Annotated in this window: 59 protein-coding genes and 1 tRNA gene (2 of these 60 cut by a window edge); 28 read left to right on the top strand and 32 right to left on the bottom strand. The window is 60.8% G+C overall.

The window, feature by feature from the left end:
* A protein-coding gene (locus tag PYR65_RS07045; RefSeq protein ID WP_276120987.1) for a ComF family protein crosses the window boundary here: on the bottom strand, nt 1-676 show its 5' portion. It extends 53 nt beyond the left edge of the window; 676 of the gene's 729 nt are visible here — the first part of the coding sequence; its start codon is at nt 674-676; its stop codon lies off the left edge, out of view.
* Nucleotides 677-804: 128 nt separating this feature from the next.
* Between PYR65_RS07045 and PYR65_RS07040 the strand changes: the two genes are divergently transcribed.
* Nucleotides 805-1,689, top strand: a complete 885-nt coding sequence (locus tag PYR65_RS07040; protein WP_276120449.1) for a methyltransferase domain-containing protein — start codon at nt 805-807, stop codon at nt 1,687-1,689.
* Between the two features lie 6 nt (nt 1,690-1,695).
* Here PYR65_RS07040 and PYR65_RS07035 read toward each other — a convergent pair whose 3' ends face one another.
* From PYR65_RS07035 to PYR65_RS07010, 6 genes are all read right to left on the bottom strand, one after another.
* Nucleotides 1,696-1,869: a Flp family type IVb pilin gene (locus tag PYR65_RS07035; RefSeq protein ID WP_276120448.1), complete on the bottom strand. Its 174-nt coding sequence runs from the start codon at nt 1,867-1,869 to the stop codon at nt 1,696-1,698.
* Between the two features lie 134 nt (nt 1,870-2,003).
* Nucleotides 2,004-2,321 carry a hypothetical protein gene (locus PYR65_RS07030; protein ID WP_060639509.1) on the bottom strand — a complete coding sequence of 106 codons (318 nt, stop codon included), beginning with the start codon at nt 2,319-2,321 and terminating at the stop codon, nt 2,004-2,006.
* Nucleotides 2,322-2,515: 194 nt separating this feature from the next.
* Complete coding sequence (gene mutT, locus PYR65_RS07025) at nt 2,516-2,929, bottom strand: 8-oxo-dGTP diphosphatase MutT (protein ID WP_276120447.1); 414 nt, start codon at nt 2,927-2,929, stop codon at nt 2,516-2,518.
* A gap of 2 nt (nt 2,930-2,931) precedes the next feature.
* On the bottom strand, nt 2,932-3,711 hold the full coding sequence (locus PYR65_RS07020; RefSeq protein ID WP_407951281.1) for a GNAT family N-acetyltransferase: 780 nt from the start codon (nt 3,709-3,711) through the stop codon (nt 2,932-2,934).
* Nucleotides 3,711-4,952 (bottom strand): bifunctional glutamate N-acetyltransferase/amino-acid acetyltransferase ArgJ, encoded by a 1,242-nt coding sequence (gene argJ / locus PYR65_RS07015; RefSeq protein WP_276120445.1) that lies wholly within the window; start codon nt 4,950-4,952, stop codon nt 3,711-3,713. The genes PYR65_RS07020 and argJ overlap by 1 nt, the downstream gene beginning before the upstream one ends.
* Before the next feature lie 144 nt (nt 4,953-5,096).
* Entirely contained in the window at nt 5,097-5,963 is an 867-nt protein-coding gene (locus tag PYR65_RS07010; RefSeq protein ID WP_060639505.1) for a peptidylprolyl isomerase, read from the bottom strand.
* A 228-nt stretch (nt 5,964-6,191) separates the two neighbouring features.
* On the opposite strand from PYR65_RS07010, the gene secA reads away from it, so the two are divergent.
* The 3 genes from secA (at nt 6,192) to PYR65_RS06995 (ending at nt 12,020) form a co-directional block, all read left to right on the top strand.
* Nucleotides 6,192-8,903 carry a preprotein translocase subunit SecA gene (secA, locus tag PYR65_RS07005; protein ID WP_276120444.1) on the top strand — a complete coding sequence of 904 codons (2,712 nt, stop codon included), beginning with the start codon at nt 6,192-6,194 and terminating at the stop codon, nt 8,901-8,903.
* Nucleotides 8,904-9,324: 421 nt separating this feature from the next.
* Nucleotides 9,325-10,740, top strand: a complete 1,416-nt coding sequence (locus PYR65_RS07000; protein ID WP_276120443.1) for a lipopolysaccharide biosynthesis protein — start codon at nt 9,325-9,327, stop codon at nt 10,738-10,740.
* A complete protein-coding gene (locus PYR65_RS06995) occupies nt 10,737-12,020 on the top strand; it encodes a GNAT family N-acetyltransferase (protein WP_276120442.1) in 1,284 nt (427 codons plus the stop codon). The genes PYR65_RS07000 and PYR65_RS06995 overlap by 4 nt, the downstream gene beginning before the upstream one ends.
* Before the next feature lie 49 nt (nt 12,021-12,069).
* Here the strand turns inward: PYR65_RS06995 and PYR65_RS06990 are convergent, their stop codons facing one another.
* From PYR65_RS06990 to PYR65_RS06980, 3 genes are all read right to left on the bottom strand, one after another.
* Nucleotides 12,070-13,698, bottom strand: a complete 1,629-nt coding sequence (locus PYR65_RS06990; RefSeq protein ID WP_276120441.1) for an AMP-binding protein — start codon at nt 13,696-13,698, stop codon at nt 12,070-12,072.
* A 106-nt stretch (nt 13,699-13,804) separates the two neighbouring features.
* A complete protein-coding gene (locus PYR65_RS06985) occupies nt 13,805-14,029 on the bottom strand; it encodes a hypothetical protein (RefSeq protein ID WP_060639500.1) in 225 nt (74 codons plus the stop codon).
* A 269-nt stretch (nt 14,030-14,298) separates the two neighbouring features.
* Nucleotides 14,299-14,383 (bottom strand) — tRNA-Leu (locus PYR65_RS06980).
* 176 nt (nt 14,384-14,559) lie between these two features.
* Here PYR65_RS06980 and PYR65_RS06975 point away from each other — a divergent pair.
* Nucleotides 14,560-15,147, top strand: coding sequence for a YqaA family protein (locus PYR65_RS06975; RefSeq protein WP_060639499.1), 588 nt, complete (start codon nt 14,560-14,562; stop codon nt 15,145-15,147).
* Nucleotides 15,148-15,166: 19 nt separating this feature from the next.
* A complete protein-coding gene (locus PYR65_RS06970; RefSeq protein ID WP_060639498.1) occupies nt 15,167-15,688 on the top strand; it encodes a disulfide bond formation protein B in 522 nt (173 codons plus the stop codon).
* 56 nt (nt 15,689-15,744) lie between these two features.
* Here PYR65_RS06970 and PYR65_RS06965 read toward each other — a convergent pair whose 3' ends face one another.
* Together PYR65_RS06965 and PYR65_RS06960 are read right to left on the bottom strand one after the other, a co-directional pair.
* On the bottom strand, nt 15,745-16,302 hold the full coding sequence (locus PYR65_RS06965; RefSeq protein ID WP_060639497.1) for an HNH endonuclease: 558 nt from the start codon (nt 16,300-16,302) through the stop codon (nt 15,745-15,747).
* A 108-nt stretch (nt 16,303-16,410) separates the two neighbouring features.
* Nucleotides 16,411-17,058, bottom strand: a complete 648-nt coding sequence (locus tag PYR65_RS06960) for a DNA-3-methyladenine glycosylase family protein (protein WP_276120440.1) — start codon at nt 17,056-17,058, stop codon at nt 16,411-16,413.
* Between the two features lie 85 nt (nt 17,059-17,143).
* Here PYR65_RS06960 and gluQRS point away from each other — a divergent pair, with 85 nt between their 5' ends.
* Nucleotides 17,144-18,034 (top strand): tRNA glutamyl-Q(34) synthetase GluQRS, encoded by an 891-nt coding sequence (gene gluQRS, locus PYR65_RS06955; protein WP_276120439.1) that lies wholly within the window; start codon nt 17,144-17,146, stop codon nt 18,032-18,034.
* Here the strand turns inward: gluQRS and PYR65_RS06950 are convergent.
* Nucleotides 18,029-18,961: a YihY/virulence factor BrkB family protein gene (locus PYR65_RS06950; RefSeq protein ID WP_276120438.1), complete on the bottom strand. Its 933-nt coding sequence runs from the start codon at nt 18,959-18,961 to the stop codon at nt 18,029-18,031. The two genes, gluQRS and PYR65_RS06950, sit on opposite strands and share 6 nt — an antisense overlap.
* A gap of 93 nt (nt 18,962-19,054) precedes the next feature.
* On the opposite strand from PYR65_RS06950, the gene PYR65_RS06945 reads away from it, so the two are divergent.
* The 7 genes from PYR65_RS06945 (at nt 19,055) to PYR65_RS06915 (ending at nt 25,209) form a co-directional block, all read left to right on the top strand.
* On the top strand, nt 19,055-19,888 hold the full coding sequence (locus PYR65_RS06945; protein WP_276120437.1) for an SDR family oxidoreductase: 834 nt from the start codon (nt 19,055-19,057) through the stop codon (nt 19,886-19,888).
* A 23-nt stretch (nt 19,889-19,911) separates the two neighbouring features.
* The gene (locus PYR65_RS06940) at nt 19,912-20,109 is read left to right on the top strand and encodes a twin transmembrane helix small protein (protein WP_060639493.1); all 198 of its coding nucleotides are present in this window, start codon (nt 19,912-19,914) and stop codon (nt 20,107-20,109) included.
* A 3-nt stretch (nt 20,110-20,112) separates the two neighbouring features.
* On the top strand, nt 20,113-20,691 hold the full coding sequence (locus PYR65_RS06935; protein WP_276120436.1) for a cob(I)yrinic acid a,c-diamide adenosyltransferase: 579 nt from the start codon (nt 20,113-20,115) through the stop codon (nt 20,689-20,691).
* 626 nt (nt 20,692-21,317) lie between these two features.
* Entirely contained in the window at nt 21,318-22,112 is a 795-nt protein-coding gene (locus PYR65_RS06930) for a rhomboid family intramembrane serine protease (protein ID WP_276120435.1), read from the top strand.
* A 287-nt stretch (nt 22,113-22,399) separates the two neighbouring features.
* Entirely contained in the window at nt 22,400-23,149 is a 750-nt protein-coding gene (locus PYR65_RS06925; RefSeq protein WP_060639490.1) for an electron transfer flavoprotein subunit beta/FixA family protein, read from the top strand.
* A 27-nt stretch (nt 23,150-23,176) separates the two neighbouring features.
* Entirely contained in the window at nt 23,177-24,106 is a 930-nt protein-coding gene (locus PYR65_RS06920) for an electron transfer flavoprotein subunit alpha/FixB family protein (protein ID WP_276120434.1), read from the top strand.
* A 230-nt stretch (nt 24,107-24,336) separates the two neighbouring features.
* The gene (locus PYR65_RS06915) at nt 24,337-25,209 is read left to right on the top strand and encodes a 3-hydroxybutyryl-CoA dehydrogenase (RefSeq protein WP_060639488.1); all 873 of its coding nucleotides are present in this window, start codon (nt 24,337-24,339) and stop codon (nt 25,207-25,209) included.
* Nucleotide 25,210: 1 nt separating this feature from the next.
* Here the strand turns inward: PYR65_RS06915 and PYR65_RS06910 are convergent, their stop codons facing one another.
* The 3 genes from PYR65_RS06910 to tlpA all read right to left on the bottom strand — a co-directional run bounded on the left by PYR65_RS06910 (nt 25,211) and on the right by tlpA (nt 26,568).
* Complete coding sequence (locus tag PYR65_RS06910; protein WP_276120433.1) at nt 25,211-25,609, bottom strand: type II toxin-antitoxin system VapC family toxin; 399 nt, start codon at nt 25,607-25,609, stop codon at nt 25,211-25,213.
* Nucleotides 25,609-25,851, bottom strand: a complete 243-nt coding sequence (locus PYR65_RS06905) for a type II toxin-antitoxin system VapB family antitoxin (protein ID WP_276120432.1) — start codon at nt 25,849-25,851, stop codon at nt 25,609-25,611. The genes PYR65_RS06910 and PYR65_RS06905 overlap by 1 nt, the downstream gene beginning before the upstream one ends.
* Before the next feature lie 93 nt (nt 25,852-25,944).
* Nucleotides 25,945-26,568, bottom strand: a complete 624-nt coding sequence (gene tlpA, locus PYR65_RS06900) for a thiol:disulfide interchange protein TlpA (RefSeq protein WP_276120431.1) — start codon at nt 26,566-26,568, stop codon at nt 25,945-25,947.
* 84 nt (nt 26,569-26,652) lie between these two features.
* On the opposite strand from tlpA, the gene argH reads away from it, so the two are divergent.
* The 4 genes from argH (at nt 26,653) to PYR65_RS06880 (ending at nt 32,422) form a co-directional block, all read left to right on the top strand.
* Complete coding sequence (argH, locus tag PYR65_RS06895; RefSeq protein WP_276120430.1) at nt 26,653-28,056, top strand: argininosuccinate lyase; 1,404 nt, start codon at nt 26,653-26,655, stop codon at nt 28,054-28,056.
* A 105-nt stretch (nt 28,057-28,161) separates the two neighbouring features.
* Entirely contained in the window at nt 28,162-28,356 is a 195-nt protein-coding gene (lptM, locus tag PYR65_RS06890; protein ID WP_060639486.1) for an LPS translocon maturation chaperone LptM, read from the top strand.
* A gap of 12 nt (nt 28,357-28,368) precedes the next feature.
* Nucleotides 28,369-29,637 (top strand): diaminopimelate decarboxylase, encoded by a 1,269-nt coding sequence (gene lysA, locus PYR65_RS06885; RefSeq protein WP_276120429.1) that lies wholly within the window; start codon nt 28,369-28,371, stop codon nt 29,635-29,637.
* Nucleotides 29,638-29,782: 145 nt separating this feature from the next.
* Nucleotides 29,783-32,422, top strand: coding sequence for a TIGR02302 family protein (locus PYR65_RS06880; protein ID WP_276120428.1), 2,640 nt, complete (start codon nt 29,783-29,785; stop codon nt 32,420-32,422).
* 247 nt (nt 32,423-32,669) lie between these two features.
* Here the strand turns inward: PYR65_RS06880 and PYR65_RS06875 are convergent, their stop codons facing one another.
* The 3 genes from PYR65_RS06875 to PYR65_RS06865 all read right to left on the bottom strand — a co-directional run bounded on the left by PYR65_RS06875 (nt 32,670) and on the right by PYR65_RS06865 (nt 34,466).
* On the bottom strand, nt 32,670-33,029 hold the full coding sequence (locus PYR65_RS06875) for a response regulator (protein WP_060639484.1): 360 nt from the start codon (nt 33,027-33,029) through the stop codon (nt 32,670-32,672).
* 161 nt (nt 33,030-33,190) lie between these two features.
* Nucleotides 33,191-33,736 carry a hypoxanthine phosphoribosyltransferase gene (gene hpt, locus PYR65_RS06870; RefSeq protein WP_060639483.1) on the bottom strand — a complete coding sequence of 182 codons (546 nt, stop codon included), beginning with the start codon at nt 33,734-33,736 and terminating at the stop codon, nt 33,191-33,193.
* A 61-nt stretch (nt 33,737-33,797) separates the two neighbouring features.
* Complete coding sequence (locus tag PYR65_RS06865; RefSeq protein WP_276120427.1) at nt 33,798-34,466, bottom strand: hypothetical protein; 669 nt, start codon at nt 34,464-34,466, stop codon at nt 33,798-33,800.
* 276 nt (nt 34,467-34,742) lie between these two features.
* On the opposite strand from PYR65_RS06865, the gene ftsE reads away from it, so the two are divergent.
* From ftsE to PYR65_RS06845, 4 genes are all read left to right on the top strand, one after another.
* The gene (gene ftsE, locus PYR65_RS06860; RefSeq protein WP_082546812.1) at nt 34,743-35,402 is read left to right on the top strand and encodes a cell division ATP-binding protein FtsE; all 660 of its coding nucleotides are present in this window, start codon (nt 34,743-34,745) and stop codon (nt 35,400-35,402) included.
* Nucleotides 35,395-36,405 carry a cell division protein FtsX gene (locus PYR65_RS06855; protein WP_276120426.1) on the top strand — a complete coding sequence of 337 codons (1,011 nt, stop codon included), beginning with the start codon at nt 35,395-35,397 and terminating at the stop codon, nt 36,403-36,405. The genes ftsE and PYR65_RS06855 overlap by 8 nt, the downstream gene beginning before the upstream one ends.
* A 100-nt stretch (nt 36,406-36,505) precedes the next feature.
* Nucleotides 36,506-37,201, top strand: coding sequence for a YdcF family protein (locus PYR65_RS06850; protein WP_060639479.1), 696 nt, complete (start codon nt 36,506-36,508; stop codon nt 37,199-37,201).
* Between the two features lie 92 nt (nt 37,202-37,293).
* On the top strand, nt 37,294-38,091 hold the full coding sequence (locus PYR65_RS06845) for a lysophospholipid acyltransferase family protein (RefSeq protein WP_276120425.1): 798 nt from the start codon (nt 37,294-37,296) through the stop codon (nt 38,089-38,091).
* Between the two features lie 41 nt (nt 38,092-38,132).
* Here PYR65_RS06845 and PYR65_RS06840 read toward each other — a convergent pair whose 3' ends face one another.
* On the bottom strand, nt 38,133-38,678 hold the full coding sequence (locus PYR65_RS06840) for a gamma-glutamylcyclotransferase (RefSeq protein WP_276120424.1): 546 nt from the start codon (nt 38,676-38,678) through the stop codon (nt 38,133-38,135).
* A gap of 198 nt (nt 38,679-38,876) precedes the next feature.
* Here PYR65_RS06840 and PYR65_RS06835 point away from each other — a divergent pair, with 198 nt between their 5' ends.
* Nucleotides 38,877-39,920, top strand: coding sequence for a DUF2125 domain-containing protein (locus PYR65_RS06835; RefSeq protein WP_276120423.1), 1,044 nt, complete (start codon nt 38,877-38,879; stop codon nt 39,918-39,920).
* An 80-nt stretch (nt 39,921-40,000) separates the two neighbouring features.
* Here PYR65_RS06835 and PYR65_RS06830 read toward each other — a convergent pair whose 3' ends face one another.
* The 5 genes from PYR65_RS06830 to PYR65_RS06810 form a co-directional block, all read right to left on the bottom strand.
* Nucleotides 40,001-40,216 carry a hypothetical protein gene (locus PYR65_RS06830; protein ID WP_276120422.1) on the bottom strand — a complete coding sequence of 72 codons (216 nt, stop codon included), beginning with the start codon at nt 40,214-40,216 and terminating at the stop codon, nt 40,001-40,003.
* A 114-nt stretch (nt 40,217-40,330) separates the two neighbouring features.
* Entirely contained in the window at nt 40,331-40,642 is a 312-nt protein-coding gene (locus PYR65_RS06825; protein WP_276120421.1) for a hypothetical protein, read from the bottom strand.
* Nucleotides 40,643-40,948: 306 nt separating this feature from the next.
* Nucleotides 40,949-41,875 carry a prephenate/arogenate dehydrogenase family protein gene (locus tag PYR65_RS06820; protein ID WP_060639473.1) on the bottom strand — a complete coding sequence of 309 codons (927 nt, stop codon included), beginning with the start codon at nt 41,873-41,875 and terminating at the stop codon, nt 40,949-40,951.
* Nucleotides 41,872-42,978 (bottom strand): histidinol-phosphate transaminase, encoded by a 1,107-nt coding sequence (gene hisC, locus PYR65_RS06815; protein ID WP_276120420.1) that lies wholly within the window; start codon nt 42,976-42,978, stop codon nt 41,872-41,874. The genes PYR65_RS06820 and hisC overlap by 4 nt, the downstream gene beginning before the upstream one ends.
* A gap of 197 nt (nt 42,979-43,175) precedes the next feature.
* Nucleotides 43,176-43,919, bottom strand: a complete 744-nt coding sequence (locus PYR65_RS06810; protein ID WP_060639594.1) for a class I SAM-dependent methyltransferase — start codon at nt 43,917-43,919, stop codon at nt 43,176-43,178.
* A gap of 89 nt (nt 43,920-44,008) precedes the next feature.
* Here PYR65_RS06810 and gloB point away from each other — a divergent pair, with 89 nt between their 5' ends.
* The gene (gene gloB / locus PYR65_RS06805; RefSeq protein WP_276120419.1) at nt 44,009-44,779 is read left to right on the top strand and encodes a hydroxyacylglutathione hydrolase; all 771 of its coding nucleotides are present in this window, start codon (nt 44,009-44,011) and stop codon (nt 44,777-44,779) included.
* Nucleotides 44,779-45,222 (top strand): cupin domain-containing protein, encoded by a 444-nt coding sequence (locus PYR65_RS06800; protein ID WP_276120418.1) that lies wholly within the window; start codon nt 44,779-44,781, stop codon nt 45,220-45,222. The genes gloB and PYR65_RS06800 overlap by 1 nt, the downstream gene beginning before the upstream one ends.
* Nucleotides 45,223-45,224: 2 nt before the next feature.
* On the opposite strand, the gene yddG is transcribed toward PYR65_RS06800, so the two are convergent.
* Both yddG and PYR65_RS06790 read right to left on the bottom strand, forming a co-directional pair.
* On the bottom strand, nt 45,225-46,115 hold the full coding sequence (gene yddG / locus PYR65_RS06795) for an aromatic amino acid exporter YddG (protein ID WP_276120417.1): 891 nt from the start codon (nt 46,113-46,115) through the stop codon (nt 45,225-45,227).
* 30 nt (nt 46,116-46,145) lie between these two features.
* Nucleotides 46,146-46,922 (bottom strand): DUF3108 domain-containing protein, encoded by a 777-nt coding sequence (locus tag PYR65_RS06790; protein ID WP_082546811.1) that lies wholly within the window; start codon nt 46,920-46,922, stop codon nt 46,146-46,148.
* Nucleotides 46,923-47,272: 350 nt separating this feature from the next.
* Between PYR65_RS06790 and rpmB the strand changes: the two genes are divergently transcribed.
* Nucleotides 47,273-47,575, top strand: a complete 303-nt coding sequence (rpmB, locus tag PYR65_RS06785; RefSeq protein ID WP_037099739.1) for a 50S ribosomal protein L28 — start codon at nt 47,273-47,275, stop codon at nt 47,573-47,575.
* 163 nt (nt 47,576-47,738) lie between these two features.
* On the top strand, nt 47,739-48,377 hold the full coding sequence (locus PYR65_RS06780; protein ID WP_060639468.1) for a queuosine precursor transporter: 639 nt from the start codon (nt 47,739-47,741) through the stop codon (nt 48,375-48,377).
* Nucleotides 48,378-48,447: 70 nt separating this feature from the next.
* Here the strand turns inward: PYR65_RS06780 and PYR65_RS06775 are convergent, their stop codons facing one another.
* The 4 genes from PYR65_RS06775 to PYR65_RS06760 form a co-directional block, all read right to left on the bottom strand.
* A complete protein-coding gene (locus PYR65_RS06775) occupies nt 48,448-49,437 on the bottom strand; it encodes an esterase-like activity of phytase family protein (RefSeq protein ID WP_407951313.1) in 990 nt (329 codons plus the stop codon).
* Between the two features lie 122 nt (nt 49,438-49,559).
* Complete coding sequence (cobT, locus tag PYR65_RS06770; RefSeq protein WP_276120416.1) at nt 49,560-51,464, bottom strand: cobaltochelatase subunit CobT; 1,905 nt, start codon at nt 51,462-51,464, stop codon at nt 49,560-49,562.
* A 3-nt stretch (nt 51,465-51,467) separates the two neighbouring features.
* Nucleotides 51,468-52,463 (bottom strand): cobaltochelatase subunit CobS, encoded by a 996-nt coding sequence (cobS, locus tag PYR65_RS06765; protein WP_060639466.1) that lies wholly within the window; start codon nt 52,461-52,463, stop codon nt 51,468-51,470.
* Nucleotides 52,464-52,556: 93 nt separating this feature from the next.
* On the bottom strand, nt 52,557-53,192 hold the full coding sequence (locus tag PYR65_RS06760; protein ID WP_156383239.1) for a J domain-containing protein: 636 nt from the start codon (nt 53,190-53,192) through the stop codon (nt 52,557-52,559).
* A 152-nt stretch (nt 53,193-53,344) separates the two neighbouring features.
* Here PYR65_RS06760 and PYR65_RS06755 point away from each other — a divergent pair, with 152 nt between their 5' ends.
* Entirely contained in the window at nt 53,345-53,626 is a 282-nt protein-coding gene (locus PYR65_RS06755) for a BolA family protein (RefSeq protein WP_060639464.1), read from the top strand.
* 46 nt (nt 53,627-53,672) lie between these two features.
* Here PYR65_RS06755 and PYR65_RS06750 read toward each other — a convergent pair whose 3' ends face one another.
* Nucleotides 53,673-54,839 carry the 3' portion of an HlyC/CorC family transporter gene (locus tag PYR65_RS06750; RefSeq protein WP_060639463.1) on the bottom strand. 168 nt of this gene lie beyond the right edge of the window, so only the last 1,167 of its 1,335 coding nucleotides appear in the window; its start codon lies beyond the right edge, outside the window — the gene reads right to left on this strand; it ends in the stop codon at nt 53,673-53,675.

Here is a 54,839-nt window from a genome sequence, read left to right as displayed (position 1 = left end):
CCCCCGCCCTCTTCAGCGCCCGGGTCGCCGCCGAAACGGTGGCCCCCGTCGTATAGACGTCATCAACGAGTACGATCCGTTTGCCAAACAGCGCCGCCCGGCCGTCCTCGGTCACCGAGAAAGCGCCCCGCACGTTCTCCGCACGCTGGCTGGCGCCCAGCCCAACCTGTTGCGCGGTGCGCCGGTGGCGGATCAGCACCGTCGCGAGATATGGCTTGCCGGAACTGCGGGCGATGGCCCGGGCAAGCTCGGCCGACTGGTTGAACTTGCGGCCAAACAGCCGGAACGCATGCAGCGGCACCGGGACGATCGCATCGCAAGCCGCAACGGTGCCGTCGCTCGCCCGGATCATCCATTGCGCCATCATCACGGCGAGATCGGTGCGGTCGCGATATTTCAAACCATGGACGAGCGCCTTGGCAATGCCGTCGTGGATGGCAGCCGAGCGCAGCCGCTCGAACACCGGCGGATTGGCGATCGCATCGGCCGACAGGATGCCCGCGCCCAGATCATGGGAAAACGGCAGGCCCAGAACCTCGCAATAGGGCCGCTCGATCAGCCGCAACGTCGCCCAGCAGGCGGGACAGACGCCGCGATGCTGCCCGGTCAAACGGCCGCAACCGGCGCAAACAGGCGGATAGACGGCATCGACCGCCGCCGCCACCAGACCGCGCATGCCTCCCCGCAGCCCCTTGGCCAGCCGCCATCCCGGATTTTCTGCCCCATCATCCGCCATGAGGTTGACTTTACGGCGGGCCGGGTTTCATTGCGATCAGATTTTTGAGTGATCAGGACAGCAAAGCCATGGATATCGTTTTCGACCAGACGCTCATCGAAGCCCGCCGCAAGCGCGCCTTTCGCAACGGCGACCCCAAGGCGCAATTCCTGCTGGAGATCGCCGCCCAGGAACTGTCGGAACGCCTTGATGTCGTGGAGCGCCATTTCGACAAGGCAGTCGAACTGCACGGCTATACCGGCCTTACCGCCCGCTATATCGCAAACACCGGCAAAGTGACGGATATCGAACGCATCGAAACCGATCCGGCCTTTGCCGCCCCGGATGAAACGGTCTCCGCCGCATCGCTGGAAACGGTGCCGCTATCCCCGGAATCGGTCAATCTCATCGTCTCGCCGCTATCGCTGCACCTGACCAACGATACGCCCGGCGTGTTCATCCAGGTGCGCCGTGCGCTTAAACCCGACGGCCTCTTTCTCGCCGCCATTCCCGGCTCCGGCACCTTGCAGGAGCTGCGCGAGGTTCTCCTGGCGGCCGAAAGCGAAATGACCGGCGGCGCCAGCCCGCGCGTCATTCCCTTTGCCGATGTCCGCGATATCGGAGCGCTTTTGCAGCGCGCCGGCTTCAGCCTGCCGGTCGCCGATACCGAAAGCTACACGGTGCGTTACGCATCGCTGTTTTCGCTCTTGAAAGATCTGCGGTCGATGGGAATGACCAATCCGCTTTCGGCCCGCAGCCGCAAGCCCCTGACCCGCAGCTTCTTCGTGAGGGCGGCGGAAATCTATGCCGAACGCTTCGCCGATCCGGATGGCCGCATCAGGGCGACCTTCTCGATCATTTACATTTCCGGCTGGGCGCCGCACGAAAGCCAGCAGAAACCGCTGAAACCCGGCTCGGCGAAACAACGGCTATCCGACGCGCTGAGCACGCGGGAACTGCCGCTGAAAGAATAGGGCCGCTTATTTCGGCGCGCCGGCGAGCGTGGTAGTGATTTTCTGAAACACGAGCAAGAGGTTGTCCGAAAACGCACCGAGACCGACGACCATGGCGGCGGAGATCAGAGTAGCCAAAAGACCGTATTCGACGGCAGTGGCTCCGGAGTTGTCGTTCATAAACCGCATCAAAGTCTTCATCTACTCCCAGCCTGTCCTGTGCATGTGCCAGCGGGAGAGATCACCCGACAGGCACCCAAATTCACCCCATCATTATGGTCAGCCTGACTAGGCTAGGAACAAGCGGGAAGGCCGGGCATCCCGGCTCCACGTCATCAGCAGCCGCTTTTGCTTCCGTCACTGTCGATAATGCAGACTGCGCCCGGCATTTCCTGTAGCACGCTGCGGCGCACCGTGTAGCGCTTGGCCGGCGGGCTGCTCGGGATCGAGCCGGTTGTGATATTATCGTAGTCGATCGGCGCGTTGGCCATCACCTTATTGTCCGATTTCGACAGCATCGGCGTCAAAATGAGGGTCAGCGCGATGACGGCGGTCCCGAACAGCAGCGACAGATTAAGCGCACCGGTGCGGCGGCTCTGGGTCGTCACCAGATCCTTGTCCTGAACCGTTCTCCAAAAATCGTCGTCGACCATTGTCTGCCTCTTCGAATATGTGCGTTTTCTTGAAGACGGCTCACCCACCGCTTCACCATGTCGACGCCTATAAAAAACCGGTATCGGCCACGGGAATCATCCCCAAACCAATAGACACCGGCACTTACTCGAAGCTGATTGTGCGGGAGGGTGATAAATGTTCGATTAATAAAATAGAAATTTCCGGGATTAGATCAGAGCAGATCCATTAAGTAGGGGATAAGTGGCTCGTCAGCCGGCGGCATTGGATAGTCGCGCAGGGCCTTGGGACGGACCCATTTCACCGCCTGCCCTTCCCGGCCATGCGCAACGCCCTCATAACGCCGGCAGACATAGAGCGGCATCAACAGATGAAAATCGTCATAGGTGTGGCTGGCAAAGGTCAAAGGCGCCAGACACGCGACCTTGGTGCGCACGCCAAGCTCCTCATCCAGTTCGCGGATCAGCGTTTCCTCCGGCGTCTCGCCGGGCTCGACCTTGCCGCCCGGAAACTCCCACAGCCCCGCCAGGGACTTGCCCTCGGGCCGCTGCGCCAGAAGGATCCGGCCATCGCTATCGACCAGCGCGCAGGCAGCAACGAGCAGAATTTTCCGGCCGGCACTCTCCATCGTCAAACTCCTTGCCGCCGGTACGCATACCGGTAGACATCCTTGAAGCCGAATTTGCGGTAGAGTTGTATCGCGCCCTCATTGTCGGCTTCGACCGAAAGCCAGGCGGTGCGGGCACCCCGCAGACGCGCCCAGCGCAGCGACGCATTGACGATAGCGCTACCGACGCCCTGACGTCTTACGCTCTCGGCAACCGCCACCTGCAAGATGCCCGCGAGATCATTGTCATGAACGGCGAGCGACACAGCGATCGGTCCCTCGTCCTGCGCCTCGAAGAGAAACAGTCCGCATTCCGGCTTGATGGCGTTGATGATTTCGGCAAGCCCCGCTTTCTCCAGGCTGCTCTCGCCGCAAATCTGCAGCCGTGCGTCAACAAAACGGCCGACATCGCGCAACGGCAGATGTTCGATCGATTCCGTCGTATCGTTCGGCGGAATATCGGCCATCATGACGATGCTCTCAGAGAAAGCGGGCCATTGCTGGTCGTCCATATAGGCAATCAGCGGCGGCGGGGTCAGCGGCGTCTGGCGGACGGTGAGCGGCCGGCCGTAATCGGAAAAACGCTTGGCGGCCTTTTGAAGCCGCACCTCGATATCGCGGCTGTCGGACGGATCGAGCGGATTGACCGAATTCAGCCGCTTGGAATCATGTCCCGCCGTCAGACGGATCAGCCAGCTGCCGTCATACTGTACCGAAGCCGCCGGCCAGGCGCGAAAGCCGACGGCTTCCAGACGGCGCACGTTCGGCAATTCCGCTTTCGAAATCGTATTCTGCACGGCCATCAGCTCCGGTAATCGCCGTTGATCTCGACATATTCCTTCGTCAGATCGCAGGTATAGACGGTCGCGCTGCCTGATCCGAGACCGATCTCGACGCGGATAGCGATGTCTTCCTGCTTCATCACCGCAGACGCGGCAGCCTCCGAATAGGTCGGATCGCGCTCGCCATCAATGGCAACGCGGACATCGCCGAACCAGATTGCCAACCGGTCGCGGTCGGCAAGCTCGCCGGATTTTCCGACCGCCATGACCACGCGGCCCCAATTGGCATCCTCGCCGGCCACTGCCGTCTTCACCAGCGGCGAATTGGCAATCGACAGACCGATGCGCTTGGCAGCAGCGTCGCTCTCTGCGCCCTCAACGGTCACGGCAACCATCTTGCGGGCACCTTCGCCATCGCGAACCACCTGCAGCGCCAGATCGCGCAGGAGATCGTTAAGGGCCACACGGAAACCATCGAGCGCCGGATCGGTTGGGCTGACGATCTTTGCCTGCCCGTCCTTGCCGGCAGCGCCAGTTGCAAACAGCATCAGCGTGTCGGAGGTCGATGTATCGCTATCGACGGTGACGGAGTTGAAGGTCGGGCCTGTGCCCTCGGACAACAGAACCTGCAGGGCTTCCGGCGTGATATCCGCGTCGGTGACGACGAACGACAGCATCGTCGCCATATCGGGCGCGATCATGCCGGCACCCTTGGCGATGCCGTTGATGGTGACGGTAACGCCGCCAATTTCGGTGCTGCGGGTGGCAACCTTCGGATAGGTGTCTGTGGTCATGATCGCCTTGGCGGCTTCGAACCAGAAATCGCCTACCGCCTTTTCGGTCATGTCGCTGAGAACGCCGGCAAATTTCGTCGCATCCAGCGGTTCGCCGATGACGCCGGTGGAGGCGAGAAACACCTCACCGGTCGAGCACCCAACCGCCTGCGACGCGGACTGTGCTGTGAGTTCCGTCGCCGCCCTGCCCTTCTTGCCGGTAAAGGCATTGGCATTGCCGGAATTGACGACCACCGCGCGGGCAAGGCCGCCGGAAAGGTTCTGGCGGCAGAAATCGACGGGAGCGGACGGGCAGCGCGACCGGGTAAAGACACCGGCGACGGCAGCCGGCGCGTCGAACACCATCAGCAGGACATCCGTGCGGTTCTTGTACTTGATGCCGGCGGCGGCTGTCGCCATGCGCACGCCGCGCACTGGCGGCATGTCGGCAAAGGATTTGGGGGCAAGCGGGGAAACGGAACCGGACATGATCAACCCTGTTTAGCGATGATGGCCCGGCCTGCGGGCCCACAAACGAAATCCCGAAGAGCCTGACGCCTCCGGGACCTTTGTCGTTCACTTGATATCAGAACGGCGTGACCGGCCGGCGACGAACGGTCACGCGTCGTCTCGTCAGTTGGCGGTCTCGGCTTCCGCCTTGTTGGCCTCGTCATAGGCCTTCTTCAAAGCCGGATCGGTGATATCGACGCCCGCGTCCTTCTTGGCTGCGGTCAGAAGCTCGATATACTTGTCGCGCATGACGAGCTGCTTGACCTGCGGCTCGACCTGCTCGAACGGCGGCGGCGGCTGCATGCGCTTGTCTTCGAGCAGGATGACATGGAAGCCGAACTGCGTCTTGACCGGCACTTCGGTATACTTGCCCTTTTCGAGCTTGAAGGCCGCTTCGGAGAATTCCGGAACCATGCGGTCCTTGGTGAAATAGCCGAGATCGCCGCCATCAGCCTTGTTCGGATCGGTCGACTTTTCCTTGGCGATGGTCGCAAAGTCCTTGCCGGCATCCAGATCCTTGATGATCGCCTTGGCTTCTTCCTCGGTCTTCACCAGAATATGGCGGGCCTTGGCTTCTTCCTGCGCCGGGATCTTGGCGATTTCCACGTCGTAGCGGGCCTTAACCTCTTCCGGCTTGACGGCATCGACGACGTGCTTCTTGAAGAAGGCATTGTGCAGCTCGCGGTCGGTCAGATAGGCAAGACGCTTCTTGAAGTCCGCATCGTTCTGCAGGCCTTCCTTGTCCGCATCCTTGGCCAGGAGCTTCACGTCGATCAGGCCGGAAAGGGCTGCGGCGCGCTTCTGGTCGTCCGGCAGCTGGGCAAGCTGCGGATCAAGGCCGGTCAGGGCATAATCGAGCTCGGACTGGTGGATTTCCGTATCGCCAACCTTGGCAATAACCGGATCGGCCGCGTCCTGCGCTGCTGCCGGGCCCTGGGCGGCCATGACAGCGATCAGGGCAACTGCCGCAAGCATTTTGTATTTCAACATCCTCATACCTTCCACGATGGTATCCGAACCGCGGTCACGGCCGGCCTGAAACGTTCCACATCATCAGATTGTGGCCGTTCTGTAGCCTTGGCGTGCCTCAACTCCGTTGACATAATTCGACCCCCCTCTTATCTGTCACGCAACCTCGCGTCCAGAACAGTTCCGGGCGTTTCATAGTATTTCGCGGAAATTGACCGCGTTGGCGACATAGAAGAAAGGACCATTCTTATGGTCAGTCTCGGCGGCCTCGCCCGCAAAATCTTCGGCTCATCGAATGACCGCCGTGTGCGGGGCTACAAAGCCAAGGTCGATGCCATCAACGCCCTGGAAGCTGAAACCAAAGCGCTTTCCGACGAGGCCCTGGCCGCCAAGACCGTTGAGTTCCGCCAGCAGCTGGCGGATGGCAAGACGCTAGACGATCTGCTGATCCCGGCTTTTGCCGTTGCCCGCGAAGGCGCGCGGCGGGCGCTGGGCCTGCGACCTTTTGACGTCCAGCTGATCGGCGGGATCATCCTGCACGAAAAGTCGATCGCGGAAATGAAAACCGGCGAAGGCAAGACCCTTGTCGCCACACTGCCGGTCTATCTCAACGCGCTTGCCGGCAAGGGCGTTCACGTCGTCACGGTCAACGATTACCTCGCCACCCGCGACTCGGCGACGATGAACCGGATCTATTCGTTTCTCGGCCTGACCACGGGCGTCATCGTCCACGGCCTGACCGACGACCAGCGCCGCGACGCCTATGCTTGCGACGTCACTTACGCGACCAACAACGAACTCGGCTTCGATTATCTGCGCGACAACATGAAGTACGAGCGCAACCAGATGGTCCAGCGCGGACATTTCTTCGCGATCGTCGACGAAGTCGATTCGATCCTCGTCGATGAAGCCCGTACGCCGCTGATCATTTCCGGCCCGCTCGACGACCGCTCGGATCTCTACAACACTATCGACCGGTTCATTCCGCTGCTGTCGCCGGAAGATTACGAGATCGACGAAAAGCAGCGCTCGGCCAACTTCTCTGAAGACGGCACGGAAAAGCTCGAAAACCTTTTGCGTGAGGCAAACCTGTTGAAGGGCGAGACGCTCTACGACGTGGAAAACGTCGCGATCGTACATCACGTCAACAATGCGTTGAAGGCGCACAAGCTTTTCCAGAAGGACAAGGACTATATTGTCCGCAACGACGAGATCGTCATCATCGACGAATTCACCGGCCGCATGATGCCAGGCCGCCGCTATTCGGAAGGCCAGCATCAGGCCCTCGAAGCCAAGGAAAAGGTTACCATCCAGCCGGAAAACCAGACGCTTGCCTCGGTAACCTTCCAGAACTATTTCCGCATGTACAACAAGCTCGGCGGCATGACCGGCACGGCTTCGACCGAAGCCGAGGAATTCGGCAATATCTACGGCCTCGAAGTCGTCGAAGTGCCGACCAATCTGCCGATCAAGCGTATCGATGAAGACGACGAAGTCTACCGGACGGTTGAAGAGAAATACAAGGCGATTATCGCCGAGATCAAGGAATCCCAGGACCGCCAGCAGCCGGTTCTGGTCGGCACCACCTCGATCGAAAAGTCCGAGCTTCTGGCAAAGATGCTCAAGGACGCCGGTTTCACCAATTTCCAGGTCTTGAATGCCCGTTACCACGAGCAAGAAGCCTATATCGTTTCGCAGGCCGGCGTGCCCGGCGCGGTGACCATCGCCACCAACATGGCAGGCCGCGGCACCGACATCCAGCTCGGCGGCAACCTGGAAATGCGCGTCGAGCGTGAGCTCGGCGAGATGGAACATGGCCCCGAGCGCGACGAAAAGGAAGCCGCGATCAAGGTTGAGGTTCAGCGTCTGAAGGACATCGCCCTGGGTGCCGGTGGCCTCTACGTTCTGGCGACCGAACGTCACGAAAGCCGCCGCATCGATAACCAGCTGCGCGGCCGTTCCGGCCGTCAGGGCGACCCCGGCCGCTCGAAATTCTTCCTGTCGCTGCAGGACGACCTGATGCGCATCTTCGGCTCCGACCGCATGGACTCGATGTTGCAGAAGCTTGGTCTCAAGGAAGGCGAAGCGATCGTCCATCCCTGGATCAACAAGGCGCTGGAACGCGCCCAGAAGAAGGTCGAGGCCAGAAACTTCGACACGCGTAAAAACCTTCTGAAATACGACGACGTTCTGAACGACCAGCGCAAGGTCATCTTCGAACAGCGCATCGAGATGATGGATGCAACGGATATTTCCGAAACCGTGTCCGACATGCGCCACGAGGTGATCGAGGATATCGTTGCCAAGCGCATTCCGGAAAAAGCCTATGCCGAGCAGTGGGATGCCACCGGCCTGAAGATCGACGTGCAGAATTCGCTGAACCTCGACCTGCCGATCGTCGAATGGGCTGCCGAGGAAGGCATAGACGAAAACGACATTCGCGAGCGCATCACCGCTGAGGCCGACAAGGCAGCGGCAGACCGCGCCGAACGCTTTGGCCCGGACATCATGCTCTATGTCGAGCGCTCCGTGGTTCTCCAGACGCTCGATCATCTGTGGCGCGAGCATATCGTCAACCTCGATCACCTGCGCTCTGTCATCGGCTTCCGTGGCTATGCTCAGCGCGACCCGCTGCAGGAATACAAGTCGGAAGCCTTCGAGCTGTTCCAGGCGCTGCTGGGCAATCTGCGCCAGGCCGTGACGGCACAACTGATGCGCGTCGAGCTCGTTCGTGAAGCCGCCGAAGCGCCACAGCCGGTTCCGCCGGAAATGGTCGGCCATCACATCGATCCCGACACCGGCGTCGACGACTTCGCCGAAAGCGTCAACCTGAACTTCGTCGAACCGGAAAACCGCAATCCGCAAGACCCGTCCAGCTGGGGCAAGGTTTCCCGCAACGAGCCCTGCCCCTGCGGCTCCGGCAAGAAATACAAGCATTGCCACGGTGCATTTGAAGCATAAGCTTTGAGAGCTTGATTTTTTAAGCGATATCGCTTAATTCTGAAGTGGCAGACGGGATTGCACTCCCGTCTGCCTTGGACTTATTTAGCGAAATTTATCCGGACGGCGATTGACCAGCCCGTCCGGGTTTTCCGCATCATAAGCGTGATGCTAAATGGCTTTTGCCACATAGAACACCTCCAGATTCGACAGCAAGGCCGTTGCCACAGCCGGGGAGGCCATCTTCCCGGTTGCGCGGGCTGGCTTCGCGCTCGCTGCTTCTGCTATCGAATACAACCGATAATAGCATATGATTTTCTGTTGTCAGCCACCGGCGGCTTTGTAAAACTCCGTGCCGGCGGCTCCCGATTGCACCCTTTGTTAACGCTGTTCTGTCAAGACTGACATTCTGTTTTGCGTAGTTTCGGGTACTCCATTGTTCATGGCAGCATGTCAAACGGCTGGACGAATTCTGCCGCCCGCATTGAGGGTGCGGCTATCGCCTCTGCTTGAAAAGCTCGTTCCCGTGCTGACGAGCAGCGATCCCAAACATCTTGCACAGCGCATGGCGCTTGTCGCCTTCGCCATCCGTGTCGTCAGCGCGGCCATCGCCTTCGTGTCGCAGATCATCCTGGCACGCGTTATGGGCGAGTTCGAATACGGCATCTTCGTTTTCGTCTGGGTGCTGGTGGTTCTGTTTGGAAACCTCTCCTGCCTTGGCTTTCACACCGCCATCATCCGCTTCCTGCCACAGTACCGTGCCCGCGAGGCCCTGGCTGAAATTCGCGGGATGACGACGACGGTGCGCATCTTCGCGCTGATGTCGGCGACCGGCGTTGCCGTCATTGGCATCGGCGGCCTCTGGCTGTTCGGCGAACGGATCGAAAGCTATTATCTTGTCCCGCTCTATCTCGGCGTCTTTTCGCTGCCGATGATTGCGCTTGGCGACGTGATGGACGGCACCTCGCGCGCCCATAGCTGGGCGGTTTCGGCGATGAGCCCGACATACATCATCCGGCCGGTCCTCATCCTCGGCTTCATGATGCTCGCGGTTGCGATCGGCGAGCCGCATACGGCCCGCACCGCGATGATCGCCGCAATGGCAGCCACCTACCTGACCAGTGTCAGCCAGTTCTTCATCCTGACCTGGCGTTTGCGCCGGCGCTACGTTAAGGGGCCCAGCCGCATCGAATTCGGCATCTGGTTTCGCGTTGCGCTGCCGATCTTCCTGATCGAGGGTTTCGGCTTCATGCTGACCAATTCCGACGTCGTCATCGTCGGACTTTACCTCGATCCGGCAAGCGTCGCGATCTATTTTGCCGCCGCAAAAACCATGGCGCTGGTGCATTTCGTGATGTTTTCTGTAAAAGCCGCCGCATCCCCGCGCTTTTCCGCCGCCATGGCCAATCCCGACCGCCAGCAACTGGCCGTCATCGCCATTGAAAGCGCCAAATGGTCGTTCTGGCCATCGCTCGCTGTCGGCCTGATGGTGCTTGCCTGCGGCTCGTTCCTCCTGTCGCTGTTTGGCCCCGCCTTCGTTTCCGGCTATCCGCTGATGGCCATCCTGTTTGCCGGCATCATGGCAAAGGCGCTGGTGGGCCCGGCCGAAGCCTTTCTCACCATGGCTGGCCGGCAAAAACTCTGCGTCGCGCTCTATGCAGTGGCCCTTGTGTGCAATCTGGCGCTCAACGTCACGATGATCCCGATGTTCGGGCTGACCGGCGCGGCGATCGCCACGGCCGGCGCCATGGTCGTCGAGGCCATCCTCCTTCACGTCGCTGTCCGGCGTACTTTCGGCATTGTTCTCTTTGCCTTTGCCGATCCCCGAACCATCAAAGCAGAGGCACCCCGCCCATGACCGGCAACCCGCATTTTCCAGATGACGCCAACAGCCGGTCGGCCCGTATCCTCGGGGGCCTTGCGCAGCCGGTGCCGGACCAGCCCGTTGCCGACAACACCATTGCCATCGGCCGCCCCGGCCGCCAGCTTTGCTTTTATCCCGCGCGTCAAGGCTATGAACTGCAGGCCGAACTCGATTTCCTCTCCAACCGCGCCATGGAGCCGAACGTCTTCTTCACCGGCCGCTTCCTCGCGCCTGCCATGCCGCGCCTCGAAGACCGCATCATCCGCCTGGCGCTGATCCGCGACAATGACGAACGCCGCAGCCGCATTCGCTTTCTGATGCCGTTCTCGATCGAGAAGCCGGGTTTTTCCATCGGCGCGCCGATCATCCGCGCCTGGTCCAATCCGTTCGGCCCGCTCGGCGTGCCCCTGCTCGACGCGGAAGATGCGGCCGAAACCATCGACAATTTCTACGAGGCGCTCACCTCGCCTGCGGCAAATCTTCCCGGCGTTCTCGTGCTGCCCGATATTCGCCTCAAGGGCAAATTCGCCCAGCTGGCCCGTGCCGTCGCCATCGGCCGCAATCTGCCGCTGACGGTGACCGACACGTTCAGCCGGCCGATGCTGGAAAGCCTGCAGGACGGCCAGACCTATCTGCGCCATGCCATCAGCGCTGGCCATCTGCGCGAGTTGCGCCGCCAATGGAAGCTGCTCGAACGGCTCGGCCGCGTCTCCTACAATGTCGCCCGTCAGCCCGCCGATATCCGCGTCCGGATGGAAGAATTTCTGGCGCTGGAGGCAAGCGGCTGGAAAGGCCGCGCGGCAACAGCCATGGTGCTCGACCGCTACCGCGCAGCCTTTGCGCGCGAGGCAATCACCAATCTCGCCGAAGCCGACAGCGTCCGCATCCACACGATCGATCTCGATGGTACGGCGATTGCCTCGATGATCGTCTTCATGATGGCGGGCGAGGCCTATACCTGGAAAACCGCCTATGACGAGCAATATGCCAAATACTCGCCGGGCAAGCTGCTTCTGGCCGAACTGACCGAATGGCATCTCGACGATGCCAACATCATGCGCTCCGACAGCTGCGCCGTCCCCGATCATCCGGTCATGAGCCGTTTCTGGGAGGAGCGCGAGGAGATGGGAACGCTGGTGATCGGCCTCAAGCAGAATCGCGACCGCGATGTGCGCCAGGTGGCGGCCCAGCTGCATCTCTACCGCAACACCCGCAACATGGCGCGGCTGCTGCGCGAAAAGATCCGCTCGCTGGCACCCCGCGTCCTGCGCTAGAGCCTCGTACGATCAATGAGGCTCTAGGCAAATCGGCCCCGGAGACACATCAACCCTCGGCGACGGCCCTGTCGCGCAGCAGGCGGCGGATGACCTTGCCGGAGGTTGTCAGCGGCAGGCTGTCGAGGAACTCGATCTCGCGCGGATATTCATGCATCGACAGCCGCGTCTTTACCCAGTCGCGAATATCTGCGGCGAGTTCTGGGCTTGCCACATAATCTGGCCTCAGCACCACATAGGCCTTGACGATCTCGGTGCGCACCGGATCGGGCTTGCCGATCGCAGCAGCCAGCTGCACCGCCGGGTGGCCCGCCAGGCAATCCTCTATCTCGCCCGGGCCGATCCGGTAGCCGGACGACGTGATGACATCGTCGTCACGGCCAAAGAAGGTGATATAGCCCTCTTCGTCCTCGATGCCCTGGTCCCCCGTCGTCATCCAGTCGCCGATAAACTTAGCCGCCGTCGCCGCCTCATTGTTCCAATAGCCGAGAAACATCACCGGATCAGGCCTGCGGACAGCAACCTGCCCGACGGTTCCGGCAGGCAGCCTCACGCCCGCTCCATCGATGATCGCAACCTCGTGGCCTGGCGCCGGCTTGCCCATCGAGCCCGGCTTGAGCACGCCGAGATTGGCAGCGGACGACAGGACGATATTGCACTCGGTCTGGCCATAGAACTCGTTGACCGGAACGCCGAAGGCGGCACTGGCCTGTTCCCAGGTTTCGCGCCCGAGCGATTCGCCCGCCGAGCCGATCGTGCGTAGATCGAGCCTGTAGAGTACACGCGGATTGTCCACCGCCTTCATCAAGCGCAACGCCGTCGGCGGGATGAAGGCATTGCGCACCTCCATCTCCTCCAGGATGCGAAACGCCATATGCGGATCGAATTTCTGGCCGGGAGAAGACACCACGGGAACACCGAGAAACAAGGACGGCAGGAGCGCATTCAGGAGCCCGCCGGCCCAGGCCCAGTCGGCCGGCGTCCACATCCGGTCGCCCGGCTGTGGCAGGAAGGCATGGTGGAACTGGAAGCCGGGGACATGGCCGAGCAGGACCCGATGCCCATGCAGCGCGCCCTTCGGCGGCCCTGTCGTTCCCGACGTGTAGATCATCATCGCCGGATCATCCGGCACCGTATCGGCGGCGGTAAAATCGGCCGCTAGCGTCTGCGCAAGCGCGGCAAAACCGATCGTGTCCTGCCCTTCGCCATCCACCAGCACTACCGTTTTCAGATCCGGCAGCTGCCTGCGGATCGCTGCAATTTTTTCATAACCGAAACGATTGGTGACAACCGCCACCGCGCCCGCATCGCGCAGCCGGTATTCAAGCGCTTCAACACCGAAGAGCAGCGCCAGCGGCAGCGCGATGGCACCCAGCTTGTAGATGCCGGCATGGGCAATGGCCGTCTCGAAACTCTGCGGCAAAAGGATCGCCACGCGATCTCCGGGCCTGACACCCTGATCCAGAAGCCCTTGCGCAAAAGCGGAGGATTGCGCCGAAAAAGCCCCATAGGTCAAAGACAGATGCGCGCCATCGGGGCTGAAATGCTGCAGGCAGACACGATCCGGATCGCGCTTTGCCCAGGCATCGCTGACAGCCACGCCGATGTTGAATTTGTCCGGAATCTGCCAGCGGAAATCGCGGCGGAGATTGTCATAGGTATCGCTGATCGGAAGCATGTGCCCGCCGCAAGAAATGTCGCTGCAGCGCACCTAACACTTCCGGCCAAGGAAATTCAACCAAAGCTCGCTGAGCGTTGAGAACCGGCGGCGCGTTCCCGGCACGTCAGGACGCAAAAGCAACTTCGCGGCTATGCCGGTCGTTCAAAGCCCCCAGCAATTCGTCCTGCGTCGTATAGCCCGCAAAGAACAGATCGATGACGGCACCGGCCGCACTGACGCCTTCCTGGCTGCGCAAACGAACGCCACGCTCCGCGCAAAAGGAAAACAACGCGCCGGACAACGCATCGATATCATCAAAAATGGCGCAGGACGCAGCAGACTGGGACATGCTCGGCTCCGGTTTAAAGGCAGAATGTGCCAATGAGGGATTTGATTTGTCCCAGACTGATCACGACAGCCGCGTTTTGCAACGCTGATGCCACGAGGCGGTTAATCGTCTATCCGAAGTGTTCTGATATGGCGCACACCAAAAGTGATAGCGCGAATTCGCGCGCCAAATGGTTGTGTTTCGATTAAGCAACTTACGCGCCGCGCGAAAAGGACTGGCGCGTTCGACGGAGCGATACGCAATACAACAGCTGTGATTAAAAATCGAAATGGTGCCCCGTGCCGGAATCGAACCAGCACTCCTCTCGGAACCTGATTTTGAGTCAGGCGCGTCTACCAATTCCGCCAACGGGGCACGGATACCTTTCGGGGTAGCAAAAAGCGTTTACACGAACCGTTTCGGAACGGTCAACCGGGATTTTGAAGATCGGGGGCCGGGAATCACAAAACTGTGCAATTCGCGCTGTAGCAAATCATTTACAGCATGGCCAATCCTGCCTAAAAGGCGGGAACCGAAACTGGAAATCCTTGATGCTTCGACGCCTTTACGACTGGACCATGTCGCTTGCCGCCCGGAAATCCGCCGAAGCGTGGCTCGCAGTCATCGCATTCGTTGAAAGTTCCGTCTTCCTGGTTCCGGCCGACGTTCTCTTCCTGCCGATGGCGCTGGCCAAGCCCGAGCGTGCCTACCGCTATGCGCTGGTGGCAACGATCGCGTCCGTTCTCGGGGGCATTGCCGGCTGGTATATCGGTCATTACGCTTTCGAGGCGCTGGCCAAGCCGATCCTGCATTTCTATGGCAAGCTCGAAGCCTTTGAGGCGATGAAGGCATCGGTCGGCTATGAGACGCTGGTGCTGCTGCTGGTCACGTCAGGCCTTGCGCATCTGCCGCCGATCAAGGTTGTGACCATCCTGTCGGGTGCTGCCAATATCAGTCTGGGGCTGTTCATCGTCTCGGCGGTCATTGCCCGCGGCGCCCGCTTCTTCCTTCTCGCCTGGCTTTTGCAGCGCTATGGCGAAGAAATCCGCCATTTCATCGAAAAGCGTCTCGGTCTTCTGGCAGCGGCTTGCGCCGGTGTGCTGATCGCCATGTTCGCCGCCTACCGTTTCCTTGCCTGAGATTTTGCCTGACATTCCGATGGAGCCCGCCGTGAGCGACAGCCAGACCCAGTCCCCCCGCGGCCTTCTGCCGTCTGTCCTTGCCACGCTCGGCATGACCGGCACCGTCGGCGGCGCGCTCGCGTTCGAGCATATCGGCGGCTACATCCCCTGTGCGCTCTGCCTCTTGCAGCGCACGCCCTATTACTGGGGCATTCCGATTGGGCTCGTCGCGATTGCGACGTCCTTCCTGCGGCTTCCGGTCTGGACGACCCGCGCGCTGCTGGTGGTCATCGGCATCCTGATGCTGGTGGGGGCCGGAACCGGCGTCTATCATGCCGGCGTCGAATGGCATTTCTGGGAAGGTCCAGCCACCTGCGCAACCTCTGCCTCAGGCGTGTCCGGCAATGTCGGCGACCTGCTCGGCGATCTCGACAGCAAACACGGCCCGTCTTGCACGGATGCAGCCCTGCGCGTGCTCGGTCTGTCCTTTGCCGGATGGAATGTCATTGCCAGCCTGATCCTGGCGGCCATTGCCCTGCGCGGCGCCGCCAAGGCGTAAGCCTTGACGCGGCTGCAAGCGCAGCCGCAGCCGTTACAGATATCCAGCCCGCTCGATCAAGGCTGCAGTTCGACATCCCAGTAGAGATAGTCCATCCAGCTGTCATGCAGATGGTTGGGTGGGAACAGCCGGCCGTTATTGTGCAGGTCCTGCACCGTCGGGTGGAACGGTTTCTGGTGCGGGAACATGCCCGCCTGGCGTGGCATCTTGCCGCCCTTGCGCAGATTGCACGGCGAGCAGGCGGCGACGACATTTTCCCAGGTGGTCTGGCCGCCGCAGCAGCGCGGGATCACATGGTCGAAGGTCAGATCGTCCGGAGAGCCGCAATACTGGCATTCGAAACGGTCACGCAGGAACACGTTGAACCGCGTGAAGGCGGGATGGCGCGATGGCTGCACGTAGCTTTTCAGGCAGACGACACTGGGCAGGCGCATGGAAAAGCTGGGGGAAGAGACCTGATGATCGTATTCGGCCAGGATATGCACACGGTCTAGGAAAACGGCCTTGATCGCGTCCTGCCAGGACCAGAGCGACAAGGGGTAATAACTCAGCGGCCTATAGTCAGCGTTCAGCACGAGCGCTGGAAGGCCGTGTGGTGAGACTGCAATCGTCAAGCCAGTATACTCCTGCTCGATTCGGCACCTGCACCTTCTATATTAGGCCCGTTGCGTCAGGATTGTGAAGCCAAAAGGAAAAAGGAAACAAAAGATTCGCTTTTTGTCTCAAAGAGGCGCCGGAGTGCCGTCCCGGCGCATTTGCGTGGCATAATAGGCCCAGAACAAACGCGCCGCGACGCTGCGCCAGGGCGCCCAGAGCGCCGTCAGCGAATCAAGTTCACGCACCGACGGGCGCGTCTCCAGCATCAGCGCATGCCCGACCGCATTTTGCAGCGCGATATCGCCGACCGGAAACACATCGGGATGACCGGCGCAAAACAGAAGATAGACTTCGGCGGTCCAGCGGCCGACGCCCTTGATGGCGGTCATCTCGCGGATCGCGGCGCTGCCCTCGATCGAACAGATTGCCTCAAGGTCCAGCTCGCCGTCCAGTACGGCGCGCGCCACCCGCCGCAGCGTATCGGCCTTGGCGCGCGACAGGCCGACCACACGGCAATCCTCGTCGGACATGGCGGTCACGCTGCGGGCGTCGATCACACCCACCGCCATCTCCATGCGGTTCCAGATCGCGGCAGCACTGGCTTTCGAGACCATTTGCGAAACGATGATATTGGCGATGCCGCGATAGCCGGGATCGGTGCGGCGCAGGGGAACGGGGCCTGCCTTCGACACGACATGCTCCAGCCGCGCATCGAGCATCACCAGACCGCTCAGCCCTGCGGTGATATCCTCATGCGTGCGGATGATCCGCATGTTCATTCCTCCACCGCCACCCGCCTTTGCTTGCCGACGGACAAAACCCGTGGCCGGATGCGCGCTTCCGTGCCAAGACGTAAATATGAACAAACCAGCCTCAAAACAACCGGTCTTCCGCTTTGCACCAAGCCCGAACGGCCAGCTGCATCTCGGCCATGCGCTCTCGGCCATTCTCAACCATGACATGGCGAAACGGGAGCTCGGCCGCTTCCTCCTGCGGATCGAGGATATCGACATTGCCCGCTCCACGCCGGAATTCGAAGCCGGGATCATCGCCGATCTCAAATGGTTGGGACTTGACTGGGAACAGCCGGTGCGGCGGCAATCGGAGCATCTCGATCTCTATCGCCAGTCGCTCGGCCAGCTGATCGCGCGCGATCTGGTCTATCCGGCTTTCCTGACGCGCGGTGCGATCAAAACGGCGGTCGGCGAATTCGAGGCAAGGGGAAAGACGTGGCCGCGTGATCCCGACGGCGCGCCGCTCTATCCCGGCGAGGAACGCAGGCTGTCAGATGATGCGCGCCAGCGCATGCTCGCCGGGGGCAAGCCGCATGCCTGGCGGCTGGACATGGCCAAGGCGATGGCGCAGCTGAAAGAACCGCTGACATGGCAGGAAAGCGGCAGCGGCCCGACGGACGAAACAGGTTTGATTGCGGCCGATCCGTCCGCCTGGGGCGATGTCGTGCTGTCACGCTTGGACGCGCCATCGAGCTATCATCTGGCGGTGACGCTGGACGATGCGCTGCAAGGGGTCAGCCATGTGGTCAGGGGCAGCGATCTGTTCCATGCCACATCGGTGCACCGGCTGCTGCAGACCCTGCTCGATCTGCCCCACCCGGTTTATCATCATCACCGGCTGATCCTTGGTCCAGACGGCCGCAAGCTCTCGAAAAGCAATCGCGACACAGGCATCGCCGCGTTCCGCGAGGCGGGCAAGACGCCGGATGATATCAGACAGATGCTGCTGTTATAGGACGTTTTCCCTGGGAACCTCGGTCTGCGCGGCTTCCGGCTCTGCCTTAACGACCTCTTCGCGCGGCCCCATGATATGGCGGATGACCATGCGCTTGACCTTGTATTTCATGATCGCCGCGTTGATCTCGGCGCCGAGAATGAAGATGACGCCGACGATATAGAGAAATACCAGCGCGATCATGATCGAGGCAAGACCGGCATAGGTCGAGACGTAATTGGCGAACGTGGACAGGTAGGACGCAAACACATAGGCGCCGACCGACCAGGCGATCAGCGTCAGGATGATGCCCGGCAGCACGTCCATGATCTTGCGCCGCCCGTCCGGCAGCCAGAGATGGCTGACGATGAGGCCGGTGGTCAGCATGATGAAGACGCCGGCAAGGCTCCAGCTGTCGATCATCGACAACAGGCCGTTGAACCAGGGCAGATAGGTGCCGGCATAGCGGATGGCGAGCGGCACGGCGACAAGCAGCAGGCTGACGATTGCAAGCACCAGAACGCCGGCCAGCACGAAGGCAAGGCTCGCCACACGCGTCTTGTACCAGGCCCGGCTTTCGGCCACCCGGTAGGCGCGGTTGAGCGAGACGCGCAGCGCCTCGACGCCATTGGAGGCGAAATAGGCGGCGGCGAGAACCGACACGGTCAAAAGTCCGCCGCGCGGCGTGGTCAAGACCCGCACGACTTCATCGGAAATCGGCTTGGCGATCGATTCGGGCCAGGTATCGAAAATGAAATGCACCGCGGTCGTGGCAAACTGGTCGGCGCCGAGAAAGCTGCCGAGCGCCGTGCCGAAGATCAGGAAGGGAAAGATTGCCAGAAGGGTGGAGAGCGCCACATGGCTCGCCATCGCCCAGCCGTCGTCTTCGCTGAAATGCCAGACGGCATCGAAAACGACCTTCCAGGCTATGCGTACGAAGGCCGGCATTCTCTCTCCAACTGTCTCATCATGCTCCACGGATTGTCACCCGCTCATGAATATGGGAGACCGGTCGGCAATTTCTACAGGAAACGACCCATTATGATCGACCGTCCCTCGATAATCGTCACCGGCTGCTCCTCCGGCATTGGTGCCTGGTGCGCCCGCGCCCTCCTTAAGGACGGCTGGCGGGTCTTTGCCACCGTCCGCAAGGCGCAGGACCTTGCCGCACTGGAAAATGACGGCATCGACGCCTTCCTGATGGATTATACCAAACCGGACACCATATCCAAACTTGTCGATGACGTGTTTGCCCGCACCGGCGGCAGGCTGGATGCCCTGTTCAACAATGGCGCCTATGGCCAGGCGGGCGCCGTCGAGGACCTGCCGGTGGAGGCATTGCGGCTGCAGCTGGAAACCAACGTCATCGGCTGGCACGACCTGACCCGGCGGATCATCCCGGCGATGCGGGCACAGGGCCACGGCCGCATCGTGCAATGCTCGTCCATTCTGGGCATTGTCCCGTTCAAGTGGCGGGGGGCGTATAATGCGTCGAAATTTGCGCTGGAAGGCCTGACCTTGACCATGCGCATGGAACTGGAAGGCAGCGGCATCGAAGTGAGCCTGATCGAGCCCGGGCCGATCACATCGCGCTTCACCGCCAATGCGATCGTCAATATCGAGCGGTTCATCGACCTCAAAGGATCTGTCCATGCCGTGGAGTATGAACTGCAGATGCGGCGGCTCAAGGGGGAAAGCGGACCGGCAAAGGGCAAGCTTGAGCCCGATGCGGTGTATACTGCGCTGAAACGCGCATTGACCGCGAAGAAGCCGAAGCCGCATTACATCGTGACGCAGCCGGCCAAGCAGGGTGCGCTTTTGAAGAAACTGCTGCCGGCCGGGCTGTTCTATCGTTTGATGGGCCGCTTCGGCTGAGCTGAAAGGCAAGGGTTAGTCACATGCATAGTTTTCTCACCGGTCTGACACTGCTCGTCATGGGCCTTGTCGCCATCGTCCTGATCCGCGGTCTGCTCCACATGGCAAAAGGCGGCGACGGCAACACGTCCAACAAGCTGATGCAGGCGCGCGTATTCCTGCAGGCGGTGGCGATCGTCCTGATCATGCTGACCCTGTGGATCACCGGCGGCGGCCGCTGATCGATGGTAAAGCTCAACAAGATCTACACAAAGACCGGCGACGACGGCACCACGGGGCTTGCCACCGGCCCACGCCGCCTGAAAAGCGACCTGCGCGTCGAGGCCTATGGCACGATCGACGAGACCAACTCCTTCATCGGGCTGGCACGCCAGCACACGCAGGAATTGGCCGGGCTCGATGCGATGCTGATGCGCATTCAAAACGATTTGTTCGACCTTGGCGCCGACCTTTCGACGCCCGATACCGGCGAAACGCTGGCCTACGAGCCGCTGCGGATCATCGCAGCGCAGGTGACGCGGCTGGAAGCCGAGATCGACGAACTGAACGGCGACCTCGATCCGTTGCGCTCCTTCGTCCTGCCCGGTGGCAGCGGTGCTGCCGCCACATTGCACATCGCCCGCACGGTAGCGCGCCGCGCCGAACGGCTGATGGTGGACCTTGCCCGCATCGACGGCGAGATCGTCAGCGGCGAAGCGCTCGCCTATGTCAACCGGCTGTCCGATTTCCTCTTCGTTGCCGCCCGCTGGACCAACGGCAAGGGCAAGTCGGACGTGCTTTGGGTTCCGGGGAAAAACAGGTAATCTTCCCGCAGGTACAGTTGAAAAAGTCTTTGATATACCCGAAGATAAAACGACCTTAGGCAAGTAAGACAATCATCCAATCGACTGAATGAATTGATCATATTCGAATATTATTGAGAGGGAAGCTATGATCTCGGGACGACCAGACATTGACGTCTATGCCGCAGTCGCAGTTCGGCGTTTTTGAAATGAACCGTTCCTGGTCGAAGCGACCACTATTAATCCACATTCTCATATGGATGACACTTGCTGTTTTATCCTATGCGACCGCTGGCCACTACAGGGCCGCAAGCTGCTGGCCGATCCTGTTGATTTACATTCCTCTTCTTGGGTACGCCTTTCTTGCGGTCGCTATAGGTAGCTTAGCCGGCTTGCTGATATCCGTTTTTTATCGGAATTTCCGTACCACTTGGTATTTTTTGGTCCCGATTCATGGAATGATATTTACCGTCGGAACTGTGTGTTGTGTTCTGGCCGCTTATGCCTCGGCGGGCCATGTAAGTTGCCTCTAAGGAGGCAGTGACAGTTCTTGTATATCACTGGTTAATATCAGACGATGACAGGACTTTATTGGGTGCCTTCGGTAAACTCTGTACTTCCAGTCGCTTCGAGGAACCAACGCGCCTATGTTCATACCGCTGCACGACGCGAATTCTCTCAAGCATATCAAGGTCCAATACGTCACGATCGGCCTGATCGTCATCAACACCATCATCTGGCTGCTGACCGGGCCGCTACTGGCGCCCGAGCAGGTCACCAATGCCGCGACGATGGGCCTGGGCTATATCCCGGCAATCGCCTTCGACAATGCGCATCTGGCGCCGAACCTGGTGCTCGTACCCGATGATGCCACCTATCTGACCTATTCCTTCCTGCATGGCGATTTCTGGCATCTGGCCGGCAACATGCTGTTCCTTTGGGTGTTCGGTGACAATGTCGAGGATGCGCTGGGGCATTTCCGCTTTCTCCTCTTCTATCTCCTCTGCGCGGCCGCCGGGGCGCTGATGCATGGACTGATCAACACGCAATCGCAGGCGCCGCTGATCGGCGCATCCGGGGCCATTTCCGGCGTCGTCGCCGCCTATTTCCTGTTGCATCCGAAGGTGCGCGTCTGGGTGCTGGTGCTGTTTCGCATCCCGCTGCCCCTGCCCGCCTTCATTCCGCTGGCCTTCTGGATCGGCCAGCAGTTTTTCATGGTTCTGATCGATCCGGAAGGCGACGTGTCCTGGGGCGCACATGTCGGCGGCATCATTGCCGGGCTGATCCTGGTGGTCATTTTGCGACGCCGCGACGTGCCCCTGTTCGACCGGACGATCGTGACACCCCGCGCCGTGCGGCATGTTGAAGCAGCCCCGGTCGCCGTGCCACCGGCTGCCTCCGAACCGGTGAGGAAGCCCACACAATGGGGCCGGCCAAGCTGAAATCATCCGGGCAAATGCTGGTGGTCCGGGATAGCCGATTGAAAACAGCGCGTTAATGGACTTGGGACACGCGCAGGATACTCCGGCCTCCCAGAAGAAGACTGCTTTCTTCGAGTTTATGATTGACGCGCACGTAAACGTCAGCATTTTTCCCGTGGCAATCTTGCGGGCGAGCTATGGGCAAAGATTGTAATTGGAGAAAAAACGCGTATCGATGTCGCCAACCGACAATCAGGCCGCTGCGTTAAAGCGCATTTTCTCGCAAACGTTTCGTAAGGAAGGACATCATGAAAGTTCTGGTCACCGTCAAGCGTGTCGTCGATTACAACGTGAAGATCCGGGTAAAGCCGGATGGATCGGGTGTCGAGCTTGCCAATGTGAAGATGTCGATGAACCCGTTCGACGAGATTTCGGTCGAGGAGGCACTTCGCCTGAAGGAAGCCGGCAAGGTCGAGGAAGTGGTCGTCGTTTCCGTTGGCCCGGCGAAAGCCGAAGAGACGCTCCGCACGGCTTTGGCCATGGGCGCCGACCGGGCGATCCTGGTCGAGACCGACGATGCGGTCGAACCGCTTGCCGTTGCCAAGATCATCAAGGGCGTTGCGGAAGCCGAACAGCCCGGCCTGATCATCGTCGGCAAGCAGGCGATCGATGACGATTCAAACCAGACCGGCCAGATGCTGTCGGCACTGCTCGGCTGGGCGCAGGGCACGTTTGCCTCCAAGATCGAGCTTGGCGATGGCAAGGCTGCCGTGACGCGTGAAGTCGATGGCGGATTGCAGACGATCGAGATCAAGCTGCCGGCGGTGGTGACCACCGACCTGCGTTTGAACGAGCCGCGTTATGCCTCGCTGCCGAACATCATGAAGGCCAAGAAGAAGCCGCTCGACAAGAAGAGCCCGGCCGATTTCGGCGTCGAGACCAGCCCGCGCTTGAAGGTCCTGAAGACCGAGGAGCCCTCGGGCCGCAAGGCCGGCATCAAGGTGAAGACCGTTGCCGAACTGGTCGACAAGCTGAAAAACGAAGCCGGCGTCCTCTAAAAGCCCCAGAATAAGGAGACTAACACCATGGCCATTCTTCTTCTGGCTGACCACGACAACGCAACCCTGTCCGACCAGACTGCCAAGGCGCTGACGGCTGCAAGCCAGATCGGCGGCGACGTGCATGTTCTCGTCGCAGGTAAGGGTGCACAGGCTGCAGCCGATGCCGCTGCAAAACTCACCGGCGTTTCCAAGGTTCTGCTGGCCGACAGCGACGACCTTGCCAACAACCTGGCAGAACCGCTCGCAGCCCTGATCGTCTCGCTCGCCGGGTCCTACGACACCATCCTGTCGGCGGCCACCTCGACCGGCAAGAACGTTTTGCCGCGCGTTGCAGCTCTGCTGGATATCGTGCAGATCTCCGAGATCACCGAGGTCGTCTCGGCCGACACGTTCAAGCGGCCGATCTATGCCGGCAATGCCATTCAGACGGTGCAGTCGGGCGAGGCGAAAAAGGTGATCACCGTGCGCACGGCCTCCTTCGCATCGGCTGCAGAGGGCGGTTCGGCCTCGGTCGAAACCATTTCGGCTGCCGAAAACCCCGGCCTCTCGACCTTCGTCAAGGACGCGCTGTCCTCATCGGACCGTCCGGAGCTGACATCTGCCAAGATCATCATTTCCGGCGGCCGTGCACTCGGCTCCTCGGACAAGTTCCAGGAAGTCATTCTGCCGGTCGCCGACAAGCTCGGTGCCGCCGTCGGCGCATCGCGCGCTGCCGTCGATGCAGGTTATGCCCCCAACGACTGGCAGGTTGGCCAGACCGGCAAGGTCGTCGCCCCCCAGCTTTATATCGCTGTTGGTATTTCCGGCGCGATCCAGCATCTGGCCGGTATGAAGGACAGTAAGGTCATCGTCGCCATCAACAAGGACGAGGAAGCCCCGATCTTCCAGGTGGCGGATTACGGCCTCGTCGGCGACCTCTTCACCATCCTGCCGGAGCTTGAAAAAGCCCTCTGAGCTTTCTGACGTCGATATCGGCGGCCGCGCAACTGAGCGCGGCCGTTTTTCGTTTTATAAGCAATGCGTTTCCTACATCGCCAATGCCGTCCGCCGCGAATAAAGGCTGGAAAATTGGCTGCGATGCCTTTATCACTGGCATCCGGATATCTCGCCCCGCCGGGCGTTTTGCCTTTTGCACGAACGCAAGCGCAATCGCACTTTCGTTAGGATGATGGAAAATCGGCTCGATGATCAAAAATGTCGGAATTGTTGGCGCTGGACAGATGGGCTGCGGCATTGCCCAGGTATCGGCTTCGGCTGGCTACAAGGTGCATATTTACGACATTTCGGCCGACCGGGTTGAAGCAGGGCTTGCGACCATCAACGGCAATATGGCCCGCCAGGTGTCCTCCGGCAAACTGACGGACGACGAACGCAAGAAGGCGCTGTCGCTGATCAAGGGCTCCGCCGATGTCAACGACCTCTCGCCGATGGATCTGGTGATCGAGGCCGCCACCGAAGACGAAAGCGTCAAGCGCAAGATCTATGGCCATGTCTGTCCAGTTCTAAAAGCCGACGCCATTCTCGCCACCAACACCTCCTCCCTGTCGATCACGCGGCTCGCCTCCGCGACCGACCGGCCGGAACGCTTCATGGGCATCCATTTCATGAACCCGGTTCCGGTGATGAAGTTGGTCGAACTGGTGCGCGGCATCGCCACCGAAGAAGGCACGTTCGCAACCGCCAAGCAATTCGTCGCAACACTCGACAAGACGATCACGGTTGCGGAAGATTTTCCCGCTTTCATCGTCAACCGCATCCTCTTGCCGATGATCAACGAAGCGATCTACACGCTCTATGAAGGTGTCGGCAGCGTCGATGCGATCGATACGGCCATGAAGCTCGGTGCCAACCATCCGATGGGCCCGCTGCAGCTTGCCGATTTCATCGGGCTCGATACCTGCCTGTCAATCATGCAGGTGCTGCATGATGGCCTGGCGGATTCGAAATACCGCCCCTGCCCGCTGCTCGTCAAATATGTCGAAGCCGGCTGGCTCGGCCGCAAATCCGGCCGCGGCTTTTACGACTATCGCGGCGAGGTTCCGGTTCCGACGCGGTAAATCAGGCGGCGGCGATATCGGTCCTGGAAAAATCATTGCCTTTGAAGAGCAAGGGCATGCCATGCACCTTGGCGCAGGCATAGGACATGCAATCGGCCAGATTGAGCTGTGCTGGATGACCGCGCCCTTTTCCATACGCCGCAAACGCCCTGACCGATGCTGTAGCAATCGTTCCATCAATCGGCAAAATTTCGATCTCCGCCTCATCAATCAGTACCCGGACGCGGCGTTCTATGAGAAGCGGGTCAAGATCCAGCATCGTCGATAAACGCATAGAGGCTTCCAGAATCACCAAGCCCGATGTGGCGCGCGATGGTGCGCCAGAAATACGCCCCGCAAAATCACCGGCCTCCGGTTCGCCAGCCAGCAGCGCAATAATCGCTGACGTGTCGATGAACATCAGGAATGACCCCACATGGCGTCTATCTCTTCCTTGGTCATCGTTTTGCGATTTGGACCAGCCTGGTTTGCGAGGTCGGCAGCAATGCGCGCGATGCGATCCGCAAGCGGTTCCTTTTTAATGTCCCGGCGCAACTCGCCTTCGAGCGCCTGAATAACAGCCGCCGTCATCGTCACATTGCGCCGTTCGGCCAGTTGCTGCGCGAGCTCTCGGGCTCGTTCATCGCGGATTTGCAAGGTCATCGTAAAACTCCATCAACGTGCGATATTATCATTACACAGAAAGGAAGTCATCCATACAATATTGGAGGTTATGCGTCGAAACACACCGTGACCTCAACTGCCAGCCGCCGCCTTAACCAAGGCCTTGGCATCCTCGCTGTCCCAGGCCGCAGGACCGTTCATCGACGAAATCAGGCAGCCCTTGTCGTCCATCAAAAGCGTCACCGGCAGACCAAAGGCAAGGCCTTCCGTTTTCAAGGCATTGAAGACGCCCATCGAGGCATCGCGGTAGTAGCCAAGGTCGTGCACGCCGGTTTCGTTCAGGAATGCGGTCGGCTTTTCATCGCCGCCGATATCGATATTCACAGCCACGACTTCGAATTTTTCGCTGCCGGCCGATTGCTGCAGCGCGTTCAGCGCCGGCATTTCCTCGCGGCATGGCACGCACCATGTCGCCCAGAGATTGAGAAGGACGGTCTTGCCGGTGAAATCGGCGATGGTCATGTCCTTGCCGTCCTTGCCTTTGAAATTCAGGCCGGGGAGCGGGCGGGGATCACTGGCCGGCGCCATGGCGGCGACCTGGCCCTTGAGGAACGGGGTGATGGCCGCGACCTTGTCTTTTGCCGCCTCGCAGCTCTTGGCACCTGCGGTTTCCACCGCCGCACCATTGCCAGACCCGCTTTCCCTGACGTATACCGCTGCCGCACCGGCGATCAGCCCCCCGAGGGCAGCGATCATAACCAGTCTGGCAGGGGGAAAGCGTTTCTTCCTGTCGTTTACGTGATTTTCCAAAACGGGTCATTCTCCAGGACGGGCATCTTCATGGCTGACGGCACTTCTGAAACCAAAAGCTCCAACCAGATGTGGGGCGGTCGCTTTGCGCAAGGACCAGCGGCGATCATGGAGGAGATAAATGCCTCGATCGGCTTCGACAAGAAGCTTTTCGCCCAGGACATCCGCGGCTCAATGGCGCATGCGACCATGCTGGCGCATCAAGGCATCATTTCGGCAGACGATAAAGACAAGATCGTTCACGGCCTCGACACGATCCTGTCAGAGATCGAGAGCGGCCAGTTCGAATTTTCCCGCCGTCTCGAAGATATCCATATGAACGTGGAGGCGCGCCTTAGCGACCTGATCGGCCCGGCGGCCGGTCGCCTGCACACCGCCCGCTCGCGCAACGACCAGGTGGCGCTCGATTTCCGCCTCTGGGTGAAGGAAGAGCTGCAGAAATGCGAGGGCATGCTGAGCGACCTGATCGCCGCCTTCCTCGACCGCGCCGAAGAGCATGCCGAAACCGTCATGCCGGGCTTTACCCATCTGCAGACCGCCCAGCCCGTCACCTTCGGTCATCACTGCATGGCCTATGTCGAAATGTTCGGCCGTGACAGGCAGCGCGTGCGCCATGCGATCGAGCATATGGACGAAAGCCCGATCGGCGCTGCTGCGCTTGCCGGCACCGGCTTTCCGATCGACCGCCACATGACCGCCAAGGCGCTCGGCTTCCGCGAACCGACCCGCAACTCGATCGACACCGTGTCCGACCGCGACTTCGCACTGGAATTTTTATCCATCTCCTCGATCTGCGCCGTACACCTGTCGCGGCTGGCCGAAGAGATCGTCATCTGGTCGACGCCGCAATTCGGTTTCGTGCGCCTGTCGGATGCCTTTTCCACCGGCTCCTCGATCATGCCGCAGAAGAAAAACCCCGACGCTGCCGAATTGGTGCGCGCCAAGACCGGCCGCATCAACGGCTCGCTGATCGCGCTCTTGACCGTCATGAAAGGCCTGCCGCTCGCCTATTCCAAGGATATGCAGGAAGACAAGGAACAGGTGTTCGATTCGGCCGAAAGCCTGGAACTGGCCATTGCCGCGATGACCGGCATGGTTCGCGACATGACCATCCGCGCGGACCGGATGAAGGCTGCTGCAGGCTCCGGCTATTCCACCGCAACCGATCTCGCCGACTGGCTGGTGCGCGAAGCGGGGCTTCCCTTCCGCGATGCTCATCATGTCACCGGCCGCGCCGTGGCACTGGCCGAGCAGAAGGCTTGCGAGCTGGCGGAGCTTTCGCTGGAAGACCTGCAGGCGATCCATCCGGATATTACGGGTGACGTCTTCGGCGTCCTGACCGTCGAGGCCTCGGTTGCCAGCCGCACCTCCTTTGGCGGCACCGCTCCCAGCGAAGTGCGCAAGCAGATCGCCTGGTGGCGCAACCGCAACTGATGCGAGGATGAGGGCAAGATTCAGGGTGCACAATGCCCTGAAAAGCCGATATGAGTTTTGACGAATTTGCGCTGAAGGGCTGATTGCCCGGACCGGGAACCATCGATGCTGTCACGAAACACCGCCATTTTGATTGCAGCCCTTGCCATTGCCGGCCTGACGCTGTCGGGCTGCGGCCGCAAGGGCGACCTTGATCGTCCGGGCTCTTCTGCGCCGATCAACACCAAGGCGGCACCGGGCAGCCCCGAAACGAAGGACGAAGCGCCCGGCAAGCCGTTCTTCCTCGATCCCCTCCTGTAACAGAGCACACTCGTGAACCATTTCGAATATCGTGACGGCATTCTGTTTGCGGAAGACGTCTCCGTCATCGACATCGCCAAGGCGGTGGGCACACCTTTCTACTGCTATTCCACCGCAACGCTGGAACGGCACTATTCGGTGTTCTCCAAGGCGTTTTCCGATATCGACGCGATGGTCTGCTATGCCATGAAGGCGAATTCGAACCAGGCCGTGCTGAAGACGCTCGCCCGCCTGGGCGCCGGGGTCGATGTCGTCTCGGGCGGCGAACTGCGCCGGGCGCTTGCAGCCGGCATTCCTGCAAAGCGCATCATGTTTTCCGGTGTCGGCAAGACGGCACAGGAAATGGACCTGGCGCTGGACGCCGGCATCTATTGCTTCAACGTCGAATCCGAGCCGGAACTGGAAGTGCTCAATGCCCGCGCCGTGCGCGAAGGCAAGAAGGCGCATGTCTCCTTCCGCATCAACCCGGATGTCGATGCCAAGACCCATGCGAAGATTTCGACCGGCAAGAAGGAAAACAAGTTCGGCATCGCCTATGAACGCGCCCGCGCTGTTTACGCCCATGCCGCGACCCTGCCCGGGATTCAGGTCACCGGCATCGACATGCATATCGGCAGCCAGATCACCGAGCTGCAACCCTTCGCCGATGCCTTCAAGCTCCTGCGCGAACTGGTCGATACGCTGCGCACCGACGGCCACAGCATCGATCATGTGGATGTCGGCGGCGGACTGGGCGTGCCGTACAAGCAGGACAACAGCCCTCCGCCCCTGCCCGACGCTTATGCCACCATCGTCAAGGACCAACTGCGCGAGCTCGGCTGCAAGATCATCATGGAGCCCGGCCGGCTGATCGTCGGCAATGCCGGCATCATGGTTACGGAAGTCATCTATGTGAAGGATGGCGGCTCCAAAACCTTCGTCATCGTCGATGGCGCCATGAACGACCTGATCCGCCCGACGCTTTATGAGGCCTATCACGAGATCCAGCCGGTGCGCATCTCCGCCGCCAACGCGCCGCGCATCAAGGCCGACATTGTCGGTCCCGTCTGCGAGACCGGCGACTATCTGGCGCTCGACCGCGAAATGGCCATGCCGAAGCCGGGAGACCTGATCTCGGTCGGCACCGCCGGCGCCTATGGGGCCGTGCAGGCCGGCACCTACAACAGCCGCCTTCTGGTCCCCGAAGTGCTGGTCAAAGGCGGCCGGTTCCATGTGATTCGTCCCCGCACCACCTATGAGGACCTGATCGGCCTCGATTCGGTCCCCGACTGGCTGGATTGACGACGGTTAAACGGCGGCCAACCGGCCGCTGTTGATGGGCCGTGCACCGCGCGGCAAAATCGATCACGATTGCGTTGCCGCCCTCGTCTTCGCCACAAAGAGTGTTATCCTCCACACGCACGTTTCAAACGTTGAAAGGGAACGGATGACGCAGATCCGGCGGGATAAAGCGACGGCAGCGCAAGGCTTCATGAAAAGTCTTGCGGTCAAACGAACGCTCGCGCGCATCGTTCTTGTCGCCGAGCAGATTGCTCCCCGTGCCCTGCCCCCGATTGCCGTCGTGCTGTTGTTTCTCTCCGCCGCCTGGTTCGGGTTCTTCCGGGTTGTGCCCGGCTGGCTGCATGCGGCATCGCTTTTTGCCTTCGCTGCCGCCTTCGTCATCTTCCTGATCCCACTCCTGCGCGTGAAATTGCCTGGCAACACCGATGCGGACCGGATGCTGGAGGAGCGCAACGACCTGCCGCACCAGGCCATTCGTGTTCAGGACGATCAGCCGGCCACCAGCGGCGCCTTCGGTCAGGCGCTGTGGCAGGAACACCAGACGCGCATGGCGCGGATGATCGGTTCGCTGGAAGCCGGACTGCCCAAACCCGATATTGCCCGCACCGACAGCTACGGCCTGCGCGCCGTTCCGGTTCTGATTGCCTGCGTGGCTTTTGCCTATTCCTATTCGAACCGCGCCGGCCTGATCTCCGATGTCTTCCACCCGCCGCAAGACATTGCCGCCGTGCCGGATGTGCGCATCGACGCCTGGGTGACGCCCCCCGCCTATACCGGCCGGGCACCGGTTTTCCTGACAGGCAGCCAAGGCCCGCAGGAGGTTGCCGAAAGCACCGGAGCCTTGCGCATCCCGCAATTCAGCGAGCTGACCGTGCGCATCACCAGCGGCGGTGACGATACGCCGGTGACCTATCTGGAAAACGGTGCAACCCAGCCGCTGGTGATTGCAGCGCAGGCGGCAAAGCCGAGCCCGGATGAGAAGGCTGCGGCGGAAACACCGCCAGCTGGATCTGCCAGGCCAAGCAGCAATACGCATATGATGAAGATCACCAAGGATGGCGCGCTGTCCGTCGGTGGCGAACAATGGGCCTTTACGGTCATTCCCGACAGCGTTCCGGATATTGCCTTCGACGGCATTCCGCGCACGACGGTCAACGCGGCGCTGGAAATCGGCTTTGCTGCCAAGGACGACTACGGCATTCAGGAGGCCTGGGCCGAAATCACGCCGCTCGACACGCCCGCAGCCGACGCGCGGCCGCTATATCCGCGCCCCGAATACCGTCTCGACCTGCCCAAGCGCAACGCGCGCGAGGCCAAGGGCCTGACCAGCCGCAATCTCAGCGAACATCCGCTGTCGGGCAAGCGCGTGCGTGTCACGCTGGTTGCCAAGGACGCGGCCGGTCAGGAAGGCCGCAGCGTGCCACAGGACATGATCCTGCCCGCGCGTCCCTTCTTCGAGCCTCTGGCCGGTGCCGTCGCCGAAGAGCGCCAGACATTTGCCCTCAACGCCAACGACCTGCCGCGCGCCATCGAACTCAACGACGCCCTGTCGGTGCGGCCTGATGAGACCATCCCCAACCTGACGCATTTCCTCTTGCTGCAATCGGCCGGCAGCCGCATGGCGCTGGCGCGCAATGACGACATGCTGCGCGACGCGGCGGGCTATCTCTGGGAAATCGCCCTTGGCATCGAGGCTGGCGACATGGCGCTGGCCGACAAGCGGCTGCGCGATGCCCAGCAGAACCTCTCCGACGCTCTCGAAAAGGGCGCATCGGACGAAGAGATCGCCAAGCTGATGCAGGAACTGCGCGACGCCATGCAGGCCTATATGGAGGCCTTGGCGAAGCAGGCGGCGAAGAACCCGCAGGTGGCCGCCAATCCGAACCAGAACAACGTGCTGCGTCAGCAGGATCTGGAAAAGATGATGAACCAGATCGAGAACCTCGCCAAATCCGGCGCCAAGGATCAGGCACGCCAGCTGCTGTCGGAAATGCAGCGCATGATGAACAATCTCCAGGCCGGCCGGCCCCAGCAGCAACAGCAGGGCCAGGACAACAGCGAGATGCGCCAGCAGATGGACAAGCTCGGTCAGCTGATGCAGGAGCAGCAGCGCCTGATGGACGAGACGTTCAAATACGACCAGGCGCTGCGCGACCGCATGCAGCGCGGCGATCCGCTGGAGGGACAGGATCAGGAACTGTTCGGCCAGGACATGCCGCAGCAGCCCGGCCAGCAGCCGGACGAACAGGGCCAGCAGCCCGGTCCATTCGACAATATGACGGCCGAAGAGCTGAAGCAGGCGCTGAAGGATATGCAGGCGCAGCAGGACCAGTTGGGCAAACAGCTCGGCGAATTGCAGAAGGGCCTTGAAGGCATGGGCATCAAGCCCGGAAAGGGCTTTGGCGAAGCCGGCCGCGAGATGAAGGGCGCTTCGGGCGCGCTTGGCAACGGCCAGGGCGAACAGGCCGTTGGCAGCCAGGGCCGAGCGCTGCAGGCGCTGCGTGACGGTGCGCAGGACATGATGCAGCAGATGCAAAGCCAAGGTCAGGGCCCGGGGCAAGGCCAGGGCCAGGGCGTGCCGCAATATGGCCAGAACGGCCGCGACCCGCTCGGGCGCCGCCAGCAGAATGCCGGGCCGGACTTCGGCGATCAGGTCAAGGTGCCCGACGAAATCGACACCCAGCGCGCCCGCGAAATCCTCGACGAAATCCGCCGCCGGCTGGGCACGAATTCATCGCCGGAGACGGAGCGGCAGTATCTGGAGCGGTTGCTGGATATTCGGTGAGGTGTGATTGGGGCCGGTGGCGGCGCTGATGGAGTATGCGGACACGACCCCCCTCTGTCACTCCGTGACATCTCCCCCGCAAGGGGGAGATCATCACTCCCCTCAGAGGACAGTCATCCTTTTCCCTTAAGAACAATGCCCGTCAGGGGCGCAGAAAGCCGGTAGCCAATCTCCCCCCCTTGCGGGGGAGATGTCACGGAGTGACAGAGGGGGGGGTGCGTCCCTGCAAAAATGCTCGACGAGTTGCTTAAGCCGCCAGCGCCACCGCAACAGCCTTGCGAATATCCGGCAACGTAAACGGCTTCGACACGACATCGATGACCTTTCCCGTCAAATTGTCGGCCCGTTCGCGCTGTTCGGCATAGCCGGTCATCAACAATATCTTCAACGCCGGAAATGCGGCGGATGCCTGGTGGGCAAGCTCGATGCCGTCCATGACAGGCATGCGGATATCCGACAGAAGTAGATCGAAATTTGCGCCCTTCAGGCAGGCCAGCCCCTCGGCACCATCGGCCGCTTCGACGGTCTCATGACCATCCAGCTGCAGGGCGCGGGCAACGAAACGGCGCAGGCCGTCCTCATCTTCGGTAATCAGGATTTTCGCCATCATGGCCTCCGTTTCGTCAACACCTCACTGGCAACCCGCTGCCCTTGATGGCGCTGGTTCCCGGACCCGCAGCACAGACGCTGCGGGGTCAACACCACCAGAGTTTTGTTTGTTTTCCGTAAACGCCGATGCCCCGATCAGCGGCTTTCCACAGACTAAGTCTATTCGGCGTCGCCGGTGACAACGCCGACGAACGGCAGCTCGCGGAAGGCATAGGCGACGTCCATGCCATAGCCGACGACGAAATAGTCGGGGCATTCGAAACCGACATAATCGGCCTCCAGATCGGTCGAACGCTTGACCTTCTTGTCCAGCAGAACGGCGATCGTCACCGATTTTGCGCCGCGCTCCAGCATCAGTTCCTTGGCAAAGCGCAGGGTGCGGCCCGATTCCAGGATGTCGTCAATCAGAAGAACATCGCGGCCATGCACATCGCTGTCGATATCCTTGATGATCTTGACGCCCTGCGACACCGTACCCGTTCCATAGCTGGACAGCGTGATGAACTCGACCTCCGGCGCAAGGCCGACCGTGTGCATCGCCCGGATGAGGTCGGCGGCGAAGATGAAGGAGCCCTTGAGAACGGCAATGACCAGAAGGTCATTGAGCGGGCCCTTGACGATCTGCTCGGCCATTTCAACGTTGCGCGCCGCAATCACCTCGGCGGAATAGAGCGGATCGATATTTTTTCCACGGACGACGGGCATGGGCATAGTCTCCAGAACGATAGTGGAGACTGCGCCTCCGGAACCTAGCCGCTTAACACAGTCAGGGCGCCGAATCACCCGGTTGACCGAAGGAAACGGCGACACCGGGCAGTTTTCCACCTGTGTGTAGGAGACGGGTCGAAAACGGACGGCTCTCGCCCGGAGCCAGAACCGTTTCGCTGGCGTCGATACGGGTGGCCGGGCGCCGGTGGCCGTTTGCGATCACATCGACCAGGATTGCCGGCACGGCCTTCGGTGCATCGGAGTGATTTTCGACCGCGCCGTAGACAGAGAGGATCTTCATGCCATTGGCATCGTTGAGCGACGTGGTGACATCGCTGATCGACAATGCCGGCGCCGGTGGAAGGGCCGGCTGATACTGCGGCAGGCTGGCAAATAACACGAAGACCGGGGCGCATAGGCAGGTGACCAGGACGGCGAAAGCTTTGGGGGATGCCGTCTGCAGCAGGCGCTCGACATGATTGACCACCCATCCGAACACCGCTGCGACAGACCGCGGACTTGCCCCAGACCGGGCTGCCGGACGCGCGCGATTATCGTTGAAAACCGGATAGACATGGCGCCGCCCGGGCGACACGACGGTCTCGAACTCTGCGTCAACGATATCGCTGCGTTTGGGCACAGCCCGTGCGGAAGCAGGCCGCCCCCGGCGTTCCGGTGGCAGGAAATCCATGCGGCTGGCAGCGCCGTTGGAGCGGAAAGCGTTCATCGTCTCTCCTTCGCAGCCAGACCGGCTCTCCCCGAATACCCCAAGGTATAGGCAGGCCAGATTCGGGCATTGAAACAAACCTTTCCCAGACGTAAACCTAAATGGTTAATGCTTCGAAAACGGCACTGCCGGACCGGCCCGTTTTCACGCAAAGTTAACCACTGTTTAACCATGTTGGCGCTGTAACAGGCATGCTGCGCCATATGCTGCAACAAGGGCCATCAACCTGCCGCGAAGACGTGGCAGGCTGGATCGAAGAGAAGCTGGACTGACCCGTTGATTCATTTTGAAAATGTCGGATTGCGCTATGGAATGGGCCCGGAAATCCTCCGCGACCTGACCTTCGACATTCCCAAGAAATCGTTCCAGTTCCTGACCGGTCCTTCCGGTGCGGGAAAAACCACGCTTCTGCGGCTGCTGTTTTTATCGCTGCAGCCGACGCGCGGCCTCATCCGCATGTTCGACCGCAATATCTCGACCATTCCGCGCGACGAATTCCCGATGCTGCGCCGCCGTGTCGGCATCGTCTTCCAGGACTTCCGCCTGCTCGATCATCTGACAACCTACGAGAATGTCGCCTTGCCGCTGCGGGTGCGCGGCAAGGACGAATCGTCTTACCGGGCCGACGTTCTCGAACTGCTTGGCTGGGTGGGGCTTGGCGAACGCATCAATGTTTTGCCGCCGGTGCTTTCAGGCGGCGAAAAGCAGCGCGCGGCGATTGCGCGCGCCCTGATCGACCGCCCGGAAATCCTGCTGGCCGACGAGCCGACGGGCAATGTCGATCCACCGATGGCGCGCCGCCTGCTCAATCTGTTCCTTGAGTTGAACCGGCTCGGCACCGCTGTCGTCATCGCGACGCACGATCTCTCGCTGATGGATCAGGTCGAGGCGCGCCGGATGATCCTGTCGCAGGGGCGGCTCGACATCTATGAGTGAAGCGCCCGTCAACAATCGCACCAGCCCGGCTGCGCCGCAGGAGCGCAAGGCGGCGCTGCGTGTCCGTCCGACCGCGCCGATCGTGCCGCCGGGAAATGTCTCCGGCAATGCGCTGGTGCTCGTCATCGCCATCATGGCGTTTTTGGCCTGCCTGACGCTTGGCGCCGTCAGCATGGTGCGCTCGACCGCGCAAAGCTGGGAAAGCCAGATTTCCCGCGAGATCACCATCCAGATCAAGCCGGACGAAAAGCTCGATATGGAAAAGGCCCTGGCGGACGCCCGCGATCTCGCTCTCACCTTTGACGGCACCACCAACGGTACCATCGTTGACAAGGCGGCGACCGCGCGCCTTCTGGAGCCCTGGCTTGGAGCCGGCCTTGATCTCGATGACCTGCCGGTGCCGCGTCTCGTGATCATCACCATCGACGAGCAGAACCCGCCGGATTTCGCCGCCATGCGGGTCATGCTGACGGAAACCATTCCGCAGGCCTATCTCGACGATCACCGCACCTGGGTCGACCGGCTGGTGGCGATGGCCCATACCACGGCGCTGATCGGCACCGGCGTGCTCGTCCTGGTGTTTTCCGCCATGGTGCTGACGGTGATCTTTGCCACGCGCGGCACGCTCTCGGGCAACCGGCACATTGTAGAGGTTCTGCATTTCGTCGGGGCGGAGGCTGGCTTCGTCGCTTCGGAATTCCAGAAACACTTCTTGAAGATCAGCCTGAAGGGTTCGGGCGCTGGCGGGCTTCTGGCCGCGGCCTGCTTTGCCATTGCCAGCTTCTGGCAATCGCGATCATTGGCAACGCCGCAGAGCGACCAGACCACCGCCATGTTCGGCAGCTTCTCCATCGGCTATACCGGCTATCTCGGTATTGCCGCCATCATGATCGTGATTGCGCTGTTGACGACGCTGACGGCCCGTTTCACGGTGATGCGCACGATCTATGAAATCGATCTGATCCGGTCCGATCCGGCACGCATCGACGGCAATCAGACCTGATTGTCATGATTGCGCTGTCCTGCATCCCTCCGTTGCCGCAATCTGCTTCTATGGAAGAATCAGAATCACTCCTGGTCCCAGCGGAGCAGGTGGAACGGCAATGAGCGAAAACGGCGAAACACGGCAGAAGGGAACGTTGGTGCGGCGGCATGTCAGCCTGCGCCGCCGCCTGGTGCGCCTGACATTTTACGTGCTCATCCTGGTTGCCGCCATTGCCGCTGCGGGCTTCCTCTATTTCGCCGATTCGGTCGCCTCTCTGCAGCCGCCCGCCAATCCGAAGGCTGATGCGATCGTGGTTCTGACCGGAGGCTTCCAGCGGATCGACCAAGCGGTCGAACTGCTGCAGATGGGCGCTGGAAAGCGGCTCTTGATCTCGGGCGTTCACCCCGCGACCACCGGTGGCCAGATTCGCCGCAACACCCAGAGTTCGGCCGACCTGTTCAAATGCTGCGTCGATATCGGTCATGATGCGATCGATACGATCGGCAATGCCAACGAGACCGCCAACTGGATTCGCGACAATGGCTATCGCAGCATCCTTGTCGTCACCAACAATTACCATATGCCGCGCAGCCTGCTGGAATTGCGCCGGGCCAATCCGGGCATAGAGTTCATCGCCTATCCCGTCGTCAATTCCGATTTGAAAAGCACCAACTGGCTGGCAAACCCGATGGTGCTGAAGACGATCCTTCTGGAATATCTGAAGCTGACGATCGCGTCGGTGCGCGATGCGCTCGGCGCGCATCCGGCCAGCGGATTGCGCACGGAAACCAGGGATGCCGCCAGCAGCGGCTAGACATCCTGCCCGATCGCGCCACCCAGCTGTTTGCCTTGGCGGAATATTGGTGTAGGCAGCGGGCTAACCTTTTCGCTGCGAAAGCCTGCCCGATGATCATCCTGCGTTCAGTCCTGTTCAACATCGTGTTCTACATCAACCTGATCCTCCAGATGGTCGTGATGACGCCGTTCTATTTCCTGGCGCCGCGCAAGACCTCATGGTTCGTGCCGAAGAACTGGGCGCGCAGCAATCACTGGCTGTTCCGGGTCATCGTCGGCACGACCTTCGAGATCGAGGGATTGGAGAATATCCCCAAGGGCGGCTATATCTTCGCGCCCAAGCACCAGTCGTTCTGGGACGTCTACGCCCTTTTGCCATGGCTGGCGGACCCGTTCTTCATCCTCAAGCGCGAACTCGTGTGGATTCCGCTGTTCGGCTGGTATGTCCAGAAGCAGCGCATGGTGCCGGTCGATCGCGGCGCACGCGGCAAGGTGATGGCGGCGGTGATGAAGCGCGCCAAGGATGAACTAGCAACAGGCCGCCAGCTGATCATCTATCCGGAAGGCACCCGCCGTCCGCCGGGCGCGCCGCCGGAATACAAATATGGCATCGCCAGGCTCTACCGTGATCTGGACATGCCGGTGATCCCCGTCGTCATGCATCCCGGCCTGTTCTGGCCGCGCCGCAAGTTCCTGCGCTATCCCGGCCATTTCAAGGTGCGCATCCTGCCGCCGATCGGTCCAGGGCTGGACCCAGACGTGTTTTTGAAAACACTGGTCGATGTTATGGAAAGCGCCAGCGATGCGCTGCTTGTGGAAACCGTCCGGGATAATCCGCAGGTGCCGCTGCCGCCGACAGCCATGCAGCGGCTGAAGGAGTTGAACGAACTGAACGGGAGCGGCGCTTAGAGCCTCGTACGATCAATGCGCCTCATTGATCGTACGAGGCTCTAGGCCTGAGACAGGAGCCTCTCGACGATGGCGGCGACGTCCTCCAGCCAAGGATCGCGAATGCCTATCTCTTTTAGATGGGCGAGCGTATTGACCACATATTCCGGATTGGGTCCTGATTTGCCATGCGATACCGCGACAATAGCGGCGGCATCCTCGGCGCTGAGCGCACCTGCATATTGCACATGGTTGCGGTCGATCGTGTAGGTCAATGCCGCAACCCGGCGGCCGTCGGCAAGCAGGATGGGCATGATGCGCTCAAGGTAGACATGGGTGACCAGTTCGCGCTCGCGCAGGTAGCTTAAAACATCGTCCTTATCCTTCGACGCCACCTGGAACGCCATGCCACGGCAGGAGCCGCCATGGTAGAGCCCGAGCACGAGGCCCGGCCGTTGCGGTGTTCCCCGGTGCACGAAGGAGCGGACGCAGAGCGAGCGCCGGTAGCCGAACGCCCGCGCCGTCATCTTGTCCGCAAAGGCAAAGCCGGGGTTCCACATCAGCGAACCATAGCCAAACACCCAAAAATCGTCCATATCCACTGCCATTCACATCCATGCCATTCCGGCGCCACAAAACGGGGCCAGGAGCGGCGGACAGTCCACTCTGGTGCTTTCCTAGCGCATCTGCCCGGCAATCGGAATCGATTTCCTGCACGGGTATTGGAGCGCATGCGGCGGTGGACGGCCAGACCGGCAGACCAGACTTCCCGTGCGGAAGCTTGCGCACGAACGACGGAGCAGACCATGACCGCAGCAGATATCGCCGCCCCCTCCGCCGGTAGCCGGAAAATCAAGCGGCTGGCGATCGGCATCGTGCTGTTCCTGATCGTCTATTGCGGCGCATGGTTTGTCGCGGCCAACCAGATCGAGACGCGGCTCGCACATTTTCTGACCGAGAAGAAGGCGAGCGGCGCATCGGCCGAATGCGACGATATGAACGTGCGCGGCTTTCCCTTCCGCATCGGCCTATTCTGCAACAGCGTCCGCCTCGATGATATCAAGCGCGGCGCATCCGCATCCTTCGGCGCGCTGCGCTCGGCAGCCCAGGTCTACAGGCCGGGCCATGCGATCATCGAGCTTGACGGCCCGGCGGAAATCCGCTTCTCCCCCGGCATGACGGTCTCGGCAGACTGGGAACTGATGCATGCCAGCGTGCAGGCGGCGCTCTCCGGCCTTGACCGCACCTCGCTCACCTATGACAAGCTGGCCGGAACCGCCATGCTACCCGCTTTCGAGGATGATGCAGCACCTGGCGACACCCATAAGGTCATCTTCAACGCCGGGCATGGCGAAGCCCATTTCCGCCAGAATGGCCCTGATCTCGATGCGGCCCTCAGCGTCGATCAATTCGATCTGAAGCTCGATGCCGGAACAAGCCTGCTGCCGCCCGTCAATGCCAGCGCCGACATGACCTTCGCCGGGCGGGGCATCCTGATGCAGCGGGGCGGCTGGAAGCCGGACGCGCTGCGCGGCAGCAAGGGCGAAATGCGCAACCTGACGCTCGACCTCGGCAATGACATGATCACGACCGCCTCCGGCCCGTTCAGCGTCAACGATCAGGGCCTGATCTCCGGCGAATTCAGCGTCACCATGAAGAATATCGAGGGCTGGCGCCAGAACCTCGTCAAGGTCTTCACCGACAAGGACGGCACCGTCATGGTCAACAACATCGCCAACATGCTGACCGCGCTTGCCGACGGCAAGAACGAGGCGACCGTGAAGCTCAATGTGCGCGACGGGATTGCATTCCTGGCGTTCTTCCCGATCGGGGAACTGCCGCAGCTGTGATGAGGATTATGCGAACACGCGATCAGTGCGCGTGTTTTGCAAAAAAGAACCCGCCGAAGCGGTCACCCTGATCGCAACTGTTAGCCTAGAAGCAAGGCGATCTTTTCTTTGAAAATCATGAGGGCTGAGAACAGTGCGAGGGCACTGATCGTGGCAGTGACGATAAAGCCTTTGCCTGGAAGATGCGCAACCCGCTCGACAAGCGTCGCGATCTGGATTCGCACGTCACCAAAATCCTTTTGCAAGGAATCGAATTTCGTTTCTATCTTGTCGAAGCGCTTTTCGAGTGCATCCATCCGCTTTTCCATGCCGCCATTATTGCCACCATCGCCACCTGATTTCAACTGGGGCCGTTCGAACGAAGCGACCCATCCCTTGACCTCGCTACCAATCTCGTTCTGGTTTGACTCTTAGGCATCGCCATCTGGCTCTCCCTTCGATGGGGCTAGATTTGTTACGCCGCTACCAATCCCGTGCATGAGACTTTGCAGAGGTCTGCGGGCTCTTTCGAATAACTGGCGCTGCTCCGAGGTCAGTTGCATCGATTCGAACGCCTGCCCCATCGCAAAGACGATGTCGAGGATGGAAATCATGTTCAGATAGACTTCTGCGACATGCTTGATCTCAGCGGGCCGCTCATCTTGACCAAAGGTTTCTCGGATAACTCGTTGAAAATGTTCGCTAGCGGCAACAGAATCGTCGTTTGGTTTATTGTCACTCACTGCATCACGTCCTTCCAGTGCTCAACGCACTCGACATTCGCGAGGTTGATCAGATTTTCGCCTGCCCATCATATTCGTCAATACAAACCATGTGAAACACTCTGGTTCTTATGAAGCGGCTCGTTAGCCATCCACTCGCTATCCTCGTAAGTTCGACGCGAAACACGCATAAGTCAAGCGGCAGCGCACGCAAAAACACTTTTCACTATAGAAGAAAATCTACTTTAACGTGCATTCACGTGCAAAAGCCTTACGAAGCAGAATAAACGTCTTCGAACGTTGCCAGACGCCGCAGCAAAGAACCGCCTACTTCTGATCCATCGCATGCCGGCCGAAGTCAGCCATGTCCGTATCCTGGCCCGCCTGAACGATCGAGCGGCGGATGGCGCGGGTGCGGGTGAAGAGGTCGAACAGCTTGTCGCCGTCGCCCCAGCGGATCGCCCGTTGCAGATAAGCAAGGTCCTCGGAAAAGCGTGATAGCATTTCGAGGATCGCATCCTTGTTGTGCAGGCAGACATCGCGCCACATGGTCGGGTCTGATGCTGCAAGACGGGTGAAGTCGCGGAAACCCGAGGCCGAATATTTGATCACTTCGGATTCGGTCACCGCTTCCAGATCATCCGCCGTGCCGACAATATTGTAGGCGATGATATGCGGAAGATGCGAGACGATCGCCAGAACCTTGTCGTGATGCTCTGGGTCCATGTCATCGACCATCGAGCCCAGCGTTTCCCAGAACGTCCGCAGCTTGGCCTTGGCGGTTTCGTCAGTATCCGGCAGCGGCGTCAGGATGCACCAGCGGCCCTTGAACAGGCCGATAAAGCCGGCATCCGGGCCGGAATATTCGGTACCTGCAATCGGATGGCCGGGGATGAAATGCACGCCCTGCGGCATATGCGGTGCCATCTGGGCAATGACAGAGCCTTTGGTCGAGCCGACATCGGTGACGATGGCGCCCGGCTTGAGGTTCGGCGCAATCTCGGCAGCGACAGCGCCGGAAGCGCCGACCGGCACCGAGACGATGACCAGATCGGCATCTTTCACCGCATCGGCCGCCGATGTCGTGTAGCGGTCGCCCAGGTTCAGCTGCTCTGCCCGCTTCAGCGTCGCGTCGCTGCGCGTCGAGACCACGACGGTACCGGCGAGGCCCTTGTCCTTGATCTCGCGGGCGATCGACGAGCCGATCAGGCCGATGCCGATCAGCGCGATGGTTTCGAATTGCTGTGCCATCACGCCCGGCCCATAAATTCGGTGAGTGCAGCAATCACGCCCTCATTGGCCTCGGCCGAGCCGACGGTCATGCGCAGCGCATTGGGCAGACCATAGCCACGCACCGCGCGCAGGATGAAGCCACGGCTGGTCAGGAATTCATCGGCCTCCGGCGCACGCTTGCCGTCGAGATCGGGGAAATGGATCAGCACGAAATTGGTGACCGACGGCGTCACGCGCAGGCCAAGCGCCGAGAGCGCATCGGTAAGTTTGCCGAGCCAAAGCTGATTGTGCTCGACCGCAGCTGCGGCAAAAGCCTGATCGCGGATCGCAGCGGCACCGGCGGCGATGGCCGGCGCATTCATGTTGAATGGCCCGCGCACCCGGTTCAGCGCATCGATGATGGCAAGCGGCGCATACATCCAGCCGATCCTGAGCGCTGCAAGCCCGTGGATCTTCGAAAACGTGCGGGTCATCACCACGTTCCGGTTGGACGACACCAGCTCGAGGCCCGCCTCATAATCATTGCGGCGGACATATTCGGCATAGGCAGCGTCGAGAACCAGGATGACGTTCTTCGGCAGGCCGGCCTGCAGGCGGCGCACTTCGTCGACCGGAACATAGGTGCCCGTCGGGTTGCCGGGATTGGCAAGGAAGACCATTTTGGTGTTCGGCGTGACCGCAGCGAGGATCGCATCGACAGTGACCTGGCAATCGTTTTCCTTCACGGTGACCGGCGTCGCGCCGGCCCCCATGATCTGGATCTTGTAAACCAGGAACCCATGCTCGGTGATGATCGCCTCATCGCCGGGCGCCAGATAGACGTGGCAGAGCAGGCCGAGCAGTTCATCGGACCCGTTGCCGCACATCAGGTTGGCGATGTTGAGGCCATAGACGGAGGCGATCGCCTCGCGCAATTCGATTGCCTGGCCGTCCGGATAGATTTCAAGCTTGGCCGCAGCCTTCTGGAAGGCCTCGATCGCCTTCGGGCTTGGCCCCAGAGGGGTCTCGTTCGAAGACAGCTTATAGACCTTGGCGACACCCGGCGCATGCTCCTTGCCCGGCACGTAAGCGGCAATATCAAGGATACCGGGGCGTGGCGTGGGGCTCTGGATGTCTGCGCTCATGGGATCAGCTTTCGGCAACAGGGAAATGACGCTCAGCCAATACCGGTGCGGCGGGTTTTTGTCGAGTGCGATGCCGATTTCTTGGCTCTCGCCTGTGAGTTACCCCCCTCTGTCGGCGACGCCGACATCTCCCCTCAAGGGGGGAGATGTCACGAAGTGACAGAGGGGGGCGAGCGGGCTCCGTGGCCAAAATGGACCTACCCAACATCCCGCGTCGTCGGAACGCCCTGTGGCGCCAGCACCGGCACGAAGACCCGGCGCGAGGCGCGCGCGGCGACCGGAAGGCCCTGGTAGAGCCGTTTTTGCGCCTCGACGATGATGACGCCGGAAAAGACCGGCCAGAGCGAGCGGCCGATACGCTCGAACGCCTGGCGCATCTTCAGGATCAGTTTCAGTTTCGACGGCGGGAAAAACAGGGCATCGGCGGAGGCGCCGGGGGTGAAATTGGTTTCGCGCAACAGTGCCGTCAGCTGTCCGCGCGAATAGGGCCTACCTGACCCAAACGGCGTGTGCTCCATGCGCGCCCAGACGCCACGGCGATTCGGCACGACGATGACCAGCCGTCCGCCCGGCGCCAGAATGCGCCAGAGCTCTTTCATCGTCTCGCGCGGATTTTCGGCAAATTCCAGCGAATGCACCATCAGCACCCGGTCGATCGACGAATCGGGCAGCGGCAATTCCTCGTCGAAGATCAACGCCGTCGAGGACAGCTCTGCCACCGGCCAGTTTACCGCGCCCTGCCCCGCCGGCATGAAGGCAAAGGTGCGCTCCGTATCGGCGCGGAAACGATCGAGATAGGGAACGGCATATCCGAGCCCCACCAATCGCTCTTCCGGCAACCGCGCCCACACGGACGACAGCGCCATGCCGATCGATTGTTCGGCAAAGCGCCCGAGGCGGGAATGATAGAACTGGCGAAGGTCGACGATATCTGCATGCATGACATGCATGTTAGACTGGAACAGGTGGACTTCAAGGCGCGGCTCACTACATTCGCCATAACGCCCCGCCCCTCCGCAGGAATTCTCTCATGGCCAAACTCGACATCGAACTGTTCCCATGCCGCACCGACAATTTCGGCGTGCTGATCCACGATCCGGAAACGGGCGCCACCGCCTCGATCGATGCGCCGGAGGAACAGCCGATCCTCGACGCTTTGAAACGCCGGGGCTGGACGCTGACGCATATTCTCACCACCCATCATCATACCGACCATGTGGACGCCAACCTGGCGCTGAAGACGCGCTATGAGGCGACGATCATCGGCCCGGAAAACGAAGCCAAGAAAATTCCCGGCATCGACATGACCATCGGTGATGGTGGTGACTTCGAATTTGCCGGCCACAAGGTGCATGTTTTCGAAACGCCGGGGCACACGGCCGGGCATATCTGTTTTTATTTTCCAGACGACACGCTGCTGTTTTCCGCCGACACGCTGTTTGCGCTCGGCTGCGGCCGCCTATTCGAAGGTACACCGGCGCAGATGTGGGCTTCGCTGCAGAAGCTGATGGCGTTGCCGGATGATACGGTGGTCTATTTCGGCCATGAATATACGCTGTCCAACGCCCGCTTTGCCGTCACCGTCGATCCGGATAATGCGGCGCTCAAATCTCGGGCGGCCGAGATCGAGGCGTTGCGCGCCAAGGGCGCCTTCACCGCGCCGACGACACTGGGACTGGAAAAGACCACCAACCCCTTCCTGCGGCCGCATGACGCGGCCATAAGGGCACATCTGTATATGGACAACGCATCGGACGCTGAGGTCTTTGCCGAAATCCGCAAGCGCAAGGACAATTTCTGATGGACGTCCAACTGCCGCTCTCGGCGAAAGCCATTATCGAAACGTTGAACATGCAGCGCCATCCGGAAGGCGGCTGGTATATCCAGACCTTCAAGGACACCGCAGGCGGCCCGCGAGGATACTCGACGGCCATCTATTATCTCTTGGAGCGCGGCGAACGCTCGCACTGGCACCGGGTCCGCGATGCGGTCGAGGTCTGGCACTTCTATGCCGGTGCGCCTCTGGCGCTCAGCATCGCTGAGGATGGCAAGCCTGCCACGACCATCAAGCTCGGCTCGAATATCCTGATCGGCGAACTGCCGCAGGCCGTGGTGCCGGCGAACGGCTGGCAATCGGCAACCTCGCTTGGCGCCTGGACGCTGGTCGGCTGCACCGTTTCACCGGGTTTTGATTTCTCGGCTTTTGAAATGGCGCCGCCCGGCTGGCAGCCGCCTGCGCTCTAAGTCTACCCGGCGGGCTGCGCGGCGCGCGACCGGTCCCGGAAAATGATATCCTTGGCCGCCAGCACTGCGCCGCCCGTGACGAACAGGCAGGCGAGCGCGATGCGCCACGACGGCTCGGCAAAACCGAAGGCGATCAGCACCAGCGTGGACAGAACCGGGGCCGCATAGCTGGCAACGCCGAGGATCTGGATATTGCCGTTCTTGACGCCGTAATCCCAGGCATAGAAGGCAGCACCGACCGGCAAGAGGCCAAGACCCACAACCGCAATCCATTGCGTGGCGCTTTCCGGCCAGACCGTGGTTTCCAAGCCAAGATGGCACAGGAACGACAAAGCGGCGGTTGCCAGGCAAAAGCCGGTGACGACATCGGTTGAAACCGCCTCGAACCGCCGCGTCAGCAGCGAATATCCCGACCAGGTGAAGGCGCAGGCCAAAGCCGCGCTATAGCCCATCACATAGGCATCATCGAACTGGACGCCGTTGCGCGCCACGATCAGGATCGTACCGGCTAGACCACAGACCGCGCCCGCAACATGATACCAGCGCAGACGCTCGCCCGGCAAAAGCGCCGAACCGACGACGATCAGCAGCGGCCACAAATAGGCAATCAGCCCGGCCTCGACCGCCGGCGCATTCCGAAGCGCCGTGAAATAGAGGAAATGGTAGCCGAACAGCCCGGCAATGCCGACGATCCAGACCTGTGCCGGCTGCCTGAGAAGCTTGAGCCGCTCGGGCTTCAGCGCCAGAACCACGAGGCCTGGAATACTGCCGATCGAAAAGCAGATGGCCGAAAGCTGGAAAGGCGGCATCGTGCCGGAGGCGGCGGTAAACAGCGCCAGCAGCGACCACATCAGGATCGCCGAAAAGCCGATCAGCGTTGCCTTGACCTTCATGCCTGTGCCCCCCCGGCGCAAATGGAAATGTCAGCTTCCGAACCGCGTGGCCCAGATGGTGACCGGGCCGTAGCTGGTGGGGATGCGGACGTAGACGGGAGCATATACATTCACGGCTTCAGCCTTGGCAAACCAGATTTCCATGGTTTCCAGCTTGCGCAGATAATCGACGTCGTCGCGGCCCTTGCGGAAACCGGATTTCGGCACGAACTTGATGCCGCAGACGATGACATCGCCCGAAAAACCCTCCGTCTTGAAGGGCTTCGTGCCCTTGGGCGAGAGCTTCAGGTCCATGCGCGATTCGCCGTCAAAGACCGGCACGCTTTTCGGGCAGACCCGCGTATCGGCCGGAAAGATCAGGCCGGAGAGCGGATCGACGACATTGCGCATATCGGCCTTGGTCACCGGCACCCAGTTTTTCGGGATCTTGCGCGGCGGTTTCATCGAGGCGGATACCACATCGCCATCACGGAACTGGACATCGATCGCCCGGCCCTTCTTGCCGCTCTGATAGCGCACGCGGTATTCGGAAGCACTCAGCTGGTCACGGCCGATGACGCCCGATACCGAGGTTTCACCCGAGGTCTTTGCAAAGATATCGGCAAGCCCTGCTGAGTTCATCGTGCCGGAAATGGTGTAGCGCTTGTCGTTCAATGCCGTGTGGAACGAAGCCTTGGCAATCGGCAGGCCGGCAAGCGAGATGCTGTAATCCGTATTATGCGTGATATCGGCGGCAAAAGCCGTACCTGTGGAAAACGTTGCCGTTGCAAACGCCAGAAGCGCCGAGACACCGATGCGCCAGTTCATTCCTCAGCCCTTCCAAATGGTCATGCGACAACAGCCGATACGGTGTGTTTACGGCATTTCTGCGCCGCAAACCCCGCTTTTGCCACAAGCCTTAACCCATGGACCAATAAAGTGGAATTGCCCGCCGCAAAGATGTATAGGGACGAGGAGAATCCAAACCGTACGGCATCTCCGGCTTGAAAGACCCCGCGTTTCTCAAGAGTTTTTCCCGGAAAACGAAGGTTTGGCTTGACGCCGCGGCTCTGTCTGACTATAGAACCGCAACTTTCCAATCATGGCCAACGGAATGCGGCCTGGGCATATGGCCCGCCAACGCATGGACCGAAGGCGAAAAGAAAAATAGGTGCATCATGTCCCGTAGTTGCGAATTGACCGGCAAGGGCGTCCAGTCGGGCAACAATGTGAGCCACGCAAACAACAAGACCAAGCGCAAGTTCCTTCCGAACCTGTGCCAGGTTACGTTGATTTCCGACGTGCTCGGCCAGCGTTACCGTCTGCGCGTTTCGGCCGCAGCCCTGCGTTCGGTTGAACACCGCGGTGGTCTCGACGCATTCCTGATCAAGGCTGACGAAGTCGAGCTGTCGATGCGCGCTCGCCTGCTGCGCCGCCAGATCGTCAAGAAGACGGCTGAAGCCGTCGCTGTCGCCGCTTAACCGGCACACGTGACTGTACAGATGAGAAGGCTTGCCAGGGCAACCGGCGAGCCTTTTTCTCGTGTCCTATAGACTGTAAACCGTCTGCGGCTTGCCGGCCCAAAAGCATGGCAAAGAGCGGGCTCCGATCGCTCCAACTGGTGGCATACCCCAGGATAAAAAAATGCTTAAAAACCGCACGTTTCTCACCTATGTCGCGCTGATGACCCTCGTGGTCGTGGCCTCCAATTTCCTGGTCCAGTATCCCCTGCCCGGCTCGATCGCCGGCATGCAATTGGGTGACCTGCTGACCTGGGGCGCGTTCAGCTATCCGATCGCCTTTCTCGTCACCGACCTTACCAACCGCCAGTTCGGACCACGCACTGCCCGCAAGGTGGTGATTGCCGGCTTTGCCGTCGCCATCGTCCTGTCGGTGCTGGTCGCCACACCGCGCATCGCGATCGCCTCGGGTTCGGCCTTCCTGTTCGGCCAGCTTCTGGATATTTCGGTGTTCAACAGGCTGCGGGCGCAGAGCTGGTGGCGCGCGCCGCTGATCGGCTCGCTGTTCGGCTCTTTCCTCGATACCGCGATCTTCTTCTCGTTTGCCTTTGCAGCCGTCTTCGTGGTCTTTGGCCCGAACGATCCCTTCGCGCTCGAAAGCGCCCCGATCCTCGGCGTCATGACCGCAGAAGCACCGCGCTGGATCTCCTGGGCGCTCGGCGACCTCAGCGTCAAGATCATCGTCGGCCTGGTCATGCTGTTGCCCTATGGCGCATTGATGAACGTGATCAAGCCGATGCCGGGTGCGAAGGCCAACGCCTGAGACGAATACCCAGTGAAAGCAATCCAGCCCGCATCACTCCCATGATGCGGGTTTTTTCTTGCCCGTTTCTCTATTCGGTCAACCGGAATTCCAGCATCAGGTTGCGCTCAAGGATCGAGTGATTGTCGTCGGACACGAGGATGAGGCGGGTCTCGCCGGGCTCGACGATCACGTCGAGGCCTTCCATATTGTCGATCTGGTAGCCCATGTCGGCATTCAAAAAAATCTCGCCATCGACCACCGCGCCCGGCTTGATATCGTCACCCTTGATGCGGCGGATCTGCATGCCGATGCCTTCGGCAAAGCTGAAGCGGCGCTCCAGAATGAGCAGGTCGCCATTGGGCAGGAACGCGCCGTCGGTCACGGCAAACGCCCCCTTGCGGACGACACCGAAAATGCCCTTGCGTGGACCATCAAGCACGGCAGCCAGCAGGTTTCCGTTCGCGTCGAAACTCAGCTCCGACACCACGGTGACGCCGCCTGCAAGCGGACTGTCCTTCGGAGAGACGGCGATGGTTTCCAGGCCACGATTGCCACGCAGCGACGTGACCGGAATGAGAAGCGGCAGGGTCGCCACCGGCCCTGACTGGGCAAAGCCCGGATCCGGATAGACATCGACGCGATGCAACCCCTCATAGCTGGCCAGAACCTCACCGTTTCGCAGGGCTACGCCCTCGCAGTCCATCCGCTCCTTGACCTGCTCCGAGCGGCCATTGGCATCGATCATCGAGGTGACGGTGAGATCGCTCGTGCCGGAGAGCTTGCCCTCGTGGTCGCGCCGGATTTCACCTTCGACCCAATGGCCGGTATCCATGATCGCAAGGAAGGACTTCCGGTCCGGACGAAAGCGGATCGACGAAATCGCGCCGAGCAGCGCGTTCGACGACGACATTTCGATGCCGCCGATAAATTCCAGCTTGCCGAACTGTTTCTGGTCCGACCCGATCTTGAAATTCTCGATCTGTCGGCTTTTCACCGGAACGGTTTCGGACGGTGCGAGCGGCGCCGCAACCGAGGGCGTGACGGCCAGGAACAGGGAAAGGGCGGCGGCCTGGATCAGTGTCGCTTTCAAAAGACGTCCTTCTGGCAGGCCGGCAGGAAGCACAAAACGGCTCCGGAAAATTCACCACGCAATATGCAGAAAAGACCGGAGCCATAGTCGTGCCCCGGCCGGCAAGACAATCAGCTCGCGCGCCGCCGTGGCGCAGCAGCCCGGCGCCGGGAGCTCTCATCGTCGAACAGCGACGCCAGCTGCTCGGTCATCGCACCTGCCAACTCGTCGGCATCGACGATGGTCACGGCCTTGCGATAATAGCGCGTCACGTCGTGGCCGATACCGATCGCCAGCAATTCGACCGGCGAGCGCGTCTCGATCTGATCGATGACAGCGCGCAGGTGCCGTTCGAGATAGTTGCCCGGATTGACCGACAGGGTGGAATCATCAACCGGCGCACCATCCGAAATCATCATCAGAATGCGGCGCTGCTCGGAGCGGCCAAGCAGCCGGTTATGTGCCCAGATCAGCGCTTCGCCGTCGATATTTTCTTTCAGCAAACCCTCGCGCATCATCAGGCCGAGATTGCGGCGCGCGCGGCGCCACGGGGCGTCGGCAGACTTGTAGATAATGTGGCGCAGATCGTTGAGACGTCCCGGCATCTGCGGCTTGCCGCTGGCCAGCCATTTTTCACGCGACTGCCCGCCCTTCCAGGCCTTGGTCGTGAAGCCGAGGATTTCGACCTTGACGCCGCAGCGCTCCAGCGTGCGGGCCAAAATATCCGCGCAGGTCGCCGCGACCGTGATCGGCCGTCCGCGCATCGAGCCGGAATTGTCGATCAGCAGCGTGACGACCGTATCGCGGAAATTGGTATCCTTCTCGCGCTTGAAGGAGAGCGGCTGCATCGGGTCGATGATCATGCGCGTCAGCCGCGCCGAATCGAGATAGCCCTCTTCCAAGTCGAATTCCCAGGACCGGTTCTGCTGCGCCATGAGGCGGCGCTGCAGCCGGTTGGCCAGACGGCCGACTGCGCCCTGCAAATGCGCCAGCTGCTTGTCGAGGAAGGCGCGCAGGCGGTCGAGCTCGGCTTCGTCGCAAAGCTCTTCGGCCGTGGTCGTCTCGTCGAATTCCTCGGTAAAGACGCCGTAATCGACCTTATCGTTGAAATCGTCGAACGGATGGCTCGGCCGCTTGACCTCGCCGGGCGTTTCGCTGTCGTCCTCGCCATCGTCCGACATCTCCTCTTCGGAGATTTCGGCACCGTCCATCTCGCCGTCGTCCATCTGCTCGTCGGCAGATTCGTTTTCGTCGGCTGGGGCGGCGTCGGAGCCGGCATCGTCGTCGGAGCTGTTTTCGTCCTGCTCCTGGCTGCGCGGCTGGTCCTCGTCGGTCTGGCTTTCCTGATCGTCCGGCTCGACATCGTCGTCGCCGTATTTCTCGGCCATCTCCATCGAGGTCAGCATATTGCGCACGACGCGGGCAAAGGCCTGCTGGTCGTTCACAGCGGCAGACAATTCCTTCATGTCGCCGGCGGCTTTTTCCTCGATGAAATCGCGCCAGAGATCGAGTACCTTGCCGGCGGACGCCGGCGGCTTCTGGCCGGTCAGCTTTTCGCGCACGATCAGGGCAACCGCCTCTTCGATCGGCGCATCCGCCTGGCGGTCGATATTGCTGAAATTGGCCCGGGCGTATTTCTCGTCCAGCATCGATGTCAGATTGCCGGCAACGCCGGTCATGCGCAGCGACCCGATCGCCTCGACGCGCGCCTGCTCGACGGCATCGAAAATGCCGCGTGCGTCGGCACCCTGCGGCGCCATGGTGGCGTGGATGCGGGCATCATGGCAGGCCTTGCGCAGCGCCATGGAATCGCCGAGCCCGCGGGTGACCGCAAGTTCCTGGCGCGTCGGCCGCTTGGAGATTTCCGGCAGCCGCACGCGTTCGCCCGAAAGGCCCGGACGCTCGTTGGCAAACACGACCTCGACCTCCGAATCGCCGGCAATCGAGCGGATACAACCGGTCAGTGCGCGGCGGAACGGCTCCACATCCACGACACCGGCCGGCCTTGCTTTCGAATTGTCGCCCCGGCCTGCCATCGATCAGGCCGTGGCTTCGAGCACGATATTGGCAGCGCTTTCCTTCAGCTCGACACCGAAGGCGCGCTGATAGTGTTCGGCCACCAGCGCCCGCTCAAGCTCGTCGCACTTGTTGAGGAAGGTGACGCGGAACGCAAAGGCGATATCGCCAAAGATATGCGCGTTTTCAGCCCAGGTGATGACGGTACGCGGGCTCATCACGGTCGACAGGTCGCCGTTGATGAAGGCTGCACGGGTGAGATCGGCAACGCGGACCATCTTGGAAACCGTGTCGCGGCCGCGATCCTTGGTGAAGCCCTTGACCTTGGCGGCAACGATATCGACCTCGTTGTCATGCGGCAGATAGTTCAGCGTGGTGACGATCGACCAGCGGTCCATCTGCGCCTGGTTGATCTGCTGCGTGCCGTGATAGAGGCCGGTCGTATCGCCGAGGCCAACAGTATTGGCCGTCGAAAACAGGCGGAAAGCCGGGTGCGGCCTGATGACGCGGCTCTGGTCGAGCAGCGTCAGGCGGCCCGACGATTCGAGCACGCGCTGAATGACGAACATCACGTCCGGGCGGCCGGCATCATATTCGTCAAAGACGAGCGCGACATTGTGCTGGTAGGCCCAGGGCAGGATGCCGTCCTTGAATTCGGTGACCTGCATGCCGTCCTTGACGACGATCGCGTCCTTGCCGACGAGATCGATACGGCTGACATGGCTGTCCAGGTTGACGCGCACGCAGGGCCAGTTGAGACGGGCCGCGACCTGCTCGATATGGGTCGATTTGCCGGTGCCGTGATAACCGGACACCATCACGCGGCGGTTATGGGCAAAGCCGGCCAGGATGGCGAGCGTCGTCTCGCGGTCGAACAGATAGTCGGGATCGAGATCCGGCACATAGGCATCGCCCTTCGAATAGGCCGGCACGCGCAGATCGGTATCGATACGGAAAACGTCACGGACGGAAACCGTCGTATCGGGGAGATTGGAAATATCGAGGTCTACCTTGCTCATCATGTCTCCAGCACGGTAAAGCCCCTACGATCAATTTGCGGGGGCGCTCCCGTCTATGCCTTTATAAAAGTGTGACCGTAATAAAACGGGTTCCTAGCAGAAGCCAGCCTGTTTTAACAATTGATATGCCTGGATCACGGCGCGAAAACGCTCTTCCGATCCCCTGTCTCCGCCATTTGCATCGGGGTGATGCTTTTTTACAAGCTCTTTATACGCCGACTTCACATCTGCCGCAGTTGCATTGGCATGCAGACCCAGCGTTTCGAAGGCCTTGGCCTCCAATGTCTTCAGCTTGCGCAGCCGCGGCTCCTGCCGGTTGGCGCGGGCCCGCGCCTGATCGACAAAGCCGAAGGGATCGCGCATGCGCGCCTGCGCACCGGCCGACCCCGACCGTTGCTGCGACTGCTGCGGCGCATTCTTGGCGTTCTTGTTGACGCCGACCGTCCAGGTCGGGCGGTGGCCGGTGATGGCTTCCTTCTGGTAGCGCGCGATCTCGCTGTCGGACAGGCCGGAAAAATAATTGTAGCCCTTGTTGTATTCCTTGACGTGTTCGAAGCAGAACATGAAAAACTCGTTCTCTGCATTGCGGCCCACCGGCGCGCGATGGACGGCGTTCTCCTCGCACCCGTCCCACTGGCACTTCGGAGCCATCGGCTCGGGCTTCTGGGTCGCCCTGCGGCGCGTCCGGATCCCATCAAAGTATTTTGAATCAAGTTTCATGGCGCTAATTATGGGGCGTGGCGGACGCCACAACAAGAATTGACAAACGGGAATGTTGCAGGCTTTGTGAAGCCATTTTGCACCGCGCACAGCGCAATCCCGGACGGGCCGCTCGTTTACGATCGATGCCAGCCGAAAAGCCAGAGAATCGGGGCTAAAACATGTCGCTTCAAAGCCGCATCGAAACAAAACTCAACACGGCTTTTTCGCCCGAACGGCTGATCGTTGTCAACGAAAGCCACCTGCATGCCGGTCATCATCCGGACATTGACGGCACCGGCGAAACCCATATGCGGGTGCGCATCGTCTCCAGCGCGTTCATCGGCATGAGCCGCATCGCCCGCCACCGCGCCATCAACGAGGTTTTGCAGCCCGAGATCGATGCCGGATTGCATGCGCTGGCGCTGGAACCGGCCGTTCCAGGCGAAGCCACCCGCTGGTGAGCGGCATCGGCAGCCATAAGGGCTGACCGTTTCAAACCTAGCTGAATTACTCGACGCTTTCGGTCTTCACCGGCAGCGGGGGCAGTGTCGGGTCATCGGCCGGCCGGATTCTGAGCCGCGTAATCCGGTTCTTGACCCGCTTCATGACGATAAAGCGCTTGCCGTAGAAGGTGAAGGCCTGCCGCTCCTCCGGGATCGTCCGGGATTCGTGGATGACAAGCCCGGCAACCGTGGTCGCCTCCTCGTCCGGCAGGGTCCAGTCGAGTGCGCGGTTGAGATCGCGGATCGGCACGCTGCCATCCACGACGATCGAGCCGTCGGCTTCCTGGCGCACGCCCTGGATTTCGATATCGTGCTCGTCGGAGATATCGCCGACGATTTCCTCCAGGATATCCTCCAGCGTCACCAGCCCCTGCACCTCGCCATATTCATCGACGACGATGGCGAAATGTACCTTGCGGCGCAGGAAGGCGTTGAGCTGTTCCTTCAGATTGGTGGTTTCCGGCACGAACCACGGCTTTTGCGCGATGCGGACGATATCGAGATTTTCCGGCTCGACATCCGGTTCCGCCAGCGCCCGCAACAGGTCCTTGGCATGCACGACGCCGATGATGTTATCGGTCGATCCGCGCCAGACCGGCATGCGGGTGTAGGGACTTTCGAGCACCGCGCGAACCGCCACTTCCGGCGCATCGTCGGCATTGATGCCGCGCATCGAGGTGCGGTGGATCATGATGTCGGAAATTTCCAGCTCGCCCAGATCGAGAACGCCGCCGAGCCGGTCGCGGTCGGCCTTGATGACCGAGCCTTCCCGGTGCAGGAAATCGACCGCACCGCGCAATTCCTCATGCGCCGTCAGCATCGGCATTTCCGAGGACAGATTGATGCCGAACAGGCCGAGAATGCGGCGCACGATCCAGTTGACCAGGCTCGAAACCGGGCCGACCACCAGAACGATGACATTGACCGTGCGTGCCACGCCAAGCGCAAATCGGTCCGGCGATGCGATCGCCCAGCTTTTCGGCAGCACCTCGGCAAAGATGACCAGAATGATCGTCATGGCGAGCGTCGCATAGGCAACGCCGGACGCGCCGAAGAAATGCAGGAACAGACTGGTGGCGATCGATGACGACAGGATGTTGGCAAGGTTGTTGCCGATCAAAAGCGCTCCGATCAGCCGGTCGCGGCGTTCGATCAGGCGGTTGACCATGCC

Source organism: Pararhizobium qamdonense (assembly GCF_029277445.1).
In the GTDB taxonomy this organism is placed as follows: Bacteria; Pseudomonadota; Alphaproteobacteria; order Rhizobiales; family Rhizobiaceae; genus Pararhizobium; species Pararhizobium qamdonense.
The sequence above is the reverse complement of the archived record's forward strand: the minus strand, read 5'-3'. Positions and strand labels throughout refer to the sequence as shown.

Coding starts and splice junctions, on each gene's coding strand:
- PYR65_RS06975 (WP_060639499.1), top strand. CDS start 14,560: ATGCTTCGACGCCTTTACGACTGGACCATGTCGCTTGCCGCCCGGAAA.
- PYR65_RS06910 (WP_276120433.1), bottom strand. CDS start 25,609: ATGTTCATCGACACGTCAGCGATTATTGCGCTGCTGGCTGGCGAACCG.
- cobT (WP_276120416.1), bottom strand. CDS start 51,464: ATGGCAGGCCGGGGCGACAATTCGAAAGCAAGGCCGGCCGGTGTCGTG.
- PYR65_RS06945 (WP_276120437.1), top strand. CDS start 19,055: ATGATCGACCGTCCCTCGATAATCGTCACCGGCTGCTCCTCCGGCATT.
- PYR65_RS06995 (WP_276120442.1), top strand. CDS start 10,737: ATGACCGGCAACCCGCATTTTCCAGATGACGCCAACAGCCGGTCGGCC.
- PYR65_RS06905 (WP_276120432.1), bottom strand. CDS start 25,851: ATGACCTTGCAAATCCGCGATGAACGAGCCCGAGAGCTCGCGCAGCAA.
- PYR65_RS07035 (WP_276120448.1), bottom strand. CDS start 1,869: ATGAAGACTTTGATGCGGTTTATGAACGACAACTCCGGAGCCACTGCC.
- PYR65_RS06970 (WP_060639498.1), top strand. CDS start 15,167: ATGGAGCCCGCCGTGAGCGACAGCCAGACCCAGTCCCCCCGCGGCCTT.
- tlpA (WP_276120431.1), bottom strand. CDS start 26,568: ATGATCGCTGCCCTCGGGGGGCTGATCGCCGGTGCGGCAGCGGTATAC.
- PYR65_RS07030 (WP_060639509.1), bottom strand. CDS start 2,321: ATGGTCGACGACGATTTTTGGAGAACGGTTCAGGACAAGGATCTGGTG.
- PYR65_RS06920 (WP_276120434.1), top strand. CDS start 23,177: ATGGCCATTCTTCTTCTGGCTGACCACGACAACGCAACCCTGTCCGAC.
- PYR65_RS06940 (WP_060639493.1), top strand. CDS start 19,912: ATGCATAGTTTTCTCACCGGTCTGACACTGCTCGTCATGGGCCTTGTC.
- yddG (WP_276120417.1), bottom strand. CDS start 46,115: ATGAAGGTCAAGGCAACGCTGATCGGCTTTTCGGCGATCCTGATGTGG.
- PYR65_RS06835 (WP_276120423.1), top strand. CDS start 38,877: ATGACCGCAGCAGATATCGCCGCCCCCTCCGCCGGTAGCCGGAAAATC.
- argH (WP_276120430.1), top strand. CDS start 26,653: ATGGCTGACGGCACTTCTGAAACCAAAAGCTCCAACCAGATGTGGGGC.
- PYR65_RS06845 (WP_276120425.1), top strand. CDS start 37,294: ATGATCATCCTGCGTTCAGTCCTGTTCAACATCGTGTTCTACATCAAC.
- PYR65_RS06855 (WP_276120426.1), top strand. CDS start 35,395: ATGAGTGAAGCGCCCGTCAACAATCGCACCAGCCCGGCTGCGCCGCAG.
- hisC (WP_276120420.1), bottom strand. CDS start 42,978: ATGAGCGCAGACATCCAGAGCCCCACGCCACGCCCCGGTATCCTTGAT.
- gloB (WP_276120419.1), top strand. CDS start 44,009: ATGGCCAAACTCGACATCGAACTGTTCCCATGCCGCACCGACAATTTC.
- PYR65_RS06850 (WP_060639479.1), top strand. CDS start 36,506: ATGAGCGAAAACGGCGAAACACGGCAGAAGGGAACGTTGGTGCGGCGG.
- PYR65_RS07000 (WP_276120443.1), top strand. CDS start 9,325: ATGGCAGCATGTCAAACGGCTGGACGAATTCTGCCGCCCGCATTGAGG.
- PYR65_RS06875 (WP_060639484.1), bottom strand. CDS start 33,029: ATGGCGAAAATCCTGATTACCGAAGATGAGGACGGCCTGCGCCGTTTC.
- PYR65_RS06915 (WP_060639488.1), top strand. CDS start 24,337: ATGATCAAAAATGTCGGAATTGTTGGCGCTGGACAGATGGGCTGCGGC.
- PYR65_RS06935 (WP_276120436.1), top strand. CDS start 20,113: ATGGTAAAGCTCAACAAGATCTACACAAAGACCGGCGACGACGGCACC.
- cobS (WP_060639466.1), bottom strand. CDS start 52,463: ATGAGCAAGGTAGACCTCGATATTTCCAATCTCCCCGATACGACGGTT.
- secA (WP_276120444.1), top strand. CDS start 6,192: ATGGTCAGTCTCGGCGGCCTCGCCCGCAAAATCTTCGGCTCATCGAAT.
- PYR65_RS07040 (WP_276120449.1), top strand. CDS start 805: ATGGATATCGTTTTCGACCAGACGCTCATCGAAGCCCGCCGCAAGCGC.
- PYR65_RS06810 (WP_060639594.1), bottom strand. CDS start 43,919: ATGCATGCAGATATCGTCGACCTTCGCCAGTTCTATCATTCCCGCCTC.
- PYR65_RS06960 (WP_276120440.1), bottom strand. CDS start 17,058: ATGCGGATCATCCGCACGCATGAGGATATCACCGCAGGGCTGAGCGGT.
- PYR65_RS07020 (WP_407951281.1), bottom strand. CDS start 3,711: ATGGCCGTGCAGAATACGATTTCGAAAGCGGAATTGCCGAACGTGCGC.
- PYR65_RS06830 (WP_276120422.1), bottom strand. CDS start 40,216: ATGGATGCACTCGAAAAGCGCTTCGACAAGATAGAAACGAAATTCGAT.
- PYR65_RS06985 (WP_060639500.1), bottom strand. CDS start 14,029: ATGTCCCAGTCTGCTGCGTCCTGCGCCATTTTTGATGATATCGATGCG.
- PYR65_RS07010 (WP_060639505.1), bottom strand. CDS start 5,963: ATGTTGAAATACAAAATGCTTGCGGCAGTTGCCCTGATCGCTGTCATG.
- argJ (WP_276120445.1), bottom strand. CDS start 4,952: ATGTCCGGTTCCGTTTCCCCGCTTGCCCCCAAATCCTTTGCCGACATG.
- PYR65_RS06790 (WP_082546811.1), bottom strand. CDS start 46,922: ATGAACTGGCGCATCGGTGTCTCGGCGCTTCTGGCGTTTGCAACGGCA.
- PYR65_RS06880 (WP_276120428.1), top strand. CDS start 29,783: ATGACGCAGATCCGGCGGGATAAAGCGACGGCAGCGCAAGGCTTCATG.
- PYR65_RS06950 (WP_276120438.1), bottom strand. CDS start 18,961: ATGCCGGCCTTCGTACGCATAGCCTGGAAGGTCGTTTTCGATGCCGTC.
- PYR65_RS06925 (WP_060639490.1), top strand. CDS start 22,400: ATGAAAGTTCTGGTCACCGTCAAGCGTGTCGTCGATTACAACGTGAAG.
- PYR65_RS06990 (WP_276120441.1), bottom strand. CDS start 13,698: ATGCTTCCGATCAGCGATACCTATGACAATCTCCGCCGCGATTTCCGC.
- PYR65_RS06840 (WP_276120424.1), bottom strand. CDS start 38,678: ATGGCAGTGGATATGGACGATTTTTGGGTGTTTGGCTATGGTTCGCTG.
- gluQRS (WP_276120439.1), top strand. CDS start 17,144: ATGAACAAACCAGCCTCAAAACAACCGGTCTTCCGCTTTGCACCAAGC.
- PYR65_RS06755 (WP_060639464.1), top strand. CDS start 53,345: ATGTCGCTTCAAAGCCGCATCGAAACAAAACTCAACACGGCTTTTTCG.
- PYR65_RS06865 (WP_276120427.1), bottom strand. CDS start 34,466: ATGAACGCTTTCCGCTCCAACGGCGCTGCCAGCCGCATGGATTTCCTG.
- mutT (WP_276120447.1), bottom strand. CDS start 2,929: ATGGAGAGTGCCGGCCGGAAAATTCTGCTCGTTGCTGCCTGCGCGCTG.
- lptM (WP_060639486.1), top strand. CDS start 28,162: ATGCTGTCACGAAACACCGCCATTTTGATTGCAGCCCTTGCCATTGCC.
- hpt (WP_060639483.1), bottom strand. CDS start 33,736: ATGCCCGTCGTCCGTGGAAAAAATATCGATCCGCTCTATTCCGCCGAG.
- PYR65_RS06930 (WP_276120435.1), top strand. CDS start 21,318: ATGTTCATACCGCTGCACGACGCGAATTCTCTCAAGCATATCAAGGTC.
- rpmB (WP_037099739.1), top strand. CDS start 47,273: ATGTCCCGTAGTTGCGAATTGACCGGCAAGGGCGTCCAGTCGGGCAAC.
- PYR65_RS06800 (WP_276120418.1), top strand. CDS start 44,779: ATGGACGTCCAACTGCCGCTCTCGGCGAAAGCCATTATCGAAACGTTG.
- PYR65_RS06780 (WP_060639468.1), top strand. CDS start 47,739: ATGCTTAAAAACCGCACGTTTCTCACCTATGTCGCGCTGATGACCCTC.